This window comes from Agrobacterium sp. a22-2 (genome assembly GCF_012276985.1).
GTDB lineage: Bacteria > Pseudomonadota > Alphaproteobacteria > Rhizobiales > Rhizobiaceae > Allorhizobium.
This window is the reverse complement of record NZ_JAAXMM010000007.1, coordinates 227,032-284,702: the sequence shown is the minus strand read 5'-3', so window position 1 is coordinate 284,702 and position 57,671 is coordinate 227,032. Positions and strand designations below refer to the sequence as shown.

The window sequence follows — 57,671 nt, the reverse complement described above, 5'->3', positions numbered from 1 at the left end:
GAAAATGAGGACAGTGCCAGCTCGCTGCGTGAGGTCGCGCAGCGCATGCAGAAAGGCACGGGGCTGGACATCGATATTGCGGCTCTGCACGGGCTCGACCAGTACGGCGGCAAACGTTTCACCGTCGCGCTCGAGGATTTCCAGCGCGCGTGGATCGTCATAGGGGAGCAACACGACATCTTCCGCTGTCGCGGGAGAAATGCCGGTAAAGGCGGGAACGGTCCTGGGGTCGTCGGGACCGGCAATGCGGTTCAGGACCTGATCCGAATGACCGTGATACGAGCCGATGAACATCGCGACCTTGCGCCGTCCGGTCGCCGCGCGCGCGAGCCGGAGCGCGGTCATCACCGCTTCGGTGCCCGTATTGGTGAAGGTCACGCGATCCTTACCCGTCAGCCTGCAGAACAGCGCGGCGGTCTCGCCCGCAAGATCAGATTGCGGCCCGAGCGCAAAGCCCTTGGCAAGTTGCGCTTCCAGCGCCGCGCGGATGAAGGGCGGATTGTGGCCGAAGAGGTTGATGCCCATACCCATCAGGACATCGACATAGCGATTGCCGTCGAGATCATGGAGGACTGCACCTTCCGCACGTTCCACGACGATCGGGTAGAGCGCCTCCTTGGCCATCAACGAGAAGGGGACGCCTATCGCCGACTTGTCGGAGAGCACGCGTCGGTTCTCAACGCTTGCCAGCTTGGACTTTTCCGTCTTGCGGTTGAAGGCGGCGATGATGGCCGCCGCCGCGGAGGCTGGCGTCGGGCTGCCTGCGAACGCGTTCATCGGGATGCCTCCAGCATACGGGCCTCGGCCTTTACTCCGGCGATGGACGATTTCCGGCAGAAAAAATAGGCGGCATGGCGGTCATCGATCGGCCCGCCCTGCGTGCTGCGCAGCTCAGCCGAAAAACCGCTTTCGTGGAGCGCCAGCGAGACGGCGTCGAGGTCGTGGCCCCAGATACGGTTGACAACGGAGTGGTGCTCCCAATGCGGTCGCAGGCGGCGGAAGCGGGAGAGAAGCGCCAGACGGACGCGGCGCAGGCGCCGTGGCCGCGTCAATCCGCCGGCCAGTCGATCGAGAACAGAGATGGGATGTATATCGGGACGGCGGTAGATATCCACGGTGAAGGCGCCGCGCCCTGCAGCGGAGTCGTAGTGCGGCGTAATCAGCCAAGCAAAGTCGGCATTGATCTCGCCTTCCGTCGGACGGCCATGCCAATAGCGCGACATCTGGGCCGGATGGTTTATGTCGAAGACGAAGACGCCGCCCGGTTTCAGTGCGCGGCTGACACTCGAAAAGACAGCGATCAGGTCATCAAGGCCTTGCATGTGATTGAGCGACGCGCTGGTGCAGAGCACGGCGTCAAAAGGTTTGTCGAAGGTGAAATCGCAGGCGTCGCCCTCAGTGAAGGTCGCTGACGAGGCGTTTTCGCGTGCGTGGCGCAGCATGTCGACGGAGCCGTCGAGACCGGTCACCTCAAAGCCGCGTTCAGCGAGCGCGGCCGCGAGCTGACCGGTGCCGCAGCATAGATCCAGGATGGCGCCACCGGCCGGGACATGGGGAAGCACCACGCGCTCGATCGGTCCAATCTTGTGCGCGCCGTAGCGGGGGCCGAGCGTCTGGTTGTAGAGCCACGCCCAGTGATCATATTTGCTGGCTTGTTCAAGCATATCTCTGCTCATCTTTCTTAGAAGGTTCGAGCGCACCCGCACGAATGAAAGCGCGCAGATAGGAGCGGAAGAGGGGAAGGTCGAGCGGCGGCTCGGCGACCGATGCCGCCGCGAGGGTGCGACACGTCTCGCTGCGTTCAATGGGGCGGACCTTGGCCTGTGGCGACTCGGTCGGCCCCTGTTCGAAAAGCCCCATCAAGGCGTAAAGCGGATGATCCGGCTCCTCCTGGGCGATGCGATCGAGTTCGGCACGCCAGGCGGACCGAGGAATGCGTTGCAGTTGGAGCCCTTCGGCCGCCGCCGCTTCGAAAAGCAGCGCGGAGGAGACCGGCGCGGAATGGACGAGATGGAAAATCCGACCGGTCGAGGAGGGCTGATCAGCCAGGGCCACGACGGCACGGGCGACAGTATCGACCGGTAGCATTTCGAGCAGAGTGTCGCCCTCCGGCGCGAGGCCGGAGCGTATATAGCCCTGCATCAGCCGGCAAAGGATGTCGGCTTGGTTGAAGGCGCCAGTGCGGCTATCGCCCGAAATCGCGCCTGGGCGGTATATTGTCACGGGAAGGCCACGCTCCCGCGCGGCTTCTGCGAGATGTTCCGCGACCCATTTGGTCTGGTTGTATCCCCCCGAGGGCGGCGGGAAGTCATGAATCGTGGTGCTTTCGGCTATGCCGCCGCCGGCTCCCCGGCGCGTCAGGGCGCTGAGGGAGGAGACAATATGCAAGGGACGACCCGGGCCCGTCGCCGCCAGCCGGATCGCCTCGACCGTGCCGCACACATTGCTGGCGCGAAGCCGGTCATAGGGGTGGAGATGGTGGACTTCAGCGCCATTGTGGATGATGGCTTCGACGCTTTCGGCAAGTGCGTTATAGGCGGTATCAGGAATGCCGAATTTCGGCTTCGAGAGATCTCCCGGCACGATCTCGATGCGGTCCGCAAGGCCATCCCGCCACAGATCGTAGGACTGAAGCGCCCGGCGCAGGCGGTCTGCCCCGGCAACGCCCCGGACCAGGCAGGAGACTCGGCGCGACGTGTCTTCCAGCAATTCTCTGAGCAGATAGGTCCCGAGGAAACCGGTTGCGCCGGTCAGGAATACATGGAGTGGCGGATGGGCAGACCCAATCGGCGCTGCGGGGCGGATGCCCGGAGCGAGGGCGATATCGGCACGGCATGTCATTGCTGCAGCCACTAGGCCCGCGTTTCGGTTGCTTACTCTCGCTGCCAATGCCTCGACCGTCGGTGCCTCGAAAAGGTCGGCAATGGCGATGTCGAGGCCGAAGCTCGATTTGGCGAGTGCCGAAAGCCGGGTGGCCAGCAGCGAATGGCCGCCGATCGCGAAGAAGTCGTCCGTGGCCAAGACCTCCGGATGCCCGAGGACCTCGGCGAAGACAGCGGCAACCGCCCTTTCCGTCTCGCCTTGCGGCGGACGGCCGGCACGATGTGTCAGATCCGGAAGCGGCAGCGCCGCGATGTCGATCTTGCCATTGACGGTGAGGGGGAGCCGATCGAGCCAGAGGAAGGCGTCCGGGACGAGGTAGCGGGGCAGCCGCTCGGCGAGAAATGCCTTGATCTCAGCGGCGCTGGCAGTCGTCTTACCCTTGGCGACACCGTAGGCGATGACGCGCTTTTCTCCGTCGATCTCGCGAATGGAAACGGTCGCGGCCGCCATGGCGGGATGAGCAAGGACCACCGCCTCGATCTCGCCAGGCTCGATGCGATAGCCGCGGATTTTCACCTGATCGTCGAGACGGCCAAGGACGCGGATGCGTCCGTCGGCCAGCTGGCAGGCCCGGTCGCCGGTGCGGTAGAGCACGCCGCCCTCCGCGCAAAAGGGATCGGGTACAAAACGCTCGGCCGTCAGTGCCGGGCGACCATGGTAGCCTCGGGCAACGCCGAGCCCGCCGATATGGAGTTCACCCGGTTGACCGACCGGAACCGGCTCCAGATTGTCGTCGAGCACATAGAGTTGCTTGTTCGCGGCGGGCAGCAACGTTGCGTCCGCCGGATGGCCGTTGCCGCAGGGGACCATGCTCGCATTGACCGTAGTTTCCGTCGGGCCATAGGCGTTGATGAAGAGCCGTCCTGCCCCCCAGCGGTCGATCAACTCCGGCGTCGGCGCTTCGCCGCCGGTCAGCACCATGCGCAATGCCGGGAACTCGCCAGCCGGTAGTGCGACGAGCGCAGAGGGTGTCATCGTCACATGCGTCACTGCCTCAGCCTGCATGCGTTCGGCAAGCGTCGGACCAGGCAGAAGGTCGGCGGCGGGCAGGAGCAGCAATGACGCGCCGGCGCCGAGCGCCATCACGAGTTCCGGAATCGAGGCGTCGAATGAGAAGGAAAAGAACTGGAGGACGCAATCGCCCGGCTTTACTCGGCCGGTGCGGATCTTGTGTTCCGTCAGGTTGACGAGGCCTTTGTGCTCGATGAGCACGCCCTTCGGCCGCCCGGTCGATCCCGAGGTGTAGATAATATAGGCGAGGTGATCCGGTCGGTTGACGACATCCGGATTGTCGATTGCTGTAGGTTGCGACCAGTCGGTGTCGAGATCGACACGGATCACCGTCTCCGGTAGCGTTCTGCCACTCTCGGTCAGAACCAGCTTGGCTCCGGAATCCGAGAGCATCATGGCGAGCCGTTCGGCCGGATAGGCTGGGTCAAGCGGCAGGTAGGCGGCGCCGGCCTTCAGAACGCCGAGCCAGGCCGCCACCATGTCGAAGCCGCGGTCAAGTGCGATGGCGACGATGATTTCCGGGCCGGCGCCGAGACCGCGCAGGCGGTGGGCTATCTGGTTGGCGCGCCGGTTCAGGTCGCCATAGGTCAGGGTGCGGCGCTCGCCGTCGGCCACGTAGATAAGCGCGATTGCCTCGGGTGCCCGGGCTGCGTGGGCCTCGAAGATAGTATGGAAGAAGGCTGTCTCGTCGTAAGGCGTCGCCGTTTTGTTCCATTCGACGATCTGGCGCTCGCGCTCTCGATCGTCGAACAGGGGAAGGGCTGCTATGGCCGTCTCAGGCGCGCCGGCGATTGCCTTGACGAGCACGCCGAAATGGGCAGCGAATGCTGCGATCGTTTCGGAGTGGAAGAGGGCGGTGTCATATTCGAAACTACCGTAGATCGTGTCGCCGCCATCGATCAGATTGAGGCTGAGATCGAGTTTCGCTACCCCATCCTGGCGAGGCAGGCGGGTCAAATCGAGGCCTGGAAGTCTGATCTTTTCCGCCGGCTTAGCATCGAATTGGAACTTCAGCTGGAAGAGTGGATGCAGGCTCGGATCGCGCTTCGGCTTCAAGGCTTCGACAAGTTGCTCGAACGGCAGATCCTGGTGGTCGAGCACCGACCACAGCGTCGCCTGTATTTGGCGCAATGTTTCGCAAAAGCTCGCCGCGGGATGGAGCTGCGCGCGGACCGGCAGCGGATTGACGAACAGGCCGATCAGCCCTTCCGTCTCCCGGTGACGGCGGTTGGCGACGGGCGTGCCGATCACCAAGTCCTTTTGCCCGGTATAGCGATAGACGAATGTGCTGAAGGCGGCGAACAGGGTGGCGAAGAGCGTCGCGCCTTCCGTCTTCGCAAGTGCTTTCAGCCGGGCGGTGGTGTCGGCATCGAAGGCGATGGAATGCAAGGCCCCGGCATTGGCCTGCACAGGCGGGCGTGGGAAATCACCTGGCAGCTGCGTCGCGGGAAGCGGGGCTTTGAGATGGTCGGCCCAGAAGGCGAGCGACCGATCGAGCGCGGCGCCTGCCAGGTGGTCGCGCTGCCATGTGGCGAAGTCGCCGTACTGGATCGGAAGCGCTGGCAGATCTGGATTGACGCCCGAGATCTTCGCCGCGTAGATCGCCGAGAGATCGCTGAGCAGCACCTCCATTGCCCAACCGTCCCCGGCAATATGGTGTAGCGTCAGGAGAAGAAGGGTCCGCTCGGCGCCAAGGCGGATGGCCGTGAGGCGGAGCGGCGGCTGGGAGGCGAGATCGAACGGATGCCGCGCCTCGTCGTGCAGGATCCGATTAAGCTCCAGTTCATCCGGCGTATCGTCCAGCCGGTCGATCAGCCGCAGCGGAATGCGGCTGTCGGTGACGATGCGCTGCGACGGCAGTCCGTCCTGCGTCGCGATGCGGGTCCGCAGAATCGCATGGCGTTCTGCGACGGTTTGAAGCGATGCCTCCAATGCGGAAAGATCGATCTTGCCGCGGGCCTCGACAGCAAGCGGAATATGGTTAAGGCCGGCATCCGGCATCATCTGGTCGATGAACCACAGGCGCTGTTGGGCGAATGAAAGCGGCGGTGTGTCCGCATGCCGGGCGGTGATTGTCTCGCTGCTCGTTGCGACACTGGAAAGAACCGCCACGATCTCCGCCTTGCGGATGCGGATCGCGTCGGTGAGGTCCTGTGTTAGCTCCGTCTCTGGGCCGGAAATCCTCAAGCGGCCATCGACGTTCGCAATGCGGATGCCCTTCTCCGACAGACGTAACAGCAGCCATTCCACCGTTTCGTGCGCGGTCATCGCGATGCCTCCCATGAGGCGAGCGGCGCCTGGCAAGCACGCGACAAGCATGCGGAAATTGCCGCTTGCGGGACGCTTTCGGTCGGAGCTCTTTCGAGAACCATTGCAACCTCAGATTAGATATAAAATTCCAATTGTGGAGGCGTCGAACTGTCGCATCTATTCTTGACTACGGCATTCAACAATTATATGCAAGTGGCAATTCGATGGCGGACGCCGGTTGTTGCCGACGAGATTTGAAGCGGCCGAACACTCTTTCGCGGAAACGGAAAGGGTCCGGCCGACGACGGGCGGATCTTCCGCCGCGCTCTCCAGCAAGGGGTAGATGGCAGTGCAAGATACGTCATGGATGACAGAAGGTCCAAAAAGACAGTCAGAATTTATCTCAATACTTCATATGCTTGAGCTCCGTGCTCAGGAGATGGCGAATGATGTTGCCATGCGCTTCTTCCATGACGACGCGGTCCCTGCGGCAGAAGCAAGACCCGATTCCTGGACCTGGCGCGAGGTTCGCGATCGGGCACGGCTTGTCGGCCGCGAGATCGCCGCGACGGGTCTTGTCATCCCTGGCGCACGCATTCTCGTGGTCTATCCGCCGGGCCTCGCCTTCATCGCAGGCTTCCTGGGTTGCCTTTATGCCGGCGCCGTCCCCGTTCCCGTTCCCGCCCCAAAGCGTGCGGACGGAATCAATCGGTGGCTGCATATTGCGCGCGACGCCGGCATTTCCGGAATTCTCTGCGCCGACGAACTTGTCGACGTCCTTCAGCCGTTGCAACGCGCTGTCGGGCATGGTTTCGCGCTTGCGCCGAAAGCGGCCGATCCGGCACGGGCGGTCTTCTTCAAAGATGACGGCAGACCGTTCCAGACGCCCGAGGCCAAGCATGTCGCTTTCCTGCAATATACGTCGGGCTCGACCAGCGACCCGAAGGGCGTCATGGTCACCCACGGCAACCTCATGGCCAATCTCCGGCAGATCAGCATAGCCTTCGAATACGGCCCGACCGACCGTTCCGCCTGCTGGCTGCCGCACTATCACGACATGGGGCTGATCGATGGCATTCTGTCGCCCATCTTCAACGGTTTTCCCGTGTCGTTGATGGCGCCGGCTTCGTTCCTCCGCCGGCCGCTGCGCTTTCTCGAACTCGCAAGCCACGTGCGCGCCACCGTTATCGGCGGACCGAACTTTTCCTATGAGCATTGTATCGACAAATTCGCGCCGGACGCCGCGGCCAGGCTCGATCTTTCCGAGATCCGCATCGCTTATAACGGTGCCGAGCCGATTCGACCGAGGACGCTGGAGCGCTTTGCCACCGTCTTCGAGCCGTATGGCTTCCGCTGGAAGGCGTTTTATTGTTGCTATGGCCAGGCGGAAGCGACGTTGTTCCAGTCCGGCAACGATCCCGACGATCCGCCGCTTATCCTATCCATCAGCCGCGAGGCGCTCGTCGCCAACGGGACTGCTGTCGAAGCGGATGATGGCGATGATCACGATAGGCTTGCTCTTGCAGCCTGCGGCCGGCCGGCCGAGGGGCTCGACCTTGCGCTCGTCGATCCCGAGGCGTGTCGGCGTGTCGGCGATGGCACCGTCGGCGAGATCTGGATCCGTGGTCCGAACGTGACACCCGGCTACTGGGGTCGCGCAAGGCTGAACGCCGAGACCTTCGACCAGGTGCTGGATGGATCGCGTGGCTGGCGCCGCACCGGCGATCTGGGTTTTCGCCGAGACGGACAGCTCTACATTACCGGTCGGCTGAAGGACTTGATCATCATTCGCGGGCAGAACCATCACCCGGAAGATATCGAGCAATCCGTTTTCTCCAGCCATCCGGCGCTCGCCCAAGGCCGGGCAGGCGTCTTTCCGATCGAGGTCGATGGCGAGGAGCAGGTCGGCATCGTATGCGAGCTTACCCGCGAGGGTCTGCGCGATATCGATGGCGAAGACGCCATCCGCGCGGTGCGCGCCGCCGTCTCGCGCAATCACAATCTCCAGGCGGCCGTCATTGCGCTGCTGCGCCCGAGCAGCCTGCCGCGCACGCCGAGCGGAAAAGTCCGTCGGTTCGCCTGCCGCCAGGGGGTCGTGACAGGTGATCTGCGTATTGTCGCGCGTTGGGATGCAAAGCCGGAGAGTGCACTCGTCGCCCCTAAAGCTGCCGATCAACGGAGCTGGCGCGACGAGCTTTTGCAGGTGCCGAAAGCGCGCCGCAAGGAGGTGCTGCGCCGTCTGTTGCAGCACGAAGTGGCGCTGCTTGCCCGGATGGGCGAGGGGGACCTGCCCGATGTTTTCGTCGGCTTCTTCGACCTCGGTCTCGATTCCGTCGCGATCGTCAATATCGGCGCGACGATCGAGCGGGAACTCGGCCTGCCCATCCGGCCGACGCTGATCTTCGAGCATCCGACGATCGCGGCCCTTTCGGATCATCTCGGCGGCCTCGTCGATGGCCATCAGTTGGAGGCGGCAATCGCTGAGGACAATGTGCCCAGCCGGAATAGCGCCGCGCCGGCGGAACGTGTCGTAAGCCCCGCCATCGTCTCGGAATTTGCTGCCCTCAAGGCGCTGCTCCGGTGAGCGCCGTATCAGACAATTGAACGAGAGAACACTCATGATTGACGCAGAAACGCCGGCTCAGGACATCATCGACCAGGATCAGATCTTCGAGATTCTGAAGGAGGCGCGGTTACGTCTGGAGGCGGGGCAAAGGGAGAAGGACGAGCGCGTGGCAATCGTCGGCATGGCCGGACGCTTCCCGGGCGCTGACGATATCGATCAGTTCTGGCGTCTTCTGGAGCAAGGCCGCAGTGGCCTTCGTCCGGTCACGGATCGTGAACTTGAAGAGGCCGGCGTCGATCCAGAGACCGCGGCCCGTCCGGATTATGTGCGCGTCTGGGGTGGCTTCGATGATCCGACGGCCTTTGATGCCGGTTTCTTTGGCTATTCGCCGCGCGATGCGGAGCTGCTCGATCCACAGCATCGCGTCTTTCTCGAATGCGCAGCCGGCGCGCTCGATCATGCCGGCTATGACAGCCGCGCCTATCCCGGTCGTATCGGTGTCTATGCCGGCGGTGCGCTCACCTATCATTTCAGCCATATACAGGCCAATCGTGCGCTTAAGGAGGCAACGGATCCGATTCATGCGGGCCTCGGCAACGTGCTCGGCATGATCGCTTCGCGTGTCGCTTATCATCTCGATCTTACCGGACCGACCGTCGGGGTTCAGGCGACCTGCGCCACCGCGCTCGTGGCACTTCATCTCGCCGCGCGCGGCCTTCTGGCGCGCGAGGCAGACATGGCGCTGGCGGGTGCCGTTGCCATCGGCCAACCGCAACCGGAAGGTTATCTCTATAAGAGCGAAGGGATCGGCTCCCCGGACGGCGTCTGCCGACCCTTCGACGTGAATGCCAAGGGCACCGTCTTCACCAATGGTGTCGGTGTCCTCGTCCTCAAACGGCTGAGCGACGCGATCGCCGACGGGGATACGATCCATGCCATTCTCAGAGGATCGGCCATCGGCAATGACGGTTCCGCCAAGGTAGGGCTGACGGCGCCGAGTGTCGCCGGGCAAACGGCGGTCCTTGAGGCGGCGCTTGCCGACGCGCGCCTTGATCCCTCGGCGGTGGACTACATCGAAGCGCATGGAACGGGCACGACACTCGGCGATCCCATCGAAGTCCAGTCGCTTACCAGGGTCTACGGTGGTGCGCTGAAGCGGGAGGGTCGCAGCTGTGGGCTCGGCTCGGTCAAGGGCAATCTCGGCCATATGGATGTCGCAGCCGGCATGGGTGGCCTGATCAAGACCATTCTCGCGATGAAATACCAGATCCTGCCCGCCAGCATCAACTTCACGGCCCCCAGTCCCAGCCTCGATCTGCGGGCAAGCCCTTTTGAGATCATCGCTGAGCAGCGACCCTGGATGGCGGCATCGGACCGTATACGCCGTGCGGCCGTCAGCGCCTTCGGTATGGGTGGGATGAATGCCCATATTATCCTTGAGGAGCCTCCGGTTCGAGAGCAGACAGCCGATGAGGGCGGCCCCTATCTCCTGCCGCTTTCCGCCAGGACGCCTGAGGCGCTGGCGGCGATGCGAAGCACTTTCGCCGATTACCTCGGCGCGGATGACGCCTCGCCCCTCGCCGATATCGCCTATACGCTGAGAACCGGACGGCAGGCGATGGGCTGGCGTTTTGTAGCGCTTGCGCTGGACCGCGATGACGCTGCGCGCATCCTTCGCACCGGCGACGGGCCGGATTGCGTGGCGGGTAAGCCACTGTCCGGCGATCCGAACTTGATCTTCCTGTTTCCCGGCCAGGGCGCACAATATCCCGGCATGGCACGGGCGCTCTACGAGACAGACGGGACGTTCCGCGCGGCCTTTGACGCCTGCCTGGGGTTCATGCCGGCCGAACTCGATCTGGCGACCATCATCTTTGGCGATGATGCGACGGCCGAGCGGCTCACCCGCACGGAGGCGACGCAGCCGGCGCTCTTCGCGGTCGAATATGCGCTGGCGCAGATGTGGCTTGCCAAGGGTGCCAAACCGCGGGCCATGGTCGGACACAGCATCGGGGAATATGTTGCCGCCTGCATCGCCGGCGTCTTCTCCCTGGAAGACGCGGTGAAGCTCGTCGTTGCGCGCGGGAGGCTGATGCAGGCTTGCCCGCCGGGCGCCATGCTCTCAGTCATGCTGTCGGAAAATGAGGCGCGCGCATTGCTCTCTCCCGACGTGGAACTCGCTGCCGTCAACGGACCGCGCAGCACGGTTCTGGCGGGCACGGCGAAAGCGATCGTCGAACTCGCGGCCCGGTTCGACCGGAGCGGCATCGGCAGCCGCGAACTTAAGACGTCCCACGCCTTCCACAGCTTCATGATGGAGCCGGCGCTCCATGCATTTGCGCGTGTGCTCTCTACTGTGACGCTCAACCCGCCCGCAATCGATATGGTCTCCAACCTGACGGGCAATTGGCTGACGGCGAAGGAGGCGACGGATCCGACCTATTGGGTCGAGCATCTGCGACGCACTGTCCTATTTGGTCCCGGTCTCGCGCGGGTGTTAGAATTGCCGGACGCTGTGCTTCTCGAAGTCGGACCGGGATCGACGCTAACCCGGCTCGCCCGTCAGCAGGGGAGAGCGGAGCTTCGCGTCGCAACGTCGCTGCCCGATGCGGCGGCGGATGGGAACGCGGCCCATCATGCAACTCTGGCTTTGGCGGAACTCTGGATCGCCGGCGTCGATGTCGATCTTGTTGCCAGGGAAGATATAGGCCCACGCCGCCGGGTGCCGCTCCCGGCCTATCCTTTCCAGCGCAGTCCCTACCGCATTCCGCTGACCGCGCCGGCCGAACCGGCGCAGGACGGTGCTGCACGGTTGCCGGCGATCCAGGACTGGTTCCACCAGCCGGTCTGGCGTCGCGCGCCCTTTGAACGCCCCTCGACAAGCCACGACGAGTACTGGCTGGTCTTTGGTGATGAAGAGGTCGTAGCGGCGATCGGTCCGGTTCCTGATCGGATCAACGTGATATGGGTGAAGCCGGGCAATACCTACCTGGCAACTCCGAGCGCGTACCAACTGTGCCCTACCAACCCGGAGCACTATCGCGCACTGCTTGCCGATCTTGCTGGCAACGGCAGGACACCGACTCAGATCGTCAACGGCTTCTTCCTTGACGCCAACGCGCAGCCAGATGCGGCTTTTGCCACCACCTTCGCCCTTGCCCAGTCCCTCATCGGATCTGAAGCCCGCCCACCGCTTCTGACCGTGCTCTCGTGCGGCCTGCATGAGGTGACCGGCGCGGAAACTCTCGATGCGCAGGCTGCCAAGGTCCTCGGTACGCTCCGCGTCCTGCCGTGGGACATCCCCGGCCTCTCCTGCCGAAGCATCGATCTCCCACCGCAGCGAAATGCCATCGTCCCCGGCCTCATAGACGCGCTGTCACGCCCGTTGCGCGAAGACAGGGTCGTGACGGCGCTGCGCAATGGTTATCTGTGGTTCGAAGATTACGCGCCGGTTCTGCTTTCGGAGCCGGTCGATGTTCCGGCTCTTGCGGCCGGTGCCACTTACCTCATCGCGGGCGATCTCCTCGACGGTCTCGCCCTCGTCTATGCGCGAGCGCTTGTTCAAACACTGGGCGCGAAGGTGGTGTTCGCCGGACCGAGCGGGCTGCCGGCCGCCGCCGATTGGGAACACTGGCTTGCCTCGCATGGGCCGAAGCATCCGGTCAGCCAGTTCATCCGGGCCCTGCGCGGTATCGGCACGCCGGGCGACGACTATATGCTGTTCAGTGGTGATTTCACCGACCCCGCCTGGCTCGCCTCATGCCTCAAAGCGTTGGGTGCGCCGTTTGGTCCGATCCGCGGCGTCTTCCAGACGGCGGGTATGGGCGAGGTTTATCACTGCCCGCTCATTGAAGCGACCGCGGAGCGCAATGCCGCCCTATTCGCAACCAAGGTCGATGGCCTGAAAGCCCTGTCCGAGGCGCTCGCCGGTCACCGTCCCGATTTCGTCCTCGTCCAGTCCTCCCTCTCCACACTGGTCGGCGGCACGGGCCTTGCCGCCTATGCGGGCGCCAACAGTTTTCTCGATGCATTCGTCGATGCGCGGCGCGGCGAAGATCGTCCGGTCTGGCAGGCAATCGCCTGGGATACATGCCTTCCTTACGGAACCACCCGAGAGGAGGCGGCAGGCTTTTTTTCTGACGCGATCGACGCCGACGAGGTCTGGCGGACGACCCGGTCAGTCCTCGCCCATCCGGAAGTCTCCCGGCTCGCCGTGACGCCGATAGACCTCCGGCATCGGATGACCGCAGTTCCTCAAGAGCCGAGGGCAGTTGTGGGCATGGATCCGAACGAGAAGACCGGTCGTGAGCGTGTTCAGGCAACCTTCGTCGCCCCGCGCGATCCGGTCGAAACGGATGTGGCGGCCGTTATGGAGGATCTCCTCGGTATTTCCCGCGTTGGGATCGACGACAATTTCTTCGAACTCGGGGGCCATTCGCTGCTTGCCGTTCAGGTCGTGACGCGGTTGCGAAAGCAGTTTTTGACCGAGCTGCCGATGCGCGCCCTGCTCTTTGAAGCGCCAACGGTCCGGGGTATCGCGGCCGCCATCCGTGAGCGCCTCGATGTCGCACGAAAAGAACAGGAGGAACTCATCGCCCTCCTTGATGACATCGAGGCGAGCGCGCCTCGCAAGGAAGCCTGAATCGCCTGCCATCCACCAGAGATACGCGAAGGAACGACGACGATGAAATTCAGCCTCTTTTATTTCGACGGCGATGGCTCGGCTGCAAGCGGTGATAGCTATCGGCTGCTAATGGACAGCGCACGGTTTGCCGACGACAACGGCCTGACCGCGCTCTGGGTGCCGGAACGCCATTTTCACGCCTTCGGCGGCCTCTATCCCAATCCCTCGACGATCCACGCCGCGCTCGCCATGGTGACGAAGCGGGTGCAATTGCGTTCAGGCAGCATCGTTCTGCCGCTCCATCATCCCGTGCGCGTCGCGGAAGAAATAGCCGTCGTGGACAATCTCTCGCGCGGCCGCGCCGGGGTCGCGATTGCGTCGGGCTGGACGCGCAACGAATTCGTGCTCTCCCGCGAACCGCATGGCAGCCGACGTAGCCTGATGTGGCGGAGCTACGATCAGATAGTCAAACTGCTTGCCGGCGAGACGGTCACCTTCGAGGATGCAGATGGCAATGCCGTCGAGGCAAAGACGCTGCCGCGGCCGGTGCAACCGCGCGTGCCCTTTTGGGTAGCGTGCCAGTCGACAGAGACCTTCGTGGAAGCCGGCCGCCGCGGCATCAACGTGCTGACGGCGCTGCTCGGCGAGACATTGGAAAGCCTAACGCCCAAGATCGCCGCCTACCGCCGGTCGCTGGAAAAGAACGGTTTCGATCCGGCGGCCGGAACCGTCACCATCATGGTGCATACCTATCTTGGCTCCGATGTCGAGACGGTCGAGGCCAATGTCAAGGGACCCTTCAGCGACTATCTGAGGACTCATTACCATCTGCTCGAGGGGCTGGCTCGCAGCATGGGTCTGGACATCGCGCTTGAAAATTTCAGCCGAGACGATCTGGACAGCCTCATCGAGTTCGGAGTCGAGGGCTTTATCAGGGGGCGCTCCCTGATTGGCACGCCGGAAAGCACCGCGGAGACAGTGCAGGCGCTTGGCGCTGCAGGCATCGACGAAATCGCATGTCTGATTGATTTCGTACAGGACTATGATCTCGTCATGGGCGGCCTGCCGCATCTCGCGCGGCTGGCGCGCCGCCATGCGCCGAAGACGACGATCGCCGAAGCCATATAAGGGGATTGCCCGTGAACGCTGCCGATCCGATCCTGGCGTTGCGTGCCCGCGTTGCCGCACTCGGTCCTGCTGAACGCGAGACCTTCCGACGCCAACTTGAAGCCCGCGGGATTGCCTGGGAACGAGTGGCGCCGGAGGAGGAGTCGGTCGTCACGCGCCCGGCGCGTCTGCCACTGACGCCCGGTCAGATGCATTTCTGGATCCAGCAGAGCCTCTATCCCGAGAGTTCGGCATATCACGTTGCCTATCGCTGGCGCTTCGAGGGACCGCTCGATCGCGTGGCGTTGGAGCGGAGCCTGGCCATGATCGTCGCGCGTCATGCGCCGCTCAGGACGGCCTTTCCCGTCGAAGCGGGCAAGCCTTGGCAGGAAGTTCATATGGACGGTGCCTTCACGATGGGCTTCACCGATCTGGAGGCGACGGGGGAGGACGGAGAGGCGCTTGCACTCACTGTAGCGACCGAACCTTTCGATCTTTCGCAGGCGCCGCTCATCCGGGCACATCTCTTCCGGCAGCACGAGAGCGAACACTTGCTTGCCATTACCCTCCATCACATCGTCGCGGACGGCTGGTCGCGTGGGGTGCTCATGCGGGAACTGACAGCCTGTTACCGTGCCTATCGTATGGGAGAGACGCCCGCACTCACCGAGATCGTCCGCGACTTTGGCGATCTGGTGCTTGATCAGCAAGCATGGCTTCGGAGTCCGGATTGCGGTCGAGCGCGCGACTACTGGAAACAAACCCTCACCGGTCTCAAGCCGCTTGAATTGCCGAGTGACCGGTCCCGCAGCAGCAGTATCGACATGACGGCGGCGGCGGCAACGCGGGTCATTCCAGTCTCGGTGTCCTCGCAGATCGCGTCGCTCGCCAGCCGGCTCGGAACGACGCCCTTCGTCGTGATGGCTGCGGCATTCAAGCTGCTGCTCCATCGTTACAGCGGCGAGCGGGACCTGTCAGTCTGCGTGCCTGTCGCTGGCCGGAGCGATCCGGGCGCCGCGGGGCTCATAGGTCTGTTCACCAACACACTGGTGTTGCGTGCAGAACTCGACCCGCGCATGACGTTTCCGCAGTGGGTCGCGACTGTCCAGGAGCGATTTTCGGACGCACTTGACCACCAGGCGTTCCCGTTCCCGATGATAGCAGAAACGCTGGGTATGAGCCGCGATCAGCGGCAGAACCCGCTCTCGCAGATCATGTTCCAGCTGCAATCGGAGAGCTATCGCGCACAGAATGCCGAGCGGATTGATTTCGGCATAGACGATCTCCACGTCCGCCAGCAGCCGGCCCGGCTGAGAGAAACCAAGGTCGATCTCAGTTGGTATGTGATGGAACGGGAATCGGGCTATCTGCTGAACATCGAATATCGTGCGGCAATCTTCGATGCCTGGCGAATCGAGCGCATGGCGGCGCATTTCGAGGTGTTGCTTCGTTCCATCCTGCGACAACCCTACGCGCTGCTCCCGACGCTCGCCTATCTCTCGAAGGAAGAGCGTGCGGCCATCGTTGCGCTCGGAACGCCGGCGGCGCAGCCGCTGCCGGACATCACCGTGCACGATGCGATCGCGGACATCGCCCTGCGACAACCCGATGCAATTGCGCTCGAAAGCCAGGGCCGCAGTTGGACCTATAGCACTTTGCTGGAAGACGTGAACGCGCTGGCCGCCACGCTCGTCGGCCTCTCGGTTCGCCCCGGTGACCGGGTCGCTGTCTCGCTGCCGGGCAGGGGGCAATCCGTCGTTGCCTTCCTTGCCATTCTGAAAGCGGGCGCAGTCTATGTTCCGCTCGATCCCGATCATCCGGCCGAGCGGGTTGCGTACGTGCTCAATGATTCCGGTGTCGGTCTTGTGCTGACGGACAGGGCAGACCTTTATCCGGCCCAGCGCTCTCTCGATCCGACCCTTCCCCTGCCGGAAAACGATGGCGCTGTGGCCCTGCCGCCGTCCGATCCCGCGCGCATTGCCTATCTCCTCTATACGAGCGGCAGTACGGGACGGCCGAATGGTGTACCGATCGGACATGCCAGCCTGCTCAATCACCTCCGTTCCATGGCGGTCTCGCCCGGGCTTGCGCCCGGTGACCGGTTGCTGGCAATCACCACTCCGACCTTCGATATCTCCATCCTGGAAATGCTCCTGCCGCTCAGCGTCGGCGCGACCACCGTGCTTTACGGCCAGGACCTGCTGCTCTCTCCACAGCGGCTCTCTGGCGTGCTCATCGAGGATCGCATCTCGCATCTGCAGGCAACGCCGGCCTATTGGCGCATGCTGATCGACAGCGGCTGGGAAGGTTTGCCGCATCTGACGGTGCTTTGCGGCGGCGAGGCGCTCGATGCGCCGCTCGCCCGCAAGCTCATCGACCGCACGAAAGAACTCTGGAACGTCTATGGCCCGACCGAGGCGACGATCTGGGCGAGTGCGCTCAAGGTCACCCCGGCCCACGCGGAAAGCGGCAAGGTACCGGTCGGCGGTCTCCTCGACAACACACATCTCCACGTTCTCGACACCTACATGGAGCCCTTGCCGCGCGGCATTCCGGGCGAACTCTACATCGGCGGCCCTTGCCTCAGCTCCGGCTACTGGAACCGCCCAGCTCTTGCGGCCGCCCGTTTCGTGCCGAACCCCTTCTACGACGAAAGAAGCCCTACTCTCAGGCTCTATCGCACAGGTGATGCGGTTGTCCGCCAGACGGATGGCGAGATTGAATTCATCGGCCGCACCGACTTCCAGGTGAAACTCCGCGGCTACCGCATCGAGATCGGCGAAATCGAGGACAAACTGCTGCGCGAGAGCGTCGTCAAGCACGCGATCGTCACGCTTGACGCGGAAAACGAGCGACTGATCGCCTACGTGCTGACGCGCGATGTGCCGTCGGCAAACGATGGAGCGACGGAGCACAGGCTTCGTCAGTCGCTCTCCGCGCAATTGCCGCGCTACATGGTGCCGACGGCCTTCGTGCTGCTGACCGAATTTCCACTCAGCCCGAACGGCAAGGTGGACCGCAGACGATTGCCTGTGCCCCAGGTCTCCGCAACGCGCGCTGCCCCTGTTTCCGCCCGCAATGCATCCGAGGCGACGTTGCTGACGATCTGGAAGGCCGTGCTCCGGCGAGAGGATATTGGTGTTGAGGATAACTTCTTCGACCTCGGCGGCGATTCCATCATCGGCGTCCAGATCGTCGCGAAAGCGCAGGCCAAGGGGTTGAAGCTTGAACCGACCCAGATTTTCGAGTTGCAGACGGTTGCGGCCCAGGCCTCCGCGGCTTCGCTCGCTGTCGAGAGCGAGGTTTCTACCGTCGAGGTTGCAGACGTTGCGCCAAGCTTCGAGATGACGCCGCTGCAGGCGGGCATGTTGTTCCACAGCCTCATGGCGCCGACCTCCGGCACTTATTTCGAACAATGCTGGTGCGTGTTGGAAGGACCGCTTGATGTCGATGCATTCAAGGCCGCCTGGAAGAAGGTGGTCGCGCGCCACGAGGTCCTGCGCGGTTCCTGCCGCTGGGTGGATCTCGAACGGCCGGTCATGGTCATCGCAGACGCCGTCGTGCCGGAATGGCATGAAGCGGATTGGTCCGCCGAAGATCCGGCAGGACAGGAAAAGGCTTTTGCTGCGTGGCTGGAGGCGGATCGCCGCCGCGGCTTTGTACTCGACGCTGCACCCCTTTTGCGGTTTGCGCTCATCCGGTTGGGGCACGACCGCCATCGCTTCGTCTGGAGTTTCCATCACCTGTTGATGGACGGTTGGTGCGGCTCGCTCCTCGTCGGAGAGATGCTGAAGGCCTATACCGGCGAGGATTTACCGGTTCCGCCGTCTTCCTATCGCCAATACGTGGCCTGGCGCGACCGGCAGGATGCTGCTGCAGCACAAGCCTATTGGACCCAGGCTCTCGCCGATCTTCCGCAAAGCGATCTTTTCAGCGAGACGCGCGCCGTCGAGGCTGGTCGGGACGCGTTCGTCGAGATCCGCTGCAGCCTTGAAACCAGTATTTCCACACGGCTTGCTTCCATGGCGCGGCGGGAGCGGTTAACGCTCGCGACCGTGCTGCAAGGCGCCTGGGCGCTGCTTCTTTCGCGATATGGGTCTGAGGACGACGTGATCTTCGGAACGATCCTATCGGGCCGCCCTCCGGACCTGCCGGATGCGGACCGTATGATTGGCCTGTTCCTGAACACAGTGCCGTTTCGCGCTCGCACGAGGCCAGATGAGACCGTGGCTGACTGGCTTCAGGGCCTCCAGGCCGAACATCGCCAGCGGGAAAAGCATGGGCATGCGGCGCTTGCCGATATTCAGCGATGGGCCGGCACGACGGCCGACCGACCGCTTTTCGAAACGCTGCTTATCATCGAGAACCTGCCGCTTTCGATGCGGTCCGCCTTCTCGAACGGAACACGGGCACTCACCCTTAATGACCCCGGCAGCTATGAGCGCACGCACTACCCGCTGTCGCTTCGCATCTTTCCCGGTGCCGAGATCGAGATCGCCCTTGCCGCGGATCCGTCACGGATCTCGTCCATTGCCGCGGCTCGTCTGCTCCGGCACTTCGAGGCTTTGCTCTCCTCGATCGCGGACAATCCCGGCGCATGCCTCGGAGCCATCGAAATGCTGGATCCCGCAGAACGGGAAAGCCTGCTCCAGACCGGCCTCGGGCAGCAGAGGCAACCATCCCCGGTCGTTCACGACCAGATCGTGGCCAGGGCGAATCGAGAGCCGGACAAAGCCGCGGTCGTCCGTGTGGGTGAAGGCAGCGATAGCGTCACATCTTATGGCGACCTCGTCAGCCAGGCAGACGCTCTTGCCCTGCGGCTTCGCGACCATGGCATTGGTCGCGGTGCAATCGTTGCGGTCTATATGGGGCGCGGAGGCGCTCTCATGCCGTCGCTGCTGGCCGTCATGCGCACAGGTGCGGCCTATCTGCCGATCGATCCCGACTATCCGGCGGATCGTATCGCTTTTATGCTGGCCGATTCCGGCGCGGCGCTGGTGCTGACGGATCTCGACGACGGCGAGCGGGGGGCCGTTCCGGGAGACATTCCGGTTGTCGACCCGACGCAATCGGTCGATGTCGCACGGAAATCCTTCGAACCTGCCATGGTCCATGACGATGACCTCGCTTACATCCTTTACACGAGCGGCAGTACCGGTCGTCCCAAGGGCGTAGCGATCACGCATGGCGCGCTTGCCAATTTCATCGTCTCCATGGCCGAAAAGCCGGGCATAGGCGCAAGCGATCGCCTGCTGGCGCTAACCACGATCGGCTTCGACATCGCAGGGCTGGAATTGTTCGCGCCGCTCGCGGGAGGAGGAACGGTGCTGCTTGCCGACAGCAAAATTGTTCGCGACGGCCGGCGTCTTGCTGCGCTTGTCGATCGCGTGCGTCCGACCGTCATGCAGGCGACACCCGCTGGGTGGCGCATGCTGATCGAGGCAGAGTGGCAAGGCGACAAGACGCTTCGCATGCTTTGCGGCGGTGAGGCGCTCGACAACCGTCTTGCGATCGACCTGCTCGACCGCGGTGGCTCGCTCTGGAACCTCTACGGTCCGACTGAGACGACCATCTGGTCTGCCGCCGCCGAGGTAAAGCGCGACCACCTGGACGGATCCGGTGTCCCGGTCGCTGGCGCTATCGACCGGACCCAGCTCTATGTTCTCGACCGGCGCGGCGAGCCCGTGCCGAGGGGCACGCCCGGCGAACTCCATATCGGCGGTGCCGGAGTGAGCCCCGGCTATTGGGGAAAACCCGGATTGACCGCGGAGAGGTTCGTGCCGAACCCCTTCCGGCGGACCAAGGCCGACGGCCATCACCTCTATCGCACTGGTGACCTCGTCCGCCTGCGGGAAGACGGTGCGTTCGATTTTCTCGGTCGGATCGACAATCAGGTGAAACTACGCGGCTACCGCATTGAACTTGGCGAGGTCGAGGCGAGGCTTGCCACCCATCCCAACGTCGCCGAAGCGGCGGTGCTTGTCGAGGATCGCGGCGCCGGCAAGCAGCTTGTCGCTTATCTGCGCTGGCGTAGACCGGGTGTCGGAGGGACGACCGCGGAGCTCGGTGCGCATATGGCCGAAACGCTGCCGGCCTACATGTTGCCGTCGGTCTATGTGTCGCTCGATGCCTTCCCGCTTACGCCAAACGGCAAGGTTGATCGACGGGCGCTTCCGGCGCATCGACCGCAACCCGCGGCGTCACAAACGATCGTACCAATCTCTGGCGAACCCGCCGCGACGCTCGCTGCGATCTGGCGTGAGGCGTTGAAGGTCGATCATGTCGGTCCGGGTGACAATTTCTTCGAACGCGGCGGCCATTCGCTGCTCGTCGTCTCGCTGCAGGGCGTTGTCAGCAAGCGATTCGGTGTCTCACTCGATATCACGGACTTTTTTCGCTTCCCGACCCTGGAAAGCATGGCAGCCCATCTCGCGGCACTCCAAGGCGGCTATGAAGCTGAACGGCCGGAAATCGACAGGACCGTTTCGCGCCTCGCCGGTCGCGATCGCCTCGCGGGTCGGCGCGGCCCGCGGGCTGAACGCACGATGGCCTGAGGTATGGATGCAGTCGAGACCTTCAGCAACGTGGAGCGGCCGCTTCGCTCGCCATCCGCCCTCACGGGAAAGTCGCTCTTCCGGCTGAGTCTGCCGATGTTCGTGCATTCGCTGCTGACCTTCTCGGTCATGTTGTCGGAATTGCTGATCATAAGCGCCTATTCCGCCGATGCGGCCGCAGCGGTGGCGGTCGCGCGGCAGATGTTGCAGATCGTCTTCGAGATGTCGGGTATGGTCGGGATCGGCGCGGTCATCCTGATATCGCACAGCCTCGGGCGTGGTGACGAAGAGGGCGCTCGCCAGATCGCAACGCTCGCGGTCTCGGCCAATACGATCTTCGGCCTTGCGGTGGGTGGGCTGCTTTTCCTATGCGGCCCGATCGTGCTGCGGCTGCTCGACGTTCCGGCATCGATCGTCCGTGAGACGAACCTCTATCTTTCGATCGCCGCCACCGCCATGGCCTTCAATGCGTTTGCCACGGTTGCGATCTCTTGCCTGAGGGCCTTCGGCAGGAGCCGCGTGATCGTGACGACCGGCCTCACGTTGTCCGTGGTTTACATCGCGACGGCCTATATGCTCGTGCTTGGTGTTGGGCCAATCCCCCCTCTTGGCGTAACGGGTGCGGCCTATGCAACGCTTACATCAAGGATCGCAATGGCTCTGCTGTTCGGACTCGGCCTCTATCGTGCGCTGGGGCTCCGCTGGGCGCCCGGTGCTATCAGGACGCAATTCGTACAAGTGCGGCGCATGGTCGTCCTCGCGTTTCCGAGTGTCTCTGACTATATCGGCTATGGTTTTTACCAGCTTGTGCTCCTCGGCTTCGTTGCCGGCTTTGGCGTCGAAAGCGTCTTGAGCCGTACCTACGTCATGCTCGCAATGACCTTCCTCGTTCTCGTCGTCATGGCGATCAGCCAGGGTAACGAGGTGCTTGTCGGCTATCGCTGCGGCGAGGGTCGACCGGCGGATGCCTATCGCCAGGCGCTGCGCTCCAGCTTTGCCGCGACCTTCGCCACGACCGGGATCGCGCTTTTGCTCTGGCTCTTCTCAAGCCAGTTCCTCGGGTTGTTCGGACAGGTCGGCCAAGTCCTGGTCCTCTCTAAGCACCTGCTGTTGTTGACGATCTTCATCCAGCCCGGCTTCGCCTTCAACACGGTGCTGCTGCAGTCGCTTCGCGCTGCCGGTGACGTGAAGGTCCCGGTCATCGCGAGTGTTGGGCTCACTTGGGGTCTCGGCCTACCACTTGCCTGGCTCTTCTGCGTGAAGGCAGGCTATGGGGTGGAAGGGGTCTGGTACGCGCTCATCATCGAGGAGACGCTGAAGGCGGTTTTCATGGTTTCGCGCTGGCACGCGCGGGGATGGATGCGCAATGCAATCGTCTGAGCTTCTTCCGCCCGACGAGATCCATCTCCATATCACGGACGATCCGGCGATCACCGATCCGGATCTCCTCGCCAAATACGAAGCTCTGCTCACCGCCGAGGAAAGGGTGCGGAAGGATCGCTTCCATTTCCCACGCCACCGCCACCAGTTCCTGGTTGCGCGAGCGCTCCTGCGCACGACACTGGCGCGCTACTGTCCGGACGTTCAGCCGGCCGACTGGCGTTTCCAGGCGAATGATTACGGCCGACCATACATCGCCGGCGCCGGCGCCGGCCTCCTCGACTTCAACCTATCTCACACCGATGGGCGGATCGTGCTTGCCGTCTGTCGGTCACCGTCGCCGGGTGTCGATATTGAGCGCACAAATCCACCGGATGGCTTTCTCGACATTGCGGATCGCTTCTTCGCTGCAAACGAAGTCAGCGCCCTCAATACGCTGCCGGCAGCCGAGCAAGAGAGCCGCTTCTTTGCGCTCTGGACGATGAAGGAAGCCTACATCAAGGCGCGCGGCATGGGGCTGTCGATCCCGCTGCAGGATTTCGCCATCACCTTTGGGCCGGCCGGACCTTCGATCCATTTTGGCGATGGCGGCGCCGATGATCCCCGACGCTGGCAACTTTTTATGCTTGAGGGTGGGGAGGAATATGCCCTGGCGGTAGCATTACCCGATGCAGCTCCAGTCCGTCCGCGGCTTTTCCGGACGACGCCGTTCCTCGCGGTCGAGCCGATTTAACGGGGTCAAATCGGGCTTGTTGCAATTGCCCATGGCTACCCTCGACCGAATATGCGACAACGCATGGATTGAATTCTAACACCCTTGATTGGGGTCTCTATGCGTTTGAAGCGGCAATCCGAGATTGCAATCGGCATATTGGCGGTCTGTGCCAGAAGTCCCGCGACGAAGTTTCCTGCCCAGCATCTGGCGCAGGAGGTCGGCACGACGAAGGACCATGCCTATCAGGTCGTCGCCCTGCTCGTGCGCAACGGTTTCCTCAACAGCGATCGCGGCCCGGGCGGCGGCGTCCGCCTTGCGCGCGATCCAACCGAGATCAAGCTGGTCGACGTGCTGCGCATCACCCAGCCGGAACTGGACGGCAACGCGGGAGAACCGGAGCCCGGCACGCTCGCCGGTCAACCCTTGCTTGACAGCATTGTTGCGGCGGCCTCGTCCTTCTTCGTCCGTCTGCTCGATCGGTTCACCATTGCGGACCTCATAGCCTCGCCCGATGGTTCAGGTGTCGCCTGTCTTCACTGCAGCCTTGTGGCAGCCCGCCCGGTTCGCGAGCGTCTGATGCTGTTGACCGCGCCCCCCCGGTTGGAGCCCATGGACGACAGCCTGGAAACCGGCGCCTGATCTATTCACTCTTGATATTGCCTTGCGGCGACGGACGTTCGCCATGCGCATTACAATAAGATCCGCATGCTGCATAGCGTTCCCCAGATGGGCGATCCGCCATGAAATCGGCGACGGTGAATTGTTCGGCAATCCTCAGGAAATTCGACGAGGCCGCTTCCACGGCGAGTGTGAAGACGTTCTTGCCCATGCGGCGAACGCTGCGGTGTCCGGGCCGGGTGAGGTCGGGCTGGGTCAAGCGCAGGATAGCGCCAAGCGTTACGTTGGCCGGGTCGATGGCGAGCGTCACGCGCCCGTCCAGGTCGCCCTTCAACAACCCATGCCGGAGCAGGAGCGAGGCGCTTCTCGCGATCTCCTCCATGCTGCCGTTGCCTGGCTCGGCGATCTCCCAGAAGGCAAGCGAGCGACCGGGCCTTCGGGCGCAGGCGGCAACGACGATAAGCGCGGTCTCGGTCTCACGCGTGAAATACATCACCTCTCTCCCCAACACATCCCGCAGAACAGGACCATGACACAGGCATGACCACGCCTGGTTGCTGAAGGATAGACGCCCGACCGGGCCGGTCTGGGACTGTAGCGTAAAGATTCTTTCGTCAGTGCGAGCCTGATCGTGAAGCCGACGGCTTTTATCCGGATGTTTCGATATTGACCGTTTTCACCAGTTCCCTGATGCTTGTGATGTCACCCTTGATGACAAAGTCTGTGAGTTCGCTGAGGCGGGCCTGTTTTGGAACTCGGGAAAGATCCGCGATCATTTTGTCAATGCCGCCTTCTTGAAGAAGATGCGCAACATCGGCCTCCTCCGCAGCCTTGTCGTACAAGACCAATACGGTTCTTGTCACAGCTTTCGAATCGCTCGTATCGCAGAGAAACGGGATGACAGATTCATGATGATACATCGGCAGGGCCAAGATATGCGCACCCACCAGGCGTTTCGCCTCTACACAGTCGCAGTGATTTTCAGCGCCGACAATACAGAAAACCGTTAGATTGTCAGGCGGATCTGCAGTGGTCACTTTCGTTGATCTGCGGAGGTTTTCCGCTAGTTTTTGTGAATTCCGTGCTCGTTCCATAAGCTGGCGATAGGAGATATAGGGCACCTCATTGGCGTTTTCCGAGAGCACGACTACCGGGCTGAACGCAACTACGCGGACCGGCTTTTCGATCGCGCGAGCAAGAAGTGTGCCGTAGTAAATGGCACCATGGCCTCCTTTGCTTCCGCCGATTGCGACTACCAAATCGTACGAGGCGCTGACGCTTTTTATGAAATTCATCAGCGCGTCTGGTACGGCAGTGAAATAGGTGTCGTCCTTGTCAGCGATGCTCAGGACGTCAGCCGAAAAGTCGATGGATTTGAAATGATGCTTAGACGAATGTGAGAAGAGAACTACCAGAACGCTGGCACCCCGCTTGCGCAATTCGATATCATAGCATCCAAAACACATCTCTGGCAGCTTTCATCGTGCGTAGCAGGCGCTCCAGCGTATAAAGCCGCTGAGGTTTTCGCAAGTGGAAACGTGCTGCAAGCCACACGTGCATGCGCCGGCGGGCTCGATTCATACTCGCTCGTTGATCGCATATGGAATTACGGCCAGACCGACCCGGCTGGGGCATCGAGATCGAAAAAGTGCTGTAGAAGAACTATCGCGTTCACCGAGAACGCAAGGTGACCTGCAAACCGGATGGCTCGACCGCAAATCCTTGACCTCGAGTGCCGCTTGGAGCGGTAACCGGACGTCCAGTCCTGCCTGAAGCCTGCCTATTGTGTGGCTCAGCGCGGTCGTGGACATGCCGAGATCGACAGTCGCTGCACGAAATGTCCCGCGCCGGGCAATGGCGATGACCGCCTCAAGTTCCTTCAGGTTGGCCTGTTCCACAGGGAAGCGGGCAGGAAAAGTAGTGATACCGACCGAGAGCTTACCATCCACCGTCTATGCCATTGCCGACGTCCATGGACGCGCCGATCTTCTCGAAGCCATGCTTGGATACATCGCCGCCCATGCGAATAATCATCAAACTAAGCCTGTCGTGATCTTTCTGGGCGATCTGATCGATCGCGGCCCTCACAGTCCGAAGGTACTCGATCAGGTCTGCTCGACACTCGATCTCTATCCGGGCTCCCGGCTCATTCTCGGCAATCATGATTTTTACCTGCGTGAGCTCCTTCGCGGTACTCTCACCTATGAGGACGCCGTCAACTGGATGGACTGGGGAGGCGTGGCGACAGTGAGCGCATATTCCAGTCGTCCGGTGCCTGATTTTGAGAACATCGCCGCCGATATCCGCCGCGTGCATCGTCAACTTAACGGAATGTGGAACTTGATGTGCGAGTGACGGGCCATGACAGACCGTGATCCACCCTATCGTCGACACCGCTTCCCCGCTGACGTCATTGCCCACGCCGTGTGGCTCTATTTCCGTTTCCCTCTGAGCCTGCGAATGGTCGAGGACTTGCTGGCTGCCCGCGGGATCATTGTCTCGCACCAAACCGTCCGGCTGTGGGCGGAGAAATTCGGCCGCACCTTTGCCAACGAGATCCGTCGTCGATCATCCGGTCGGCTCGGGGACAAGTGGCATCTCGATGAAGCCGTTGTTTCAATCCGTGGCAAGAAGCATTGGCTCTGGCGCGCAGTTGATCAGGACGGTTTCGTCTTGGAGGTTCTCGTTCAAAGCCACCGAAATGCCAAGGCCGCCAAGCGCCTGATGCGCAAGCTCTTGAAGGGCCAGGGACGTTCGCCGCGGGTGATGATCACAGACAAGCTCCGATCCTACGGCGCAGCCAAGCGAGAGATCATGCCGGGTATCGAGCATCGCTCCCATAAAGGGTTGAATAATCGGGCGGAGAATTCTCACCAGCCAGTCCGGCGACGAGAGCGGATCATGAAGCGCTTCAAGTCACAGCGACATCTACAACGATTTGTCTCTATCCATGACCCGATCGCCAACCTATTCCACATCCCGCGCCACGACATCTCCTCCGGCCACCATCGCGAATTGCGCACGGCGGCGATGACCCTTTGGGAAAAAATTGCCCGAGCATGAGAGGTATCTGGGGATGGCGTCCTTCGCCGGCCTTGCATAAGTTAAGTTTACGATGCCCGGCGCGGGCATCGTCCGCTTCGATATCGCTTATGGCAAGGCCTGGGGATCGCTGGGCATGGGGTTCGGGACCCGCGAACTGACGGAGCGTGCGGCAAAGAACCCCGCCTTCATCACGGTTCTTGCCACTGTCAGCGGCGGGCGCATGGTGCCTTCGCCAGGCGGTGTCCTCGTCGTCAATGCTGAGGGAATAGTGATCGGCGCCGTCGGGATTTCGGGCGATATTGGTGATAATGACGAGCTCTGCGCCATTGCCTGCATTGAAAAGGCGGGCTTGCGGGCTGCGCCAAAAACCGTCGAATAATTACAGAAAGACAAGGCGTCACCAGACGGTGGGATGCTCGCCACTGTGGCGAACATGGGCGCCAGTCCGTGGGGACTAGCGCCTATGTCGGCAAAGCCGCCGGAGATCGCTGAAGGCGTCCGCGCCTTCGCTGGCAGGCTCGGCCCGGACGTGGTCAAGGGTGTTGCGACAGGAACGGCCGATGAAAGTCTCGGGCCCGGCATACTGGAGTTCATGCGGCAAAATGCGGCGAAGTCATCAAACCTGTCTCAGACGGATGCTGGCTGCACGATGCCGCTTGCGTCCGTCGCTTCCAGATCCGTGCGGATGAATTCCGCTGTCTGCTCGTAATGCCGTTGCAGCAGACGAACAGCCCCTTCGGTGTCGTGATCCATCACTGCTTTCAAAATGTCTGCGTGTTCCTGGCTTACTTTGCGGACCCTAAACGCCTTGCGGCTGGAGAGCGCCCGGTAGCGGTTCAGCCTGTCAGCCAGTTGTTCGCAAAAGCCGATCAATGGCCTTGATCCGCAACCGGCGATCAGTTGCGCATGAAAGGCGCGGTGCAGCCGCTCCCATTCCGGATTGCTTTCGAAACGATCAGGATTGAGCGAACGCGGTGCACGATCCAGCCGGTGATGCGCCACCAGCAATTCCTCTTCCCAGGCCGGCGCGGCGTTTGCAATGGATTCCCGCAACGCCAGGCCTTCGACCCAGCAGCGCGTTTTCGTCAGTTCGCCCAATTCCTCAAGGCTGATGGGTTTGACGAAAAAGCCGCGCTGTTCCTTGCCGATCACAAGGTCTTCTGTGGTCAGCCGGTTCAGCGCTTCACGCAGGGGTGTCTGCCCCGCATCATAATGCTCCATCAGGAAGCGCAGTTGCAGCTTGCGGCCGGGTTCGAGCGATGCTGAGAGAATGTCGGCCTTCAGGCGCTCATAGATGCTTGTCGCGCGCGTTGCCGGGCTTTCCGCCCCTTTAATCGACATTTCGATGTTCATGTGGCTCCACCGCAGTTCATAGTTTCATATACACTACCTCACTCGTCAGAAAAATATATAAATTATTCCTTTACGTAGAAAAGTTTGTATATTATCAAGTGCCATCGGAGGAGTTCAGCATGAGCAAAAGCGGGGGGAAAGTGGGGCGCTTCAGGAGCGGTTGTGGCTGCGCAGGTATCGATGTGCACTGCCATGTCGTGCCGTCCAGCTTTCCTCCCGCACCTGGCAGAATGCCGATGGCCGGCTGGCCGTCGATGACTGCCGTCAAGGACTGCCACGCGACCGTTGTGATCGATGATAAGCCTTACCGTACGGTCAGTGATGCCTGCTGGGTGGCCGAACGTCGGATTGAAGAGATGGATCGCGCCGGCATTGCCGTTCAAGCACTGTCTCCCATGCCGGAGCTTTTCGGCTACTGGCTTGTTTCCGGTCCGGCATTCGATCTTGTTCGCCACGTCAACGATGTGATCGCCGCACTGGTGCAGGAAGGGCAGGGGCGCTTCGTCGGCCTCGGCGGCCTGCCCATGCAGGACCTCGATCTTGCCATTGCCGAATTGCAGCGAACAATGCAGATTCCCGGCTTTTGCGGTGTCGAGATCGGCAGCAACATCAATGGCGTGCCCATCGGCGATCCGCGCTTTCATCCCCTCTTCGCGGAGGCCGAACGGCTGGGCGCTGCAGTGTTCGTTCATGCCGTGCGCCCGGCGGGCATGGATCGCCTGGTCGGCCCCGCGCCCCTGCAGCAGGTGTTGGCCTATCCGACCGACATCGGGCTTGCCGCCGCCTCCGTCATCACCGGCGGGCTGTTACAAAAGTTTCCGAAACTGCGCATCGCCTTCAGCCACGGCGGCGGAACATTCGCAGCGCTTCTGCCGCGCCTGGAGCAGGGCTACCACACTTTTCCGGTAGTGCGTGACAGCCTGCCGGAGACGCCTCTTGCTCAGGCGCGCAAGCTTTATGTCGATGCCCTGGTCTTCGACACGGAGATGCTGAAGCGCATCGTTTCCGTCTTCGGCGAGGACCGGGTGATGCTCGGCACGGACTATCCCTTCAACTTCCGGGAAAAGGAACCGGTTTCCCGGATCGAACAGACTTTCGCAGATGCCGGCCTTCGCGAACGGCTGACATTCCGCAACGCGCTGGCCTTCCTCGCACTGGAAGAGGAGACTTGATGGACATGACGGACTTTCCCGTGATCGCACTACGCAGCGTGGAACTGGGCACGCCCGATCTTGCCGCATCGGTGGATTTCTACACCCGGGTCTGGGCGCTGGAAAAGGTTGCCGAGGTCGGTGACAAAGTGTTCCTGGCCGCGACCGGTGACGATTGCCATGTGCTTGAACTGAAGCAGGCCGACCGCTCGGAACTGCGCAAGATCACCTTCCGCACCCGTTCGGCGGACGATCTTGCCGCCCTCTATGAAAAGACGGTGGCATTCGGCTGCGCGGTGCTGCGCGAGCCGGGCGCTGCCGATCCGCTGACCGGTGGACGCAGGTTTGTCATCCGCGAGCCGCAGGGTTCGGTTCTGGAATTCGTGCATGGCGACCGCCGCAGGCAAGCGACTGTCGTGCCGAACCGGGTGCTGCGGCTGGCGCATGTCAACATCAACAGCGCCGACATCGAGGCGCTGTCCAACTTCTACCGCACGGTGCTCGGCTTCCGCTTGACGGACCGGTCGAAGATGATGGCCTTCCTTGGCTGCAACAGCGATCACCATGCCGTCGTGCTGGCCGATGCCGCCGCACACGGCCTGAACCACATCGCCTTCCTGATGCCGGACCTGGAATCGGTGATGCGCGGCTCCGGCCTCGTCGTCGATCATGGTTATCCGATCGGTTGGGGTGTCGGTCGTCACGGTCCGGGCGATAATGTGTTTGCCTATTTCGTCGACCCGATGGGTGTCGTCATCGAATACACCGCGGAAGTCCTTCAGGTGGACGAGAGCTACCGCGTGAAGGGACCGGACGAGTGGGTCTGGCCTGCCGGCCGGACCGATCATTGGGGCATTGCGCCGCCCAAAAGCGATGCCTGCAAAAAAGCGCAGATTTCCATCGGGTTTTCTGGCGCCTGACGCCGGAATTATCAGTGCAGAGGCTTATCCGTGACGAACGAAACTTCAATCACAGACCGTTATGATGTGCTGGTGGTCGGCTTTGGCCCCGCTGGCGCCGTTGCCGTCGGCATGCTTGGCGCGCGCGGCCACTCCACCCTGGTCGTCGACCGGCTAACGGACATTTACGACAAGCCGCGCGCCATCGCGATCGACCATGAAATCCTGCGCCATTTCGACAACATGGGCATCGTCGATCAGGTGATGCCCCATGTCGCGCCCTTCACCGCTTCGCAGCACTTTGGCGCCAAGGGCCAGCTCATCCGCCGCATCGACATGGTGCCGGAGCCCTATCCGCTTGGCTACACGCCGAGCATGGTCTTTACCCAGCCTCCGATCGAGGCTGCGCTGCGCGACCATGCCGAGGGGTTCGACTGCGTCACGATCTCGCTTGGCGTCGAAATGATGGATCTCGATATCTGCAAGGACGAAGTCATCGCGACGCTGAAGGATGCCTCGGGCGAGACACGAAAGGTCGCCGCCCGCTATCTGATCGGCTGCGACGGGGCATCGAGCCGTGTGCGCGAGCTGTCGGGCATCAGCCTTGAAGATCTGGTTTTCGATGAACCCTGGCTCGTGATCGATGTGTTGGTCAACGACGAGGGACTTGCCAAGCTTCCTCAGACGTCTGCCCAGTTCTGCGATCCTGCCCGTCCGGCAAGCTTCATCATGGGGCCGAAGAACCACCGCCGCTGGGAAATCATGCTTCTGCCGGGCGAAGATCCGCGCCAGATGGAAAAACCGGAAAACGTCTGGCAGCTTCTCTCGCCTTGGCTGACGCCGGAGGACGGAGAACTGTGGCGAGCCGCCGCCTACCGCTTCCATGCGCTGGTGGCCGACGATTGGCAACGTGGCCGGGTGCTGATTGCCGGCGACGCGGCGCACCAGCAGCCGCCGTTCATTGGCCAGGGTATGTGCCAGGGCCTGCGCGATGTCTCCAACCTCATCTGGCGGCTGGATCGCATCCTCAAGGGCCAGTCCGGCGAACCTCTGCTTTCGACCTACACGCAGGAGCGCAAGCGCCATGTCGAGACACTGACCGGCAAAATCAAGGCGATCGGGCAGGCGATCTGCGAACGCGACCCTCACGCTGCGGACGCCCGCGATGCCCGCATTCTCGCCGATGGCGGCGGACAGCCGCTGGTGATCACCCGCCAGGACATCGTGCCCCCAATCGAAGAGGGGCTGATTGCCGCCGAAGGGACGCCGGCGCGCGGCCTGCTCTTCCCACAGCCGGCAATCGTCGAGAACGGCGCGATCCGGCTTCTCGATCGCTTCACCGGCCCCACATGGCGGCTTGTGCTGGACGGTCGCCGGCTCACGCAGGCGGAAGGTGACGCGTTGGCCGTCGCGATAGAGGGGCTGACGGTTGTTGCCATCGCACCTGAGGGCGCGGATGCGGCGGATGATACGGCGCTACGCGAAAAGGATGGCGTGCTGGCCGGCTGGTTCGAGCGGCATGGCGCCATTGCTGCGCTCGTGCGCCCGGATCACTACGTCTTCGGCGCCGCTGCCAACCTCGATGCTCTTCGCCAACAGATACAGGATCTTGGCGCACGTCTCATTTGAGACGCCCGGTATCCGCTCACCCATTCGAAGGAGTAACCGCATGAGACTTTCCACCGTAAAGATCGCCGGACGCACCACCTGGGGCGTGATCGAGGGCGAGACCTTTCGCGATGCCGGTGCCGTCATGGCCGGCCAGTATGCCGACCTGAAGGCGGCGGTGACCGCAGGCTTCGCCGGCGTCGCTGATGCGGCGGCTAAGGCTGAGGCATGGCCCTTGTCGGACGTCGAATGGCTACCGGTCATTCCGAACCCGGACAAGATCCTCTGCGTCGGCCTGAATTATGAGATGCATCGCAAGGAAACCGGCCGGGCGGAGGTGGAAAATCCCACCATCTTTGCACGCTATTCCAACAGCCAGACAGGGCACCTGCAGCCGATCATCCGGCCGAAAGTTTCGACCGATCTGGATTACGAAGGCGAGCTTGCCGTGATCATCGGCAAGCCCGGCCGATACATTTCGCGTGCAACTGCTCTTGACCACGTTGCGGGTTATGCCTGCTACAATGACGGAAGCATTCGTGATTTCCAGCGACATACCCACCAGTTTACACCAGGCAAGAACTTCCCCGACACCGGCGCCTTCGGCCCGTGGATGATGACGCCGGACGAACTCGGACCACTCGATGCGTTGCGCATCCAGACCCGCCTGAACGGCGAGGTGGTGCAGGATGCGACCTTTGCCCAGATGATCTTCGATATCGCGCGGCAGATCGAATACTGCTCCAGTTTCACACGCCTCGAAGCCGGTGACGTCATTGCATCCGGCACGCCGGGCGGCGTCGGCGCCAAGCGCAATCCGCCGCTCTGGATGAGGCCGGGCGATATCGTCGAGGTCGAGATCGACCGGCTCGGCACACTGCGCAATCCGATCACCGAAGAGCAGGGCTGACACATCCGGCGCGGCGAAGACACGACACTTGATTTCAACGGGAGGAAGACATGCTGAAATTATCGAGACGAGTTACCCTGGCTGGCCTCGGCGCCTTGCTTGCATTCGGGCCGGTTGCAGCCGCCGACTGGCCGCAGAAGCCGGTGACAGTTATTGTCCCACAGGCCGCCGGCAACAGCCCGGACGTTCTGTGCCGCATCATCGCCGACAAGCTGTCGCGGGCGCTTGGCCAGCAGTTCGTCGTGGAAAACCGCCCCGGCGCGGCCAATGTCGTCGGTATGCAGTCGGCGGCCCGTGCGGCCAATGACGGTTATACCTTCGTGTTCGCCACCTCGGCAGCCCTTGTAACCAATCCCTACACGATCAAGAACCTGTCCTACGATCCGATCAAGGATTTCGTGCCGGTCGCCATGGTCGCCAAGAGCCACCATCTTCTGCTCGTCAATCCGGACGTCAAGGCCAACAACCTCGCTGAACTGATCGCGCTGGAGAAGGCGGAGCCCGGGTCGCTCAGCATCGCCGTCGACGGGCCGCGCAACATTTCCGGCCTGATCGCACAGGCGATCAACAAGGACGCCGGCACGAAGTTGGTGCTGGTGCCCTACAACACCATCTCGAACGCCGTACAGGACAGCATCAGCGGCCGCACGCCGGTCACGATCCAGTCGGCCTCCGTCGTCGAACCTTTCATTAAGGATGGGTCGCTGCGCGCCATCGCCGTTGCCGGGAGCGAGCGCATCAGCACGCTTCCCGATGTACCTGCCATCGCCGAGACGCTGAAGAGCGTCGGACTGCAGGGCTGGTTCATGGTGATGGCGCCGGCCGGCACGCCGTCCGACATCCTGGAGACCATGAGCAAGACGATTGCCACGGCGCTCGCCGAGCCTGATGTCAAGGAGCGTGCGCCGACGCTTGGTTTCGAACTTGCCAAGGGTGAACCGGTCAGCCCGTCGGGCGCCAAGGCCTTCCTCGAGTCACAGCTTGCCTACACGGGGACGGTAATCAAGTCGCTCGGCATCGAGCCGAACTGATCCGCATTCCCTGGAAAAAGGAGGAGGCTCGATGAGCGAGCGCGACGACAAGCCCGGCACAGCAGCACCGGTTTCGACGGTGCAGGTGCCGCAGAATCTTGCGGGAGGATTGATCCTTGTGGCGATCGCAGCGCTGGCGCTGTGGCTGCTGAGGGATCTGGATGCCGGATCGCTGAGCGCCATGGGCTCCGCCCTGATGCCGCGGGTTCTCGCCGTTGGGCTCGGAATCCTCGGCGCTGCCGTGGCGGCCTCCTCCTTTTTCCATCGTGGACTGGTGCTGGAACGCCTGCCGTTGCGCGGGCCTGCCCTCATCATACTGGCGATTGCTACTTTTGCCGCAACCATCCGGCCGCTTTCGATCGGACCGATTATGCTCCCCGGCTTCGGTCTGATCGTCGCTGCGCCGCTTTCGATCGTCATCTCAGGTTTTGCCACCCGCGAGGCACGCCTGCGCGAACTTTTGGTTCTGGCTCTGGCGCTTACGCCGGCCTGCATGCTGCTGTTCGGCGACCTGCTCAACCTGACGATCCCCATGTTGCCCACGGCTATGATGGATGCTTTCCCGGACGGCTGGTCGCAGAAGGCCATGCTGCGGACCGCCGCCGCCGCCATGCTGGCCGTGGCGGCACTGCTTTACCTGACGGGTGCTGCAAGCTCCAAGTCAAACGACGCGAAGGCGAAGAACTGATGGATGCCCTGATTGCCAATCTCTCGCTCGGCTTTTCGGTCGCGCTCGGCCTGCAGAATCTCGGACTTGCCTTTGTCGGATGCCTGGTGGGAACGCTGATCGGCGTGCTGCCCGGCGTCGGCCCGGTGGCGACGATCGCCATGCTGCTTCCCGTCACGTTCAGCCTCGATCCCACCGGAGCGCTCATCATGTTGGCGGGCATCTATTACGGTGCGCAATATGGCGGCTCGACCACGGCGATCCTAGTCAACATCCCTGGTGAGGCAACCTCCGTCGTCACGGCGCTCGATGGTCATGCCATGGCGCGCCGCGGCCGCGCCGGGGCAGCGCTCGGGATCGCTGCCATCGGTTCGTTCTTTGCTGGTACGGTGGCGACGATGCTGATCGCGGCGCTTGGCGCGCCACTCACGAAGGCTGCACTGCTGTTCGGGCCGACAGAATATTTCGCGCTAATGGTGATGGGCCTGATTTTCGCCGTTGTGCTTGCCGGCGGCTCGATCCTGAAGGCGATGGCCATGATCATGCTCGGCCTGCTTCTTTCCACTGTCGGAACCGACCTCGAGACCGGCGATCAGCGCATGACGTTCGACCAGCCCTTCCTCTGGGACGGCATCGACTTCGCCGTTCTTGCAATGGGCGTGTTCGGCGTCGCCGAAATCCTGCGCAATCTCGGCCAACCGGAAGACCGCGACCTAGTACGTGGCACGATCGGCCGCCTGCTTCCGAGCCGTGCGGAAATGCGCCAGTCGATCGCGCCCATCCTGCGCGGCACGCTTCTCGGCTCCGCCTTCGGCATCCTGCCGGGCAACGGCGCGGTGCTCGCCCCATTTGCCTCCTATGCGATGGAGAAGAAGCTCGCAGATGATCCGAGCCGCTTCGGCAAGGGTGCCATCGAAGCGGTGGCCGGGCCGGAATCGGCCAACAATGCCGGCGCACAGACCTCGTTCATCCCGCTCCTGACGCTCGGTATCCCCGCCAATGCCGTCATGGCGCTGATGGTCGGTGCGATGACCATCCAGGGCATTATTCCGGGGCCGCAGGTGATGACCAGCAACCCGTCGCTGTTCTGGGGCATGATCGCATCAATGTGGATCGGCAATCTGATGCTTCTGGTCATCAACCTGCCGCTGGTGGGTGTCTGGGTGAAGCTGCTGCAGGTTCCCTATCGCCTGCTGTTTCCAGCCATCCTGGTGTTCTGTTGCATCGGCATCTATTCGATCAATGCGCAGGTCACCGACGTCCTCTTCATCGGCCTGTTCGGGCTTGCCGGCTTTGTTCTCATCCGCTGTGGTTTCGAGCCCGCGCCGATGCTGCTCGGCTTCGTGCTGGGCAAACTGATGGAGGAGAACTTGCGCCGGGCTCTGATCCTGTCGCGCGGTTCGCTGACGACCTTCGTGACCGAACCCATCAGCGCCGGCCTGCTTGGCGTCTCCCTCATCTTGCTCCTCGTCGCCATTGTCCCGAACATTCGCAGGGGACGTGACGAGGTGTTCGCGGAATAGGCCGGGGCCGGTTCGCGCGTTTGAAAGACGTCTGCCCCTTGCTGCCGTGCCGTTAACGGCCGCAGGGGGCTTCCTTTGCGTCCGACCCTTGCAGATCAGGGGCAGGTCGCGGGCAAAGGCCGGCTTTCGATGCCATCCGGGGCGCTGATCGCGTCATTGTCGCCGACGCCGACAGAGATGCCGATCGTGCCGAGCGCGCGCCTGTTGGCATCGTGTGAGCTATGCGGCAGGACCGCGCGGTCGGCCCGCACGGCGCCAAAGAAATTGACCGCAAAGAGCCGCTCGATGTCCGCGACCGTGTATCTTGTCAGAGAGGATCTGTTGCGGCCTGGAACGCGTCAGAGTTTCCGACTTGCGGGGAACGGCTTTCTTCGATTTCGCACGTGGTTTTGCCGACAGGATGAACTCGCAGCCTGCATGCGGGATAAAACGCGAGGTCGAAAAGAATGGCGTCTCCATGGAAGCTTCTCGCTCGGTTGATGTCACCGCGAGGGCAGCAGAGACCAGGACACGGTGCGACCGACGAGGTGAAGCCCGACGTGTCGACCACTGCCGATACGACTGAGACCATCGTCGGCCGCACGTTGAACTCGACGGATCGGCCGACAGGCGAAGAGCCGCACTCTCATGATCAATCCGATGCGGTGCCAACGGATCCCGAGCATTCTGGGATGGGAAGCCGGGCTCAGGCCGCCGTTGACATCGAAAGTGTCAAGGTCGCGGGGGCAGTTGATCCGGCAATATCCGACGCCGCGGATTCTCCAGTTGCATATGACGCTCCGAATCCCTCGCGGACTGTCGAAGTCGCGACACGCGAGCGGAACAGACGTAGCAAGAAAGCTGAACCGGTTGAACTCGCTCCGCCGTCCTCTCCAGTCGTGTCCTCGCGTTCCGACGATGCGAAAAGCCTCGATGAAGAGATCAGATTGCTCCGGGACCAACTGACTAGCAAGCTTCGACTGCAAAATGCGCAACTGAAGAGGATGCTGGAGCGGTTCGAGCGCTGAACCTTTCGTGTTTGCTGGCGTGTCGATTCTCACGCGGAAGTAAGCTTGAACCGACTGCGCTTCCCTTCATGGACGACATCGGAGATCGGCGAAGCCGTCTCAGATATCCGCGTCGATCTGTCCGGAATAGGGCACGGCGGCCATAGCTCATTTTTGTTATCGCTCATCCCAAGGCTGATCGATGCTGCGGCAAAAAAGTTTAGGCCGACAGTGGAGGCGCTGCACAAGAAGATCGAGAATCCCGCCATTGCGTAGATCCTGAGTCAATGGATCTTGTCCCGATGAAAACAACCGCTCTTCTACTGCCAATAGTTCGTTAAGAATGCTTCGAAACGGAAATGGTGCGTCAATATTTGTCATGTAGACTTATTGAATGGCGAGAACTGGGGGAATCAGTGCGAGAGTTTTTCGAGCGTGCCGAGAAGGACCACAACGTATCTTATCGTGATCTGCGCATCATGCTTGACGCTCTGCCAACCCCCGCTATCTTGGGCTACGCTAAAGGATGGTGAGATCAGGTTCACCAATCGGGCGTTCAGGAGTTTGTTCGGTTATCCGGATGGGACGTTTCCAACGGTGGACGACTGGATCGACAGGACATATGTCCGGGCGGAGCATCGCAGCCAAGCATAGGATCGGCGTCGCCCAGAAAGCACGGCAAGACTGTAAGGTATGTGGCTTGGCATAGTCGTCGATGACATGCGCAATCCCTCTGCCCGCCAGTGCTGCCTGCAGTTCGCTATGCGCCGCGCTGACCGTGAGGCGACCCGTCGGTGAGATTTCCATCTCTTCGTTGCCATCCGTGAAGCGCCAGGTGACGAGAGTTCCGCCGGGAAATCTGCGCTTGATACAGTCATGACCGACAAGATCATGCTGTGTCTGCGGTTGCCCGTGCTTTTTGATGTAATCCGGTGAAGCGACAATCGCATAGCGAAGCGGGGGGCCGAGCGGGAGCGCGATCATGTCCTGCGCCAGCTGTTTTCCGAACCTGACGCCGGCATCGAACCCCTGCTCGACGATATCGATGACTGCCGCATCGCTGATGATCTCGATCTTCACTTCGGGATAGCGGCATCGCCACCGGGAAAGGGATATGGCTCGTCGTTCTTGAGGGAAACCTGCCAATGGATTGTCGCGAACGATGATGTTCAACGGTTTTGTCACGGAGGGTGTGATGCGCTCGGCCTTAAGGGTGCCCGAGGGACGTCAGGATCTTGTTTTGATGTCACTCCTTCGGGAGGATTGGGAGCAATCGTGCTTTCGGGCAGAGGCGCGAAGTCCTGATACAGGCAAAACGCATTGACTTAGTTTGGTGGAGTACGGCCGCCCCTCGGTCCGGCGGCTCGTAAATTCTTCCTAAGCGCTTGCGGCTGCTTTGTGCCGACACACACTTAAGGCCAAGGGCCAAATGCCACGGTCAGTGGGTATTGGCGAAGTAGCCTGCGTCACGGATATCGGTCAGCAGATCGGCCCCATCTGGGCTCCAGCCTAGAACGGTTTGCGTGCGCTCGCTTGAGGTCGGCTGATCTATGGACGCAAAGTCGTAGAACCAGTCGAAGTGTTCGCGCGCTTTTTCCACGGACAGTGGCTGGCAAGGAACGTTGAGGCCAGTGGCGATCGCTTCCGCGAGCTTCCGGAATGGAACCCCTCGTTCGGCGACCGCGTGGTACGTCTCGGCGCTCGGGCCGAGTTCGACGGCTAGACGATAGGCACGGGCGGCATCGTGAACATGCACCGCCGGCCAGAGATTCTCTCCGTCTTCGATATAGGCCGAAAAGCCCTTCTGCCGAGCGATGTCGATCAGCATCGGGACAAAGCCATGGTCGCCCGTGCCATGGACTGAGGGAGGCAAGCGCATGATGCATGTCGGAATACCACAAGCGGAGAGCGTTCTCGCCGCTGCGTCCGACGCCCGGGGATAATCATCTGACGGCGGGAAAGCGGGATCGGTTTCAACGGCGACAGAGCCGGCTGTATTGAGGAAGGCAACCCCCGCTGTGACGATAAGTGGTTTCTCCGTGTTCTCAATGGCTGTCCCAAGCGTTTCGATCGCGGCGCGGTCAATCGCACACGCTTGCGCAAAACGGGAGAAGTCATGCACGAAACCTGCGTGAATGATCGCATCGGATAGCCTGCCTCCGTCCCGAAGGGTTTCGGGCGCCTCGAGGTTACCGCGGATGGCCTTCACGCCCAGTTTCTTAAGTTCCTCTTCGCTACGGTCGGAACGGGCAAGGCCCAATACCTGATGCCCGTGCGCGAGAAGCTCCTTTACGACGGCAGCCCCGACAAAGCCTGTCGCGCCGGTAACAAACACTTTCATGGTCGATCTCCTTCTTGTTCGAAAAGATAATATCGGGCAAACTACATCCAGTTAAATACGTGAGTTTATCGTGGTATAATGACTAATAGGTTTGATCTAAATGAGGGCGCGAGCCGCCTTGGTTCGTTTTTGCGGGACCGTCGCCAACGGCTCGATCCCGCAGCACTTGGTTTTGGCGGCCGCCGCCGCACACCGGGTCTAAGGCGCGAGGAAGTCGCGCAACGGGCGAACATCAGCGCGACCTGGTATACTTGGCTAGAGCAGGGGAGAGGCGGGGCGCCGTCGCCCCGAGTGCTTGATAGTCTAGCCAAGGCGCTCATGATGACCGAAGCAGAGCGGGAACATTTGTTCCTGGTTGCCATCGGCCGTCCACCGAAAGCCCATGTTGCCGGGCGTGGCGGCATATCCTGGCGATTGCAGCGTTTTCTTGACGCCATGCCGACCATCCCGGCAACCGTCGCCACGTCGACCTGGGACATTGTCGGCTGGAATCGGGCAGCACAGCTTGCTCTGACCAATTATGAACAACTGCCGCCTGATGAAAGGAACATACTGAGACGGATGTTTCTCGATCCCGCGACGCGCGCTGCCCAGGTCGACTGGGAGGAGGTGGCGCGGTTTCTGGTCGCAACCTTCCGGACGGAAAGCACTCGTGCGGGCGAGAACCACCGGGCTGCCGATCTCATTGCCGAGCTATCCGCGAAGAGCGAGGATTTCGCCCGAATGTGGATCGAAAATGACGTGCATACGACCGGCGAAGGAGCGAAGACGATCCGCCACGCGGAGGTCGGCGAAATTTCTTTCGAGTTTTCTTCCTTTGCGATCGATGGCCGGCCGGACCTCAAGATGATGATCTACAATCCGGCTGGCGATCGCGACCTCGAAAAGATACGTCTGCTCTGCAGCCTGGATCAGGTGGACTGCAATCAGAGTGATTTCGAGACTTGATCTACACTGAGGCAAAACCGCCAAGTGAATGACCGGGCACTGGCATGACGTCAACGGTGGCTATGCTTAAAGAACAGTTCCGACGATCAGAGGCGCCGCTCCGGCGCCTCTGTTGTCCAAAACGGCATCCGCGCCAAGCCGCACCAGACATGCGGCCTCAACGGAAGCGGCATGTCTGGTGTGGACTTTGCAACATGAGTTTGCCGTGCGGGCTAGCCGTTCAGCGCAGCCTTTACGCGATCCGGAGTGAACGGATAGTGACGAAGCCGTACACCCCCGATGAGCCGTGCCACGGCATTGGCGATTGCAGGGCCGGTGGGGGGGAGGCCTGCTTGACCAATGCCGCCAAAAGGACTTCCCGGCGTTGGCACCACGGCCACCTCGATATCGGGCGCCTCGGACATGCGGATGACCCGGTACGTGTCGAAGTTCGACTCCTGCACTTCACCATCGATGACGTTGATTTGCTCGAACAACGCATGGCCAGTACCGTTGGTAATGCCGGTCATCATCATGGCCTCGATATGGAGGGGCTGGATTGCCACGCCGGGATCAATGGCGCACCAGACCTTGTGCACCCGGATCGCGCCTGTTTCACGGTTGAGCGAAACCTCGGCCACCTGCGCGCAGTGCGAGCCGAAGGCGTCGGAATAGGCCAGGCCAAGCCCCCGGCCTTCCCGGGCGCGATCCCACTCGGCCATGCGGGCAACGGTCTCGATCACCTTGCGGGCGCGAGGCTGGTCCTTGAGGAGTTCCAACCGCAACGCGACGGGATCGACGCCTCTGGCGGCCGCAATTTCATCGATGACGCATTCGATCGCGAATCTCGTATAGCCGACCCCCACCGCGAACCAGAACCCAATGGCGAGACCATTGTCCTGCCGCAGGTACTCGATCTGATGGGCGGGCACGGCGTAGTTGAACTTTGCGCCTTCCGTCACGACGTCGTCGTGACCGCCTGCCTCCGCGAAGACGGGTGGCAATGTGCGCGCAAAGATCGAGTCCGCGACGATGCGATGCCGCCAGCCGACGATGTTCCCTTCGGCATCGAGCCCGACCTTGACGTGCTGTGCCTCGAGCGGACGAAACTTGTCGTGCCGGACATCATCCTCACGGCTCCAGATGACCTTAACTGGCCGACCCTCCACAGCTTTGGCCAGTGACACGGCATCGATGATGAAATCAGCTTCGGCCTTGCGTCCGAAGCCGCCGCCGATCAGGGTCGTATTCACCTTGACCTTATCAGGCGTCGTGCCCACCACCTCTGCCGCGAAGCCCTGCGTGCCGGTCGGCCCCTGGGTCGGCGCCCAGATCTCGACCCGATCGCCGCTGACGAGCGCGGTGGCATTCATCGGCTCCATGGTCGCATGGGCGACATGGTCACTCATGTAGTCGACCGCGATCACGGACGCGGCTCCGGCGATCGCGGCCTCGGCGTCACCATTGGTATGCGCCGGAACACCTCGTTGGCCAAGGTCGCGGCCCACGGCGCGATACTCCTCGAGCAGTCGCTGGCTTGTGTAATTTCTGACCGGTGATGTCGTGCTCCAGGTCACTTTGAGCAGATCTTTCGCCCGCCGCGTCGCTTCGACCGTTTCGCCGATAATGCCGACACCATAAGACAACGGCACGATATGAGTGATACCCGGCACATCTCGCGCTTCTGCGTCGTCGATGCTCTCAGGCCGTTCGTCCTGAACCGGTGCCCGCAGAACTGCACCGTAAAGCATGTCTGGAAGTTGGACGTCGATCCCGAAGACGGCTGTTCCATTGATCTTCGAGGGCACGTCGATGCGTCGGATTGTTCGACTTCCGAGATAACGCCACCTATCGCTCGGCTTCAGATCAGCCTCCGTCGCCTGCGGCAGCGGATCCGGAAGCACGGCCCTGGTAGCAATCTCACCATAGTCAAGCCATCGGCCCGAGGATGGATGCATCACTCTGTTGGGCTCTGTCACGAGTTCGCTCACTGGCACGTCAAGCATGCCAGCCGCGCCCGCCAGCAGGACCAATCGGGTCTGGGCGCCGGTCAGGCGAAGCAGCGCATTGTAGCCTCGTGTTGATTCGCTACCACCGGTGAGCTGAATACCGTAGAAGCCCGGATTGCCGTAGGTCTCCGCGTCGGAAGGTGCCTGCACGACCCGGACACGGCTCCAGTCGGCATCCAACTCCTCGGCGACGAGGAGCGGTAGCGTCGTCGTGATACCCTGGCCCATCTCGACGGCCGGTGCAATGATGCTGATCGTGCCGTCTGGGGCGATGGTGATCCAGGCGTTGGGACGGAAGTCGCCCTCGGCGGCAGAGGCCATCGCCGCGCCGTGGGCAAGGTCGGCGAGGCTTCCGAACGCGACCGCGACGCCGAAGCCGCCGGCCGTGACGAGGAAGCTGCGGCGCGACAGCGCGCGGCTTTGAAGTTGCATGATTGGGGTCATAGCTCAGCCCTCCCGTGAGGCGCGTTCAATGGCGCTGATGATTCGGACATAGGTCCCGCAACGACAAATGTTGCCGTCCATGTGAGCGATGATCTGCTCGCGGGTGGGATCGGGAGCGCGTTCCAAAAGCGCTGCTGCCTGCATGATCTGACCAGACTGACAGTAGCCGCATTGCGGCACCTGCTCGACAATCCAGGCCTTCTGCAGTGGATGGCTGGCGTCCGGCGACAGACCCTCGATGGTGGTCACCGATCGGCCCGCAACGTCCTCCAGGAAAGTCTGGCAGGAGCGGGTCGGCTCGCCATCGATATGGACTGTGCAAGCGCCGCATTGCGCCACGCCGCAGCCGAATTTGGTGCCGGTGAGCTTCAGATGCTCGCGGATCACCCAAAGCAGTGGCGTATCGGGTTCGGCTGCAACATCAACCGCATGTCCGTTGATCGTGAAGGCTGTCATGAATGCTTCTCCTCAATCTGGTGATTGGCTCTCAAGGTAATCGATGATGGCAGCCCGTTGCGCGGCATTGGGCACACTGACGGTCATCCGTGTCCCACGGATCATTTGGCGCGGCGCAGCGAGAAAGGTGTCGAGAGACTGTCGGTCCCAAGTGATGCCGGAAGATTGCATCGCCTCAGAATAGGTCGCGCCTTCGACACTGCCCGCAGCTCGGCCGATGATGCCAAGGAGTTGCGGACCCGTTTTGTTTTGTCCGGGTCCGATGGTGTGACAGGTGGCGCAACGTTGCTGGAACAAGCGCTGCCCATCTGCCTCCTGGGCGGCAGCCGAAAGCGGAAAGAGCAGCACAGAAAAGGGCAAAAGGATCGTACGCAGAATACCCATCCGTCCCTTGGTGCGGTCGGCTGTGGCATGGATCTTGGGGTAAATCACTGTCTCGCCTCCGTAAGTTAGGCCATACGATAGATAGCTTTTGGAAACGATCTATGCGTGAAAGTCCGCCATATCTTTTCAATCGTCCGGAATTGACGTCGTGCACGCGGGGTGCTCTTCAAAAAGATCCAGTGGATTGAGGGCTGCGCAGTCGGGACGGACCTGTCGGACTATCGCCATGCGCGATATCAGGTCAACGGATTGGAAATGTAAAAGAGGTTGTCAATCGGTCGCGAATGGAACGAACCGTTGAACCTGTCGTGCCCCAGTGTGCGGTTAATCTTGGAGTCTGTGCACTGGCTCCAGGCCATACTGGCCGGATGCTCAATTGCGGCGGGGCGTCACTCAGCGGCAAACAATGGAGTTGCTGATCGTGTCTGCTTCATGCTCGCAGGTGAGCCATTGCGAAATGCACGCGGCGGCCGCCCCATAACGCGTTTGAATGCTGTGCTAAAAGCGCCTTCCGACTCATAGCCAAGGTCCGGAGCGATTGCAGAAATGGGATCGTTCGAATTCTCAAGCCTTTGAACAGCAAGGAGCATCCGCCAACGGGTAACGTAGTCCATCGGCGTTTCCCCAAGCTTCTCTTTGAACCTGTGCGCGAAGACGGATCTGGACATTCCGACCGTCTTGGCGAGATCGCTCAAAGTCCAACGTTTTGCGGGCTCTGCATGAACCGCAGCAATAGCGGCTCCGATCTGGTTGTCAGCCAGCGCTGCGAACCATCCCACATCCGTTGTTTGCTGTTCGGCCAAGTGTAGTCTCAATGCCTGAACCAACATCATATGCGCAAGATGTTGTGAGATCAAATGACCTCCGGGCTGCGAAGACCGTATCTCCTCCCGCATTCGGTCTATCGACCAGCGCAATGCTGCCTGCTCGTCCTTGCAACGAAGGTGGACGACAGGCGGTAGCATCCTGAGCAGTGAACCTGCAACCTGGCCGCTCACCGTGAAGCGGCTTCCGACAAGGAACAGCCCTCCGCCGCCGTTGAGAGTCACGACGCCGCCGGGGGTGGTGGGAGGGAATGCCGCTTTTGAGTCCGTGGGGGTCAGATCGAGATCACTTGCAAGGCGAAACGGGCGGCCGCTCGGCAAGACAAAACAATCCCCGGCCTCCAGGCATAATGGCGCGTCGATTTCATCAATCTTTAGCCAGCATGTGCCCGAGACTACGGAATAGCACTTCATGACATCATTGCGAATGGCGAAGTGAAGCGACCAGTCTCCTCCCGCATCAAAGCCGGAGGAAACATGACTCTGTGGTTTTAATAGCGACAGGACTTCGGAGAGGGGATCCATAGGCTTCCGTACGATGACAAAGATATCACGGATGATAGCGCATGGACCGTGCTGGAAAGCGGCCGTATCGTCAAGGCACACACCAAGAGTTCAAAATCACAAAAATGAAAGGCTGGCGTGATGCTCAAATTCTCTCGCCTGATTTGGCTGGGAACTGTTGGTAGTCTGTTGGCCCTCACCGGGATCGTACAGGCGCACCACGGTGTTACCGGTAAATATGATGCGTCTTCGCCCATCATGTTGCACGGGACCATCACGGCGGCGACGTTTGCTCCGCCCCATCCGGTTTTTACCGTGCGGGTGGAATCCGGGGAGATTCCTGACCTGAAGCTTGGAAGACCTGAGGAATATTTCGGACCGCTGACAGCCCGGGCGGACGACCTGGGCACCGAACGTGACATCGAGCTTTCGCCCGTGCGCCTATTCTATGATCTCGCTGACAAGTTAAGCGTTGGGGATCGCGTCACGATTGTCGCCCTTCGCAACTGCTTGGCTCCGCATCAGCTGCGCAGCACATGGCTGCGATTGTCGACTGGTGAGGTGGTGTCGTACACCGGGGACTGGGCTCCGGGGGTAGATGGATGCAACTGACCGAGGCATTCGAGTGGATAGAGACTATACCGTTGGTTCGCATGATCGTCACGATACCCGGCCTCTATCCCGCCATCTCGGCGCTGCACATTCTCGGAATCGCACTTCTCGTAGGCTCAATCGCCATCGTCGATCTTCGCCTTCTGGGCGTGTTGAGTGCAAAACTGGACGAGGCATTGTCGGACCTCATGCGTATGGCCTTGGTTGGATTCGCTGTCGCGGCGTCAACGGGTCTGCTCCTGGTCTCCGTGCAAATTGATCACTACGCTTCCAATCCAGCCTTTCTGACAAAGATGGCAATCCTCTTGGTTGCCGGGACGAATGCAGTGCTTCTTCGCGCTGCTGCAGGCGCTGCCGATATACGGCGTGTGCTCGATACGTCACGCGGTCGTATCGCGGCCGCCCTGTCTCTCGCTGTTTGGGTCAGTGCCATCTTCTCAGGCCGTTGGATTGCGTTCATTTAACGACGAAAACCAAAGAATCGCTGGAGAATTGGGCAGATAGTTTGAGGGTTTAGGCATACCCCTCAGATGCGTCCGGTTCTAGATTTTGTATGGGTTGGAATGTCTGACAACGGGGTCGTGCAACATCTGCCACGAGCGCGTTCAGCGGTGGTACCAACCCGCAACGGGAACACCTAACAATGGCGGCTGACATTGGCTAACTGGCATTCTGGATATATTGACGAATTATCGTACACCCATGGTTTTTACCGACAGCTCACACCCTCTATTTTAAACTTTGCAGCGCTCTCCCGCGGTCAAAAGTTCGACTTGTCCCAGTCCCCACTGGAATATTGCGAACTGGGTTGCGGCCAAGGCTTTTCGACAAACTTGCTTGCGGCCGCCAATCCCCAGATGCGGTTCCATGCGATGGATTTTAATCCGGCGCATATCGCCAATGCCCGCAATCTGGCATCCGATGCCAAGCTGACGAATGTGCGCTTCTACGAAAACGCTTTTGCGGATTTTCTGTCATGCCAGGGCCTGCCCGAAGGTTTCGACATTATCGTCTTGCACGGCGTCCTGACCTGGGTTTCCGAAGAAAATCGCAGGCATATCGTCGATTTTCTCTCGGCAAAACTCAAACCCGGCGGACTCGTCTATGTCAGCTACAATGCCATGCCGGGCTGGGCTGTGACCTTGCCGCTGCGTCGCCTGCTGGTGGATCGGGCTGCAAGGACGTCGGGACCGCTGGCGCCGCGCATTGATGATGCGCTTACCCTTGTGACATCGCTGGCCGAGGTGAAGTCCGACTTTTTCAAGGTGCATGTGGCGGCAAGTGCCCGGCTCAAAAGCATGACGACCATGGCGCGCAACTATCTGGCACATGAATATTTCAATCGGGACTGGACGCCGTTCTATTTCGAGGATGTTGCCGCTGAGCTCGCAGAGGCAAAGCTCTCCTTCGTCGGTTCGCTGAATTTGCTCGACCAGTTCGATGACATTTCGCTGTCGGAAGAGCAGCGCAAGGTTCTCGATGCGGAAAGCGACCCGATACGACGGGAAGGACTTCGCGATTTTGTCGTAAACCAATTGTTCCGTACCGACCTGTTCTGTAAGGGCCGGGTTGAACACACGGACCGCAGTGCCGCCGGTGTATGGCTCGACATGCGTTTCGCGTTATCCATGCCTGCCGAGAAAACTCCGCCAGCCATCAAGACGCGGATGGGAGAGATCGATCTGAAGGTCCCCCCATATCCCGCGTTGATCAAAGCTTTCTCACAGGGGCAGGTATCCACCCGCGGGCTGCTTGAGAGCAACACGCTGGAGAGGGCAAATTGGCGACAGATCACCCAGGCGATCACCGTGCTGGTCGGCGCGAATTTTCTTCAGCCCTGTCTTCCAGACCAGAACAAGGACGCTCGGATCGAAAGCTGCAGGCTCTTCAATCTTGCCGTTTGCAAGCATGCGGAAAACAGCGAAGACCACCAATTCCTGGCCTCGCCCGTCACAGGCGGAGGATTGGCGATCAACCGGGCGGACCGCCTTTTCATGCTGGCGATCAACAAGGGCAAAGAATTGCCGGCGGATTGGGCATCGGACGCCTGGCGCATTCTCGCCCCGCAGGGCCATCGTCTCCTCAAAGACGGGAAAATGTTGATGGCCGACCAAGAAAATCAGGAGGAATTGCTGCTGATAGCAGAGGAATTTGCACGCCATCGGCTACCAACGATCCGCAACCTGCAGATTACCCTCTAAGCAAACCCAAGGGCTCTGCGTTTGCCCGATGGGCATCGCAGAGATCCTCATATCGTAAACCTGCGGGTCCTTGTCTGCCCTTTTCGAGCTATGGCAATCAACTCGGATTTGATGCCTTCAGCCTCGTTCCTGACGCAGCCCCTTCAGGTTATCGTCGGCGGTTTACGCGGCGCCACGGGCCAATATGGGGCCGAACAACGCCTGTTCGACACATTAAATCACGAAGTCGAAGCGTCCAAACAGGCCGTCCTTGGTCTTCTCCATTTCCAGCAGCAAGGAGTCGTGGAATAGCCAATCCCCGACATTTTTCTGTTCCCCGGGAAAATAGAGCTGGGTGGTAAGGAGACGGCCGCCGGAGCGCTGAACCTTGAAGTGGAAATGGCGGGTACGGCCGGGGTAAAGCGCCGGCACGATCGTGTTGAACCACCAGCGTCCCTGCGCGTCGGCAAACTGATGTCCGCGCAGGCGCAAGCCGTCCCGATCATAGTCTCCGTGTTCATCCGCATGCCAGATCTCGACGAGGCTGCCGGCCAAAGGCCGGCAGCGGTTGTCGAAGACGAAGCCCGCCACGGTGATCCGTTCGCCATCGCTTGCGTCCGGGTGGAGATCGCGATTGAGCGGCGAATTCGGTTTGAAGAACGGACCAGCTTCCCTTTCGAGAGTGAGTTCGTCCCCGTCGTCACAGGACGGGGTCAGAGCCAGTTGCGGCGTGGCCTGCGCAAACGCCCGCATTTTGGCGGCATCCAGCAGAGGCAGCGACAGGAAAGCGGTCAGAAGATAGCGTCGTGTGGAGGGCAAGGTAATCTCCCGGGTTTCGAACTCTTGGAGCTGCGGTGGTCGACGGCGACTATCGCAGCCGGCTGGCGGCGTTCGCCTGAGCCTCCTTGATGAGACCGGAATACATCTTCTCCTTGCCGGGATACCACGGCATGGTCGCGATTGAGCCGAAACCCGGAATGGCTTCCATATGGGTGACCATGCGCTGGCGCATGCGCTCGTCGGGAAGCGGGCCGGTCATGGCCCGGACGTTGTCGCTCATATGATCGGGGTTCGACGTGCCGCACAGCACGCTTGAAACTGCCGGATGCGCCATGACCCATTTCAGGAAGAACTGAGCCCAGCTCGTCGCACCAAATTCCTGCGCAAAATCTGGAAGAGAATGGCCTTCCACCACCTTGATCAGACGCGCCTTTTCAAGAGGCAGATTGATCAAAACGCCCACGCCCTTGTCGGCTGCCGCCGGCAACAAGCGCCGTTCGGCGTCACGGTTGAAGATCGAGTAGTTGGTCTGGACGAAGTCGACATCGCCGCGCTCCACGATGGCCGTCAACTGGTCTTGCGCTGAGGATTCGTGATGGGTCACGCCGACATGGCGTATCATGCCGTCCTGCTTCCACGACTTCATCAGCGGTATGATGACAGGTGCATTGGTGATGCTGTGGCACTGCATGAGATTGATCGTGTCGCGCCAAGTGCGCAATCGCGACTGCCGGAAGCTCTCCACCGCATGGCTTTCGTCGCCAAGATATTCACCCGTGGCCCAGACTTTGTTGGCAAGGAACATCTGGTCCGATCCGGAAAACTCGCCCATGAACTGGCCGACGCTCACTTCGGCGGAGCCATAAAGCGGCGAGGTGTCGACCACGCGACCGCCGGCCGCCACATACCGCTCGAAGACCTGCCGGAGGTCGTCACGGCGATCGCCCGGCTTCAGGTCAAAGGTCAGGAACGTGCCGAGACCGAGGGTCGTCACCGTTTCACCGGTGCGCGGCAATGTACGGGTCAGCACATCCGGGTTGGATGCCGGGGCAGGCGACGCGGCAGTGGTATCCTGGGCCTGTGCGGTTGCGGTGGTCTGGGCGGCGAGCGCCAGCCCGGTTGCCGCCGCACCCATTGTTCCGAGAAAGCCGCGACGATTGATCTTCGACTGGTCCATGAGAGCTCTCCTGTTCGCCTATGTTGAATTCAGAATTGCCAGTTGGCAGGGACCCAGGCGTAACCGCCATCGGTCTTCAGCATCCGGCCAAGGCCCGGAAACGGAAAGTGGAAGCCGAGCACCGGAATGCGATCGGCAGCGGCCCTGTCGAAGATGCGGCGACGAGATGCGAGCGCCGTCTCCTTGTCGCGATCCGGGCCCGGAAGCCAGGGTCTGTCGACGTTGACGACCGGGTGGTAGGCAAGGTCGGCGGTCAGCAGCAACTGGTCGTTACCGGAATGGATAAGGAAGGTCGCCATGCCGGGCGTGTGGCCGGAGGCGACGATCGTCGTGAGACCCGGAACGATCTCGGCGCCGGCTTCATACAATTCGACATCGTTCCTGACCGGCTCAAGGCTGCTCTTGATGGCGGCAGCAAAACGCAGACGGAATTCCTCCGGGACCGGCATGTAGGACAGATCGGGATCGGTAAGGACAAAGAAATCCCAGTCCGCCTTCGGCAGGAAAACCGTGGCGCGGGGGAAAGCTTTACCGCCATCCGCGGTTCTGAGGTTGCCGACATGGTCTGGATGGGTGTGCGAGATGACGATGGTGTCGATGTCCTCGGCGCCAAGTCCGATCGCTGCCAGATTTTGGAAGATCCGGCCGCCATTCGGACCCATCGTACCGCCGGCGCCGGCTTCGATGAGAATCCGCCGGCCTTCGGTCTCGATCAGAAGGGTGTTGAGGTTGAGCTCCATGTGGTCTGTCGGCAAGAATGCCTGTCGCAGCACGTCTTGAAGCTCGGCTTCCGGCGCATCGCTTGCATAGATCCGGGGCGGACTGCCGATCACGCCGTCGCTCAACACCGTCGCGTTGATCTCGCCGACGCGGAAACGGTAGTGACCGGCATTTGCGCTGACAGCTGTTGTCGCCTGGGCATTTGCGATACCGCCGCCATTACGACCGGCAACGAACAGGCTGGATGCGCCGACGACTGCCGAGAGCATGGCAGCTCGTCTTTTAAGGGTGAACGCGTTCATTGGGAGTCCTCTCAAACTGTTCCGGACCAGCAAGGTGCGCTGGCGCCATTTCAAATTCATCATGACATCCGCCATCCGCGCTGATAAGCGATACAAATTTGATCAGCTTGATAAGGCAGACTTCGCAATGGGCTCAATTCGACTTGATAGTTTCGATGTTTTCGCAGCCATCGTCCGCTGTGGTGGCTTTCGTGCCGCCGCACTTGAGCGCGGCGTTTCGTCATCAGCCTTGAGCCAGACCATCAACGCGCTGGAAGAGTCGCTCGGCATTCGCCTGCTCAACCGAACGACGAGAAGTGTATCGCCGACGGAGGCTGGGCAGCGCCTTCTGGATCGTCTCGCACCGGCCCTGAGCGACATCCAGCTCGCCATCGCCGAGGTCGATGAGCTCAGAGACAGTCCGTCCGGAACGTTGCGGATCAATGCGCCGGCTCCTGCCGTCGATCATCTCCTTTGTCCCCTCGTATTCGGCTTCATGGAAACCTATCGCGACGTGAAGATTGAGATCATCAGCGATGCGGCGGTGATCGACATCGTAGCGCAGGGTTTCGACGCAGGCGTCAGGTTCGGCCAGCAATTGGCGCAGGACATGATCGCCGTCCCATTGGGACCATCGCTTAGATATGCGATCGTTGCCTCGCCAAACTACATCGAAAGAGAAGGCGCACCGGAGACGCCCCATGACCTCGTCGGTCACGACTGCATCAAGCGTCGATTTCCCGGCGGCACCCTCGTCACGTGGCGATTTGTCCACGGGGACGAAGAGCTGGAGGTGACACCTGCTGGACGCCTGACCGTCAGTGCGGTGAGCAACGAGCTTCAGGCGGCCTTGGCGGGGAGGGGCATCGCCCATGTCCTGGACGACTACGCAAAGCCTCTGATCCATGACGGCCGGCTGGTGGAGCTTCTGGCGGACTGGAGCCCCACCTTGCCGCACTGGTTTCTGTATTACCCCAATCGCCGCCTGCCGAGTGCAGCCATGCGGGCTTTTCTCGATTATATGAAACGCTACGACTGGCAGGCCAGACCCTGAAATGGAATGGCTCTTTTTCCCACCACATAGTGTCGTCGATGCGCGACTTTCAAAGTAGATCCTCGATCCGGATCGGCAAATGCCGGATCCTCTTTCCGGTCGCGTTGTAGACGGCGTTGACGATGGCGGCCGTCGCACCGACCATGGCCACCTCTCCGAGCCCCTTGACCCCGGATATATTGAGGTTTGTGTCCGGCTCCTCAATAAAATCGACATCGATCGCGCCAATGTCGGCGTTGACCGGCACGACATATTCGGCAAGGTCGTTGTTGAGGACGCCGCCGTAGCGTGGATCGGTTTCACCGGCCTCGCGCAGGGCAGCGCCGATGCCCCATATGACTCCACCCCGGACCTGGCTTTCCGCCGTACGGCGGTTCATGACCCGTCCGCAGTCGGCCACGCTGACAAACCGCTTGACACGGACGCGCCCCGTTGACGGTTCGACATGGACTTCCGCAAAATGCGCGATCCAGCTGAAAGCCAGAAAGTCGGGATATTCGGGGCCGGAGGTTGCCGGGATACCCTTGCGCATCTGGTCGAGCACCTGTCGGTCCTTGCCCAGCGGTATGGTCTCGATCGAGACTTCCAGAGAGGGACGGCGCGTGCGCGCCAGTTGGACATGGACAGGCTCTTCCGACAGGGGAGCGCCGGTCAGCAGCCCCAGTTGCTCGCGCAGTTTCAGCGCAGCGGCCCTGGCCGCCGGCGCAGCGCTGCCCACGCCCCATGAGCCTGCGGTGAGATGCTGCGGCGCATAGCCGGTGTCACCGATCCTGATGTCGAGCTTGTCAGGCTCCAGACCGAGCACGTCGATCAGTTCCTCGGCAATGACACTGCGTATCCCCTGACCCATTTCGTGGCCAGATGTTGCGATCTCGCATCTTCCGCTCGCCGAAAGCCGAAGTGTGGTGACGGACGGTGACATAGAGGCTTTATAGTTGCCACAGCCCACGCCCAAACCGACAAAATCCCCGTTCGCAGTCCTCAGAACGCCGGCCTGCGCCACCCGCCGGTCCCAGCCGAACAATTCGGCACCGCGCCGCAGGCACTCCGCGAGATGGCGGGAGGAAAAGGGCTTGCCGGTCATGGGATCGCGCTGCGTGTCGTTGGTAATGCGAAGCGCTACAGGATCCATGCCGAGCGCCTCGGCGAGTTCGTCAAGAGCGCATTCGGTGGCATAGCTCGAGGCTTGCTCGTGCGGCGCTCGCTGGTGTCCAGGCGTCTGGGTATCAACCCGGACGATGCGGTCGCTACCCGACCAGGTCCGATAGTTATACATGCGTGGCGGATTCACGCCGTTTTCGCAGCTGAAGCCATCGTATCGGCTGTGCTGCTGTACCGATTCATAAATGCCGGCGAGCAGGTTGCCGCTGTCGTCCGCTGCGAGTTGCACACGATGCCGGCTCCGCGGGCGATAGGACGCGGTGTGAAACAACTGGCCCCGCGGCATGACAAGCTTGACCGGGCGGCGAAGGATTAAAGCGGCACTTGCCACTAGTACGCTCTGTTCCTGCGCCCCGTTCTTCTGGCCGAATCCTCCACCCGTATATGGGCTGATGCCCCGAAGCATCTGCGGCTCCAGTCCCATCATGCTGGCCAGCCCGCCGGCAAAGGCAGCTGCCGCCTGCGTGCCCTCGTAGATCTGCAGAATGCCGTCCTCAAACACGGCTGTGGTCGAGATCAATTCGATCGGATTGTGATGCTGCTGGGGATGCCAATATTCCACGTCGATGACATGTGCGGCACTGGACAAGGCGGCCCTGGCATCCCCGGCCACGTGCTGGCTGGCCTCCGGCTCCGGGCTAGCGCCATCGTCTTCCATCCGCGCGCTGAAAGGCTCTTCGGCATAATGCACCGTCACGGCTTCTGCGGCTTCGATCGCCGCCTCCAAGGTTTCGGCCACCACGAGGGCAACCGGCTCGCCCCGATGACGTATCTGCGGCGCCGTCATCGGCTGGTGGCCTTTGCCGGGCTGACCATAGGCGCCGCGGGCCGCGGGCGTCGTCTTGATCTGCGAAAAATCCTCATGCGTGAAGATGCGTACGACGCCCGCAACATTCAGGGCCGCGACAGTGTCGATGGACAGGATCTGCCCCTTGGCTATCTTCGCCGGCACGGTCATCGCATGCAGCAGACCCGGAAACGGTTGATCGGCAGCATAGAGGGCGCGGCCGAGCACTTTTTCTTGGGCATCAATCCTTGGACGGTCAGTGGTGCGTTTCAGGGTCACTGGTTCTTTCTCCCGGCGCTCATGATGGCGTCAGCGACGGTTCGGGCTCCAAGTTCGATCTTGAAAGCGTTGTGATGTCCCACCTTCGCACCGGCAAACGCTGCCTGGGCGGCGTCCAGCGTGCGCTCCCTAGTCAGCGGATGGCCTTGCAAAAGAGCCTCAGTTTCCCGCGCCCGCCAGGGTCGTGTGGCCGCGCCTCCCAAGGCGATATGCGCTCGCCGCACACGAACTCCGTCCATGTCCAGCGCAACAGCAGCGGAAGCGAGCGCAAAAGCATAAGATTCACGGTCGCGCACCTTGAGATAAGTCGAGTTTCGGCCGGCGGCAGTTTTCGGGACCGAGATGCCGGTGATGATTTCCTCTGGGCCGATTGTGAATTCGAGATGGGGTGTTTTATCCGGCAGCAGGTAAAGTTCCGATATCGGGATGACTCGTGTGCCATTGAGGCCCGCGACCTCTATCTCTGCATCCATGGCCGTCAGTGCCACGGGCCAATCACCGGGTGACACGGCGGTGCAAGCATCACTCACGCCGAGCACGGCCTGAGACCGATCAAGGCCGCCGATCGCGGCGCAACCGGTACCCGGTTCCCGCTTGTTGCAGGGGTACAATCCGCCCGCACCATTCCTGAAGTACGGGCAGCGTGTCCGCTGCAACAGGTTGCCGCCGACGGTTGCCATATTGCGGAGTTGCTGGGAGGCTGCTTTCGAGAGGCTTTCCGCCAGCACGGGATAATCGCGAAGCACAACGGCATGCTCCGCAACGTCGGCCATCAGCGCTCCACCCCCGAAAAATAGCCGGTCGCCGCTGGTCTCGATCCGATCGGCGCCATCGAGCGTGGCAATATCGATCAGGTGAGAGGGTTGCACGACCCAGAGTTTCATCAGGTCGTAAAGGTTGGTACCGCCGGCGATATAGCGAGCGCCTTCGCCGGCGGCGACAAATGCCTCGATCGCTTCACGAGCCGTTCGGGTGCGAGTGTAGGATAATGGCTTCATGGCTTAGCTCCGCTCGATTTGAGGAGCGGCCTGCTCGATGGCTGCCACGATGCCGACATAGGCGCCACAACGACAGATGTTTCCGCTCATGTATTCTCTGATCTGATCAGGCGTTGTGGCATGACCTTCCCTGACGCAGGCGATCGCAGCCATGATCTGGCCAGGCGTGCAGTATCCGCATTGCAAGGCGTCGTGATCGATGAAGGCCTGTTGCATCGGATGGAGACGGTCCTGTCCGGCGATCCCTTCAATGGTGGTCACCTCTCGGCCATTCGCCTTGGCTGCAAGCGTCAGGCAGGAAGCCACTCGACGGCCGTCAATGTGAACCGTGCAGGCGCCACATTGGCCGTGATCGCATCCCTTCTTGGCGCCAACAAGCTGCAAGCGTTCACGCAACATATCCAGCAATGAGGCACGGGCATCGATTTCCAGACTCGTTTCTTTACTGTTGACGCGGAAGTTAAGGCCAACCGTCACGCCGTTTTCCGGCGAGGCTTGTGGACCAGACAACTGGGCCTGCCCCGAAGTCGGCAGCATCATTCCGGACACTGAAACAACCGTTCCAACTTCCAACACCTGTCTGCGGGTGATCTCAGGAAATCGCGTATCTTGCGGGTCCGACATATGAACTCCTTGGTGTTTGCAAATTCTCGCTGCCATCCGCTTGCAGGCCAATTGCCTCAAGGTCGCAGCAGATCGAGAATAGTTCGCCATGGCTGAGAAGATAACCGTCTAATCTCTACTCGCGCTGGTAAGATAGACTTCCCAATCGAGATGAACGGGTTGGGTGGCTGCTTGCGCTGCCCGGCTGCCGATCGGCACGACCAGCCCTCATTCGACGGCGCCGTGTTGCCACCACAATTCGGGACGCCGCGAAATGCGATAGACCGCTGCCGGCGGCAGGTTATGGGGTGTCCAGCCGGTGCGGGCCGCTTTTAACCCCAGCCGATCGAGGATCCGGCGCGGCACGGGGCAACGCGGGCCGTAGGTGAACTGATAGAAGCCGGAACGCGCCTCCATCAGATGAAAACAGCTCCGCAATATGGCCATGACCTTGCGCGGCGACATCGACAGCAAAGGCAGGCCACTGACGGTTGCGCCGTATTTGCCACCACCCTGCAGGTGTCGACCGAGCCGAGCGGCGTCTATCGTCAGCACGCTCGCCAAGGGATAGCGGTTCTCCAGCATCGCAACGAATCCGACCTCCTGTTCGATCAGTGTCAGATCTCGCTCCCGCACGCCCCGCTCCAGGAGCAGATCTGTAAAGACCCCGGTCCCGGGGCCAAGCTCGATGACCCGTCCGGTGTCAACGCCGATTTCACTGGTGATCAGTTGGGCGAGCGCCCGGCTTGACGGCGTGACCGATGCAACATGCAACGGGTTTTGAAGCCAGGCGCGCAGAAACCGGGCGCGGTCGGACGGCACGTATGCATTGTTGATCTGCGGAGCCACGGACATGCATTAATCCTTTGTGTTTATCTCAAAATGTGCGCGGGAAGACATGTCAGTGCCTCAGGCCTGCGCCGTTGGACGGATTAAGATCTCGCCGACATCGACCGAGTGAGGCTGGTCGATCGCATAGGCAATCGCGGCTGCCACGGCTTCCGCTGGCATGGCGACGGCTGCGCCTGTTTCCTTTTGTGCTCGAATTCTCTCGTCACGGATGTGCTGGGCAAAGTTGGTCGCCGTGTAGCCAGGCAGCACGGTGGTGACGCGTAGGTCGCCAGCCACTTCTTGGCGCAATCCATCACAGATGCCGATAACGGCGGCCTTGGTGCCCGCGTAGACTGCCATGTTCGGGACAATCTTCCTTGCAGCCGTCGATGCGATTGCAACGAAGTGGCCGGACTGCTGTTTGCGGAAGACAGGAAGCGCTGCGGCAATTCCCCAGAGCAGGCCCTTGATGTTCACGTCGACCATCAGTTCCCAATCGGCGACGGCAAGGTCATCCATCGGCCCAATCGGCATGACCCGGCATTGGCGACAAAAACATCGACTCGGCCAAACGTAGTCATGGCGTGTTTGACAAGGGCGTCAACATCGTCGCGACGGGTGACCTCAATTTCGACCCACTCCGCCGCTCCACCGTCCCAGCGGATCTCGTCCACGATTTGCGAGAGCTTGTCTTTGCTGCGTGCACCAAGCACAATCTTGCAGCCGCGCGCTGCAAGATGCCGCGCGGTCGCTTCACCTATGCCGCTGCTGGCACCGGTGATTACAACGACTTTTTCGCCTTTCATCCAATATGTCCTGTTTTCAAGTTCGCAGCATGCGCCGCGTCTGTCGTTCACCGATCGTCTCTGTTGCTGCCAGGGGCAGGGAACGCAGACGGCGACCGCTTGCGGCATGAATTGCGTTGGCCAATGCTGCTGCCACCGGAACTATGCCGGGCTCGCCTGCACCGCCTGGCGGCAGATCGCTGTCAATGATCGCAACTGAAATATCCGGAGAGTCGGCAATCCTGATCATCGGGAAGTCGTGAAAATTGGTTTCGACCACGCCGCCGCTGTCGATCGTGATGGCGCTCATCAGTGCCGTGGTCACACCAAAGACGATGCCACCCTCCATCTGCGCGACCACCGCGTCGGGATTGATCACCATGCCCACATCGATGGCACAGAATACGCGGTCGACCGTGATCTCGCCGTCCGGGGCAATCGTGACTTCCGCCACCTGTGCGACGATACTGCGATAGCATTCTTCCATGGCGATCCCGCGTCCACGACTTGGCGGCAGCGGGGTGCCCCAGCCTGATATCTCGGCCACCCGGTTCAACACCGCGAGATGGCGGGGATTGTCTCTGAGCAGAGCCCGGCGATAGTCCAGGGGATCCGTTGCTGCGGCGAGAGCGCATTCGTCGATGAAACTCTCG

43 protein-coding genes and 4 pseudogenes (2 of these 47 only partly in view) are annotated in these 57,671 nt (G+C 61.4%); 24 read left to right on the top strand and 23 right to left on the bottom strand.

Features of this window, described 5'->3' with window-relative positions:
• The 3 genes in view from HFC70_RS13430 to HFC70_RS13420 are tightly spaced (each overlapping or abutting the next) and all read right to left on the bottom strand, a layout consistent with a single transcriptional unit that may run on beyond the window.
• Positions 1 to 777: the 5' portion of an aspartate aminotransferase family protein gene (locus HFC70_RS13430; RefSeq protein WP_168473754.1), read on the bottom strand. 624 nt of this gene lie to the left of the window's left edge; only the first 777 of its 1,401 coding nucleotides appear in the window; the start codon lies at positions 775 to 777; its stop codon lies beyond the left edge, outside the window.
• Positions 774 to 1,664, bottom strand: a complete 891-nt coding sequence (locus tag HFC70_RS13425; protein WP_246735764.1) for a class I SAM-dependent methyltransferase — start codon at positions 1,662 to 1,664, stop codon at positions 774 to 776. The genes HFC70_RS13430 and HFC70_RS13425 overlap by 4 nt, the downstream gene beginning before the upstream one ends.
• Positions 1,657 to 6,162 (bottom strand): non-ribosomal peptide synthetase, encoded by a 4,506-nt coding sequence (locus HFC70_RS13420; RefSeq protein ID WP_168473753.1) that lies wholly within the window; start codon positions 6,160 to 6,162, stop codon positions 1,657 to 1,659. Before HFC70_RS13420 ends, HFC70_RS13425 begins: the two co-directional genes overlap by 8 nt.
• Before the next feature lie 421 nt (positions 6,163 to 6,583).
• Here HFC70_RS13420 and HFC70_RS13415 point away from each other — a divergent pair, with 421 nt between their 5' ends.
• From HFC70_RS13415 to HFC70_RS13385, 7 genes are all read left to right on the top strand, one after another.
• Positions 6,584 to 8,728, top strand: coding sequence for an AMP-binding protein (locus HFC70_RS13415; protein ID WP_246735763.1), 2,145 nt, complete (start codon positions 6,584 to 6,586; stop codon positions 8,726 to 8,728).
• A 34-nt stretch (positions 8,729 to 8,762) separates the two neighbouring features.
• Positions 8,763 to 13,352 (top strand): type I polyketide synthase, encoded by a 4,590-nt coding sequence (locus HFC70_RS13410; RefSeq protein WP_168473751.1) that lies wholly within the window; start codon positions 8,763 to 8,765, stop codon positions 13,350 to 13,352.
• Between the two features lie 42 nt (positions 13,353 to 13,394).
• Positions 13,395 to 14,462 carry an LLM class flavin-dependent oxidoreductase gene (locus HFC70_RS13405; protein WP_168473750.1) on the top strand — a complete coding sequence of 356 codons (1,068 nt, stop codon included), beginning with the start codon at positions 13,395 to 13,397 and terminating at the stop codon, positions 14,460 to 14,462.
• Between the two features lie 11 nt (positions 14,463 to 14,473).
• Entirely contained in the window at positions 14,474 to 20,995 is a 6,522-nt protein-coding gene (locus HFC70_RS13400; RefSeq protein ID WP_368669642.1) for an amino acid adenylation domain-containing protein, read from the top strand.
• A 3-nt stretch (positions 20,996 to 20,998) separates the two neighbouring features.
• Complete coding sequence (locus HFC70_RS13395; RefSeq protein WP_168473748.1) at positions 20,999 to 22,375, top strand: MATE family efflux transporter; 1,377 nt, start codon at positions 20,999 to 21,001, stop codon at positions 22,373 to 22,375.
• On the top strand, positions 22,362 to 23,108 hold the full coding sequence (locus HFC70_RS13390; protein WP_168473747.1) for a 4'-phosphopantetheinyl transferase superfamily protein: 747 nt from the start codon (positions 22,362 to 22,364) through the stop codon (positions 23,106 to 23,108). Before HFC70_RS13395 ends, HFC70_RS13390 begins: the two co-directional genes overlap by 14 nt.
• A 99-nt stretch (positions 23,109 to 23,207) precedes the next feature.
• The gene (locus HFC70_RS13385; RefSeq protein ID WP_168473746.1) at positions 23,208 to 23,729 is read left to right on the top strand and encodes an Rrf2 family transcriptional regulator; all 522 of its coding nucleotides are present in this window, start codon (positions 23,208 to 23,210) and stop codon (positions 23,727 to 23,729) included.
• Between the two features lies 1 nt (position 23,730).
• On the opposite strand, the gene HFC70_RS13380 is transcribed toward HFC70_RS13385, so the two are convergent.
• The 3 genes and pseudogenes from HFC70_RS13380 to HFC70_RS13365 all read right to left on the bottom strand — a co-directional run.
• Positions 23,731 to 24,201: an Rrf2 family transcriptional regulator gene (locus HFC70_RS13380; protein WP_168473745.1), complete on the bottom strand. Its 471-nt coding sequence runs from the start codon at positions 24,199 to 24,201 to the stop codon at positions 23,731 to 23,733.
• 154 nt (positions 24,202 to 24,355) lie between these two features.
• The gene (locus HFC70_RS13375; protein WP_246735762.1) at positions 24,356 to 25,147 is read right to left on the bottom strand and encodes an alpha/beta hydrolase-fold protein; all 792 of its coding nucleotides are present in this window, start codon (positions 25,145 to 25,147) and stop codon (positions 24,356 to 24,358) included.
• Positions 25,148 to 25,456: 309 nt separating this feature from the next.
• A pseudogene (locus HFC70_RS13365) lies at positions 25,457 to 25,606 on the bottom strand (LysR family transcriptional regulator); the annotation flags it as partial.
• A gap of 22 nt (positions 25,607 to 25,628) precedes the next feature.
• On the opposite strand from HFC70_RS13365, the gene HFC70_RS13360 reads away from it, so the two are divergent.
• From HFC70_RS13360 to HFC70_RS13350, 3 genes are read left to right on the top strand one after another with little or no spacing between them, the layout of a single operon-like run.
• On the top strand, positions 25,629 to 26,063 hold the full coding sequence (locus HFC70_RS13360; protein WP_368669641.1) for a metallophosphoesterase: 435 nt from the start codon (positions 25,629 to 25,631) through the stop codon (positions 26,061 to 26,063).
• A gap of 6 nt (positions 26,064 to 26,069) precedes the next feature.
• A complete protein-coding gene (locus HFC70_RS13355) occupies positions 26,070 to 26,771 on the top strand; it encodes an IS6 family transposase (protein ID WP_168473743.1) in 702 nt (233 codons plus the stop codon).
• 52 nt (positions 26,772 to 26,823) lie between these two features.
• Positions 26,824 to 27,132, top strand: a complete 309-nt coding sequence (locus tag HFC70_RS13350) for a heme-binding protein (RefSeq protein ID WP_168473742.1) — start codon at positions 26,824 to 26,826, stop codon at positions 27,130 to 27,132.
• A gap of 248 nt (positions 27,133 to 27,380) precedes the next feature.
• Here the strand turns inward: HFC70_RS13350 and HFC70_RS13345 are convergent, their stop codons facing one another.
• Entirely contained in the window at positions 27,381 to 28,106 is a 726-nt protein-coding gene (locus tag HFC70_RS13345) for a GntR family transcriptional regulator (RefSeq protein WP_168473741.1), read from the bottom strand.
• A 119-nt stretch (positions 28,107 to 28,225) separates the two neighbouring features.
• Between HFC70_RS13345 and HFC70_RS13340 the strand changes: the two genes are divergently transcribed.
• Genes HFC70_RS13340 through HFC70_RS13310 form a run of 7 tightly spaced genes read left to right on the top strand, consistent with a single transcriptional unit; the run spans position 28,226 to position 35,895 of the window.
• The gene (locus tag HFC70_RS13340; protein WP_168473740.1) at positions 28,226 to 29,278 is read left to right on the top strand and encodes an amidohydrolase family protein; all 1,053 of its coding nucleotides are present in this window, start codon (positions 28,226 to 28,228) and stop codon (positions 29,276 to 29,278) included.
• A 5-nt stretch (positions 29,279 to 29,283) separates the two neighbouring features.
• Positions 29,284 to 30,177, top strand: coding sequence for a VOC family protein (locus tag HFC70_RS13335; protein WP_168473739.1), 894 nt, complete (start codon positions 29,284 to 29,286; stop codon positions 30,175 to 30,177).
• A gap of 30 nt (positions 30,178 to 30,207) precedes the next feature.
• Entirely contained in the window at positions 30,208 to 31,785 is a 1,578-nt protein-coding gene (locus tag HFC70_RS13330; RefSeq protein WP_168473738.1) for a bifunctional 3-(3-hydroxy-phenyl)propionate/3-hydroxycinnamic acid hydroxylase, read from the top strand.
• A 40-nt stretch (positions 31,786 to 31,825) separates the two neighbouring features.
• On the top strand, positions 31,826 to 32,674 hold the full coding sequence (locus HFC70_RS13325; RefSeq protein ID WP_168473737.1) for a fumarylacetoacetate hydrolase family protein: 849 nt from the start codon (positions 31,826 to 31,828) through the stop codon (positions 32,672 to 32,674).
• 50 nt (positions 32,675 to 32,724) lie between these two features.
• Positions 32,725 to 33,705, top strand: coding sequence for a tripartite tricarboxylate transporter substrate binding protein (locus HFC70_RS13320; protein ID WP_168473736.1), 981 nt, complete (start codon positions 32,725 to 32,727; stop codon positions 33,703 to 33,705).
• Between the two features lie 31 nt (positions 33,706 to 33,736).
• Positions 33,737 to 34,393, top strand: coding sequence for a tripartite tricarboxylate transporter TctB family protein (locus HFC70_RS13315; protein WP_168473735.1), 657 nt, complete (start codon positions 33,737 to 33,739; stop codon positions 34,391 to 34,393).
• Positions 34,393 to 35,895, top strand: a complete 1,503-nt coding sequence (locus tag HFC70_RS13310) for a tripartite tricarboxylate transporter permease (RefSeq protein ID WP_168473734.1) — start codon at positions 34,393 to 34,395, stop codon at positions 35,893 to 35,895. The genes HFC70_RS13315 and HFC70_RS13310 overlap by 1 nt, the downstream gene beginning before the upstream one ends.
• A 221-nt stretch (positions 35,896 to 36,116) precedes the next feature.
• On the opposite strand, the pseudogene HFC70_RS26965 reads toward HFC70_RS13310, so the two are convergent.
• Positions 36,117 to 36,197: pseudogene (locus HFC70_RS26965) on the bottom strand (short-chain dehydrogenase/reductase); the annotation flags it as partial.
• A gap of 237 nt (positions 36,198 to 36,434) precedes the next feature.
• Between HFC70_RS26965 and HFC70_RS13305 the strand changes: the two are divergent.
• On the top strand, positions 36,435 to 36,902 hold the full coding sequence (locus tag HFC70_RS13305; RefSeq protein ID WP_368669640.1) for a hypothetical protein: 468 nt from the start codon (positions 36,435 to 36,437) through the stop codon (positions 36,900 to 36,902).
• 45 nt (positions 36,903 to 36,947) lie between these two features.
• Positions 36,948 to 37,157, top strand: a complete 210-nt coding sequence (locus tag HFC70_RS13300; RefSeq protein WP_168473732.1) for a hypothetical protein — start codon at positions 36,948 to 36,950, stop codon at positions 37,155 to 37,157.
• Between the two features lie 417 nt (positions 37,158 to 37,574).
• Here the strand turns inward: HFC70_RS13300 and HFC70_RS13295 are convergent.
• A pseudogene (locus HFC70_RS13295) lies at positions 37,575 to 37,997 on the bottom strand (LysR substrate-binding domain-containing protein); the annotation flags it as partial.
• A gap of 322 nt (positions 37,998 to 38,319) precedes the next feature.
• The gene (locus tag HFC70_RS13290; RefSeq protein WP_168473731.1) at positions 38,320 to 39,222 is read right to left on the bottom strand and encodes an SDR family oxidoreductase; all 903 of its coding nucleotides are present in this window, start codon (positions 39,220 to 39,222) and stop codon (positions 38,320 to 38,322) included.
• Between the two features lie 78 nt (positions 39,223 to 39,300).
• On the opposite strand from HFC70_RS13290, the gene HFC70_RS13285 reads away from it, so the two are divergent.
• Positions 39,301 to 40,170 (top strand): helix-turn-helix transcriptional regulator, encoded by an 870-nt coding sequence (locus HFC70_RS13285; protein ID WP_168473730.1) that lies wholly within the window; start codon positions 39,301 to 39,303, stop codon positions 40,168 to 40,170.
• Positions 40,171 to 40,382: 212 nt separating this feature from the next.
• On the opposite strand, the gene HFC70_RS13280 is transcribed toward HFC70_RS13285, so the two are convergent.
• From HFC70_RS13280 to HFC70_RS13265, 4 genes are all read right to left on the bottom strand, one after another.
• Positions 40,383 to 42,602, bottom strand: coding sequence for a xanthine dehydrogenase family protein molybdopterin-binding subunit (locus HFC70_RS13280; RefSeq protein ID WP_168473729.1), 2,220 nt, complete (start codon positions 42,600 to 42,602; stop codon positions 40,383 to 40,385).
• A gap of 3 nt (positions 42,603 to 42,605) precedes the next feature.
• Positions 42,606 to 43,058 carry a (2Fe-2S)-binding protein gene (locus HFC70_RS13275; RefSeq protein ID WP_168473728.1) on the bottom strand — a complete coding sequence of 151 codons (453 nt, stop codon included), beginning with the start codon at positions 43,056 to 43,058 and terminating at the stop codon, positions 42,606 to 42,608.
• Positions 43,059 to 43,070: 12 nt separating this feature from the next.
• Positions 43,071 to 43,442, bottom strand: a complete 372-nt coding sequence (locus HFC70_RS13270; RefSeq protein WP_168473791.1) for a cytochrome c family protein — start codon at positions 43,440 to 43,442, stop codon at positions 43,071 to 43,073.
• A 389-nt stretch (positions 43,443 to 43,831) separates the two neighbouring features.
• A complete protein-coding gene (locus HFC70_RS13265) occupies positions 43,832 to 44,791 on the bottom strand; it encodes an AraC family transcriptional regulator (protein ID WP_168473727.1) in 960 nt (319 codons plus the stop codon).
• Between the two features lie 120 nt (positions 44,792 to 44,911).
• Between HFC70_RS13265 and HFC70_RS13260 the strand changes: the two genes are divergently transcribed.
• The 3 genes from HFC70_RS13260 (at position 44,912) to HFC70_RS13250 (ending at position 47,583) form a co-directional block, all read left to right on the top strand.
• Positions 44,912 to 45,382: a hypothetical protein gene (locus tag HFC70_RS13260; RefSeq protein ID WP_210259258.1), complete on the top strand. Its 471-nt coding sequence runs from the start codon at positions 44,912 to 44,914 to the stop codon at positions 45,380 to 45,382.
• Positions 45,373 to 45,846, top strand: coding sequence for a DUF6644 family protein (locus HFC70_RS13255; RefSeq protein ID WP_168473725.1), 474 nt, complete (start codon positions 45,373 to 45,375; stop codon positions 45,844 to 45,846). Before HFC70_RS13260 ends, HFC70_RS13255 begins: the two co-directional genes overlap by 10 nt.
• Positions 45,847 to 46,038: 192 nt before the next feature.
• Positions 46,039 to 47,583: a class I SAM-dependent methyltransferase gene (locus HFC70_RS13250; RefSeq protein WP_168473724.1), complete on the top strand. Its 1,545-nt coding sequence runs from the start codon at positions 46,039 to 46,041 to the stop codon at positions 47,581 to 47,583.
• Between the two features lie 213 nt (positions 47,584 to 47,796).
• Here the strand turns inward: HFC70_RS13250 and HFC70_RS13245 are convergent, their stop codons facing one another.
• Genes HFC70_RS13245 through HFC70_RS13235 form a run of 3 tightly spaced genes read right to left on the bottom strand, consistent with a single transcriptional unit; the run spans position 47,797 to position 50,541 of the window.
• Complete coding sequence (locus HFC70_RS13245) at positions 47,797 to 48,381, bottom strand: intradiol ring-cleavage dioxygenase (protein ID WP_168473723.1); 585 nt, start codon at positions 48,379 to 48,381, stop codon at positions 47,797 to 47,799.
• Between the two features lie 49 nt (positions 48,382 to 48,430).
• Positions 48,431 to 49,519 (bottom strand): aldo/keto reductase, encoded by a 1,089-nt coding sequence (locus tag HFC70_RS13240; protein ID WP_168473722.1) that lies wholly within the window; start codon positions 49,517 to 49,519, stop codon positions 48,431 to 48,433.
• A 29-nt stretch (positions 49,520 to 49,548) separates the two neighbouring features.
• Positions 49,549 to 50,541: an MBL fold metallo-hydrolase gene (locus HFC70_RS13235; RefSeq protein WP_168473721.1), complete on the bottom strand. Its 993-nt coding sequence runs from the start codon at positions 50,539 to 50,541 to the stop codon at positions 49,549 to 49,551.
• Between the two features lie 127 nt (positions 50,542 to 50,668).
• Between HFC70_RS13235 and HFC70_RS13230 the strand changes: the two genes are divergently transcribed.
• Positions 50,669 to 51,574, top strand: coding sequence for a LysR family transcriptional regulator (locus tag HFC70_RS13230; RefSeq protein WP_246735776.1), 906 nt, complete (start codon positions 50,669 to 50,671; stop codon positions 51,572 to 51,574).
• Positions 51,575 to 51,623: 49 nt separating this feature from the next.
• On the opposite strand, the gene HFC70_RS13225 is transcribed toward HFC70_RS13230, so the two are convergent.
• The 6 genes and pseudogenes from HFC70_RS13225 to HFC70_RS13200 all read right to left on the bottom strand — a co-directional run.
• Positions 51,624 to 53,801: a xanthine dehydrogenase family protein molybdopterin-binding subunit gene (locus HFC70_RS13225; RefSeq protein WP_168473720.1), complete on the bottom strand. Its 2,178-nt coding sequence runs from the start codon at positions 53,799 to 53,801 to the stop codon at positions 51,624 to 51,626.
• Positions 53,798 to 54,799, bottom strand: coding sequence for a xanthine dehydrogenase family protein subunit M (locus tag HFC70_RS13220; protein WP_168473719.1), 1,002 nt, complete (start codon positions 54,797 to 54,799; stop codon positions 53,798 to 53,800). Before HFC70_RS13220 ends, HFC70_RS13225 begins: the two co-directional genes overlap by 4 nt.
• A gap of 3 nt (positions 54,800 to 54,802) precedes the next feature.
• Positions 54,803 to 55,423 carry a (2Fe-2S)-binding protein gene (locus HFC70_RS13215; RefSeq protein ID WP_168473718.1) on the bottom strand — a complete coding sequence of 207 codons (621 nt, stop codon included), beginning with the start codon at positions 55,421 to 55,423 and terminating at the stop codon, positions 54,803 to 54,805.
• Positions 55,424 to 55,630: 207 nt separating this feature from the next.
• Entirely contained in the window at positions 55,631 to 56,224 is a 594-nt protein-coding gene (locus HFC70_RS13210) for an SAM-dependent methyltransferase (RefSeq protein WP_168473789.1), read from the bottom strand.
• A gap of 87 nt (positions 56,225 to 56,311) precedes the next feature.
• Positions 56,312 to 57,039 (bottom strand): annotated as a pseudogene (locus tag HFC70_RS13205) (SDR family oxidoreductase).
• A gap of 16 nt (positions 57,040 to 57,055) precedes the next feature.
• Positions 57,056 to 57,671: the 3' end of a molybdopterin cofactor-binding domain-containing protein gene (locus tag HFC70_RS13200; protein ID WP_168473717.1), read on the bottom strand. Its footprint extends 1,694 nt past the window's final position; only the last 616 of its 2,310 coding nucleotides appear in the window; the start codon falls outside the window, past its right edge — the gene reads right to left on this strand; it ends in the stop codon at positions 57,056 to 57,058.

Coding starts and splice junctions, on each gene's coding strand:
- HFC70_RS13240 (WP_168473722.1), bottom strand. CDS start 49,519: ATGGACCAGTCGAAGATCAATCGTCGCGGCTTTCTCGGAACAATGGGT.
- HFC70_RS13335 (WP_168473739.1), top strand. CDS start 29,284: ATGACGGACTTTCCCGTGATCGCACTACGCAGCGTGGAACTGGGCACG.
- HFC70_RS13285 (WP_168473730.1), top strand. CDS start 39,301: ATGACTAATAGGTTTGATCTAAATGAGGGCGCGAGCCGCCTTGGTTCG.
- HFC70_RS13395 (WP_168473748.1), top strand. CDS start 20,999: ATGGATGCAGTCGAGACCTTCAGCAACGTGGAGCGGCCGCTTCGCTCG.
- HFC70_RS13415 (WP_246735763.1), top strand. CDS start 6,584: ATGGCGAATGATGTTGCCATGCGCTTCTTCCATGACGACGCGGTCCCT.
- HFC70_RS13290 (WP_168473731.1), bottom strand. CDS start 39,222: ATGAAAGTGTTTGTTACCGGCGCGACAGGCTTTGTCGGGGCTGCCGTC.
- HFC70_RS13325 (WP_168473737.1), top strand. CDS start 31,826: ATGAGACTTTCCACCGTAAAGATCGCCGGACGCACCACCTGGGGCGTG.
- HFC70_RS13235 (WP_168473721.1), bottom strand. CDS start 50,541: ATGAACGCGTTCACCCTTAAAAGACGAGCTGCCATGCTCTCGGCAGTC.
- HFC70_RS13265 (WP_168473727.1), bottom strand. CDS start 44,791: ATGGATCCCCTCTCCGAAGTCCTGTCGCTATTAAAACCACAGAGTCAT.
- HFC70_RS13275 (WP_168473728.1), bottom strand. CDS start 43,058: ATGACAGCCTTCACGATCAACGGACATGCGGTTGATGTTGCAGCCGAA.
- HFC70_RS13380 (WP_168473745.1), bottom strand. CDS start 24,201: ATGTATTTCACGCGTGAGACCGAGACCGCGCTTATCGTCGTTGCCGCC.
- HFC70_RS13420 (WP_168473753.1), bottom strand. CDS start 6,162: ATGACCGCGCACGAAACGGTGGAATGGCTGCTGTTACGTCTGTCGGAG.
- HFC70_RS13215 (WP_168473718.1), bottom strand. CDS start 55,423: ATGTCGGACCCGCAAGATACGCGATTTCCTGAGATCACCCGCAGACAG.
- HFC70_RS13315 (WP_168473735.1), top strand. CDS start 33,737: ATGAGCGAGCGCGACGACAAGCCCGGCACAGCAGCACCGGTTTCGACG.
- HFC70_RS13405 (WP_168473750.1), top strand. CDS start 13,395: ATGAAATTCAGCCTCTTTTATTTCGACGGCGATGGCTCGGCTGCAAGC.
- HFC70_RS13385 (WP_168473746.1), top strand. CDS start 23,208: ATGCGTTTGAAGCGGCAATCCGAGATTGCAATCGGCATATTGGCGGTC.
- HFC70_RS13425 (WP_246735764.1), bottom strand. CDS start 1,664: ATGCTTGAACAAGCCAGCAAATATGATCACTGGGCGTGGCTCTACAAC.
- HFC70_RS13220 (WP_168473719.1), bottom strand. CDS start 54,799: ATGAAGCCATTATCCTACACTCGCACCCGAACGGCTCGTGAAGCGATC.
- HFC70_RS13255 (WP_168473725.1), top strand. CDS start 45,373: ATGCAACTGACCGAGGCATTCGAGTGGATAGAGACTATACCGTTGGTT.
- HFC70_RS13350 (WP_168473742.1), top strand. CDS start 26,824: ATGCCCGGCGCGGGCATCGTCCGCTTCGATATCGCTTATGGCAAGGCC.
- HFC70_RS13310 (WP_168473734.1), top strand. CDS start 34,393: ATGGATGCCCTGATTGCCAATCTCTCGCTCGGCTTTTCGGTCGCGCTC.
- HFC70_RS13280 (WP_168473729.1), bottom strand. CDS start 42,602: ATGACCCCAATCATGCAACTTCAAAGCCGCGCGCTGTCGCGCCGCAGC.
- HFC70_RS13260 (WP_210259258.1), top strand. CDS start 44,912: ATGCTCAAATTCTCTCGCCTGATTTGGCTGGGAACTGTTGGTAGTCTG.
- HFC70_RS13340 (WP_168473740.1), top strand. CDS start 28,226: ATGAGCAAAAGCGGGGGGAAAGTGGGGCGCTTCAGGAGCGGTTGTGGC.
- HFC70_RS13230 (WP_246735776.1), top strand. CDS start 50,669: ATGGGCTCAATTCGACTTGATAGTTTCGATGTTTTCGCAGCCATCGTC.
- HFC70_RS13355 (WP_168473743.1), top strand. CDS start 26,070: ATGACAGACCGTGATCCACCCTATCGTCGACACCGCTTCCCCGCTGAC.
- HFC70_RS13345 (WP_168473741.1), bottom strand. CDS start 28,106: ATGAACATCGAAATGTCGATTAAAGGGGCGGAAAGCCCGGCAACGCGC.
- HFC70_RS13320 (WP_168473736.1), top strand. CDS start 32,725: ATGCTGAAATTATCGAGACGAGTTACCCTGGCTGGCCTCGGCGCCTTG.
- HFC70_RS13390 (WP_168473747.1), top strand. CDS start 22,362: ATGCAATCGTCTGAGCTTCTTCCGCCCGACGAGATCCATCTCCATATC.
- HFC70_RS13270 (WP_168473791.1), bottom strand. CDS start 43,442: ATGGGTATTCTGCGTACGATCCTTTTGCCCTTTTCTGTGCTGCTCTTT.
- HFC70_RS13410 (WP_168473751.1), top strand. CDS start 8,763: ATGATTGACGCAGAAACGCCGGCTCAGGACATCATCGACCAGGATCAG.